The organism is Streptomyces sp. NPDC096132 (assembly GCF_044763345.1).
GTDB lineage: Bacteria > Actinomycetota > Actinomycetes > Streptomycetales > Streptomycetaceae > Streptomyces.
In genome coordinates, this window is the sequence record NZ_JBIWGA010000041.1 from 1 (window position 1) to 56,802 (window position 56,802).

General features: G+C 71.4%; 46 protein-coding genes and 1 pseudogene. 17 read left to right on the forward strand and 30 right to left on the reverse strand.

Going from position 1 to position 56,802, the window contains the following annotated elements; translation table 11 throughout:
- Positions 1–306: 306 nt before the first annotated feature.
- Complete coding sequence (locus tag ACIRF9_RS47830; protein ID WP_403836378.1) at positions 307–1,314, reverse strand: stage II sporulation protein M; 1,008 nt, start codon at positions 1,312–1,314, stop codon at positions 307–309.
- Between the two features lie 130 nt (positions 1,315–1,444).
- Here ACIRF9_RS47830 and ACIRF9_RS47835 point away from each other — a divergent pair, with 130 nt between their 5' ends.
- Complete coding sequence (locus tag ACIRF9_RS47835; protein WP_403836380.1) at positions 1,445–2,431, forward strand: RDD family protein; 987 nt, start codon at positions 1,445–1,447, stop codon at positions 2,429–2,431.
- 15 nt (positions 2,432–2,446) lie between these two features.
- Here the strand turns inward: ACIRF9_RS47835 and ACIRF9_RS47840 are convergent, their stop codons facing one another.
- The 9 genes and pseudogenes from ACIRF9_RS47840 to ACIRF9_RS47880 form a co-directional block, all read right to left on the reverse strand.
- Positions 2,447–3,061 (reverse strand): hypothetical protein, encoded by a 615-nt coding sequence (locus ACIRF9_RS47840; RefSeq protein WP_403836382.1) that lies wholly within the window; start codon positions 3,059–3,061, stop codon positions 2,447–2,449.
- A gap of 155 nt (positions 3,062–3,216) precedes the next feature.
- The gene (gene ahcY, locus ACIRF9_RS47845) at positions 3,217–4,674 is read right to left on the reverse strand and encodes an adenosylhomocysteinase (protein WP_403836384.1); all 1,458 of its coding nucleotides are present in this window, start codon (positions 4,672–4,674) and stop codon (positions 3,217–3,219) included.
- 323 nt (positions 4,675–4,997) lie between these two features.
- The gene (locus ACIRF9_RS47850; protein ID WP_403836386.1) at positions 4,998–5,981 is read right to left on the reverse strand and encodes a cation diffusion facilitator family transporter; all 984 of its coding nucleotides are present in this window, start codon (positions 5,979–5,981) and stop codon (positions 4,998–5,000) included.
- Positions 5,982–6,117: 136 nt separating this feature from the next.
- Positions 6,118–7,269, reverse strand: coding sequence for a mannose-6-phosphate isomerase, class I (manA, locus tag ACIRF9_RS47855; protein ID WP_403836388.1), 1,152 nt, complete (start codon positions 7,267–7,269; stop codon positions 6,118–6,120).
- A gap of 90 nt (positions 7,270–7,359) precedes the next feature.
- Positions 7,360–8,493, reverse strand: a complete 1,134-nt coding sequence (locus ACIRF9_RS47860) for an SIS domain-containing protein (protein WP_403836390.1) — start codon at positions 8,491–8,493, stop codon at positions 7,360–7,362.
- 282 nt (positions 8,494–8,775) lie between these two features.
- The gene (locus ACIRF9_RS47865) at positions 8,776–8,946 is read right to left on the reverse strand and encodes a Trm112 family protein (protein WP_403836456.1); all 171 of its coding nucleotides are present in this window, start codon (positions 8,944–8,946) and stop codon (positions 8,776–8,778) included.
- Between the two features lie 499 nt (positions 8,947–9,445).
- Positions 9,446–10,810 (reverse strand): phosphomannomutase/phosphoglucomutase, encoded by a 1,365-nt coding sequence (locus tag ACIRF9_RS47870; RefSeq protein WP_403836392.1) that lies wholly within the window; start codon positions 10,808–10,810, stop codon positions 9,446–9,448.
- A 132-nt stretch (positions 10,811–10,942) separates the two neighbouring features.
- A pseudogene (locus ACIRF9_RS47875) lies at positions 10,943–11,230 on the reverse strand (L-lactate permease); the annotation flags it as partial.
- A 420-nt stretch (positions 11,231–11,650) separates the two neighbouring features.
- Complete coding sequence (locus ACIRF9_RS47880; protein WP_053760356.1) at positions 11,651–12,073, reverse strand: DUF3499 domain-containing protein; 423 nt, start codon at positions 12,071–12,073, stop codon at positions 11,651–11,653.
- Between the two features lie 295 nt (positions 12,074–12,368).
- Between ACIRF9_RS47880 and ACIRF9_RS47885 the strand changes: the two genes are divergently transcribed.
- Entirely contained in the window at positions 12,369–12,818 is a 450-nt protein-coding gene (locus ACIRF9_RS47885) for a metallopeptidase family protein (protein WP_403836458.1), read from the forward strand.
- Between the two features lie 82 nt (positions 12,819–12,900).
- On the opposite strand, the gene ACIRF9_RS47890 is transcribed toward ACIRF9_RS47885, so the two are convergent.
- The 3 genes from ACIRF9_RS47890 to ACIRF9_RS47900 form a co-directional block, all read right to left on the reverse strand.
- Positions 12,901–14,400, reverse strand: a complete 1,500-nt coding sequence (locus tag ACIRF9_RS47890; protein WP_403836394.1) for a DUF5719 family protein — start codon at positions 14,398–14,400, stop codon at positions 12,901–12,903.
- The gene (locus ACIRF9_RS47895; protein WP_403836395.1) at positions 14,397–18,074 is read right to left on the reverse strand and encodes a glycosyltransferase; all 3,678 of its coding nucleotides are present in this window, start codon (positions 18,072–18,074) and stop codon (positions 14,397–14,399) included. The genes ACIRF9_RS47890 and ACIRF9_RS47895 overlap by 4 nt, the downstream gene beginning before the upstream one ends.
- Positions 18,075–18,250: 176 nt before the next feature.
- Positions 18,251–18,514 (reverse strand): WhiB family transcriptional regulator, encoded by a 264-nt coding sequence (locus ACIRF9_RS47900; RefSeq protein WP_030792866.1) that lies wholly within the window; start codon positions 18,512–18,514, stop codon positions 18,251–18,253.
- 749 nt (positions 18,515–19,263) lie between these two features.
- Here ACIRF9_RS47900 and ACIRF9_RS47905 point away from each other — a divergent pair.
- The 4 genes from ACIRF9_RS47905 to ACIRF9_RS47920 all read left to right on the forward strand — a co-directional run bounded on the left by ACIRF9_RS47905 (position 19,264) and on the right by ACIRF9_RS47920 (position 23,321).
- Entirely contained in the window at positions 19,264–19,809 is a 546-nt protein-coding gene (locus tag ACIRF9_RS47905) for a cysteine dioxygenase (protein ID WP_403836397.1), read from the forward strand.
- A gap of 121 nt (positions 19,810–19,930) precedes the next feature.
- Positions 19,931–20,890: a 2-phospho-L-lactate transferase gene (gene cofD, locus ACIRF9_RS47910; protein WP_403836399.1), complete on the forward strand. Its 960-nt coding sequence runs from the start codon at positions 19,931–19,933 to the stop codon at positions 20,888–20,890.
- Positions 20,887–22,197, forward strand: a complete 1,311-nt coding sequence (locus tag ACIRF9_RS47915) for a coenzyme F420-0:L-glutamate ligase (protein WP_403836401.1) — start codon at positions 20,887–20,889, stop codon at positions 22,195–22,197. The genes cofD and ACIRF9_RS47915 overlap by 4 nt, the downstream gene beginning before the upstream one ends.
- A gap of 83 nt (positions 22,198–22,280) precedes the next feature.
- Positions 22,281–23,321 carry a DNA-3-methyladenine glycosylase family protein gene (locus ACIRF9_RS47920; RefSeq protein WP_403836403.1) on the forward strand — a complete coding sequence of 347 codons (1,041 nt, stop codon included), beginning with the start codon at positions 22,281–22,283 and terminating at the stop codon, positions 23,319–23,321.
- A gap of 139 nt (positions 23,322–23,460) precedes the next feature.
- Here the strand turns inward: ACIRF9_RS47920 and ACIRF9_RS47925 are convergent, their stop codons facing one another.
- Positions 23,461–24,543 (reverse strand): sugar phosphate nucleotidyltransferase, encoded by a 1,083-nt coding sequence (locus ACIRF9_RS47925; protein WP_403836405.1) that lies wholly within the window; start codon positions 24,541–24,543, stop codon positions 23,461–23,463.
- Positions 24,544–24,874: 331 nt separating this feature from the next.
- The gene (locus ACIRF9_RS47930) at positions 24,875–26,752 is read right to left on the reverse strand and encodes an N-acetylmuramoyl-L-alanine amidase (protein WP_403836407.1); all 1,878 of its coding nucleotides are present in this window, start codon (positions 26,750–26,752) and stop codon (positions 24,875–24,877) included.
- Positions 26,753–26,914: 162 nt separating this feature from the next.
- On the opposite strand from ACIRF9_RS47930, the gene ACIRF9_RS47935 reads away from it, so the two are divergent.
- The 4 genes from ACIRF9_RS47935 (at position 26,915) to ACIRF9_RS47950 (ending at position 33,380) form a co-directional block, all read left to right on the forward strand.
- Positions 26,915–27,673, forward strand: a complete 759-nt coding sequence (locus ACIRF9_RS47935; protein WP_403836409.1) for a TIGR03089 family protein — start codon at positions 26,915–26,917, stop codon at positions 27,671–27,673.
- Between the two features lie 878 nt (positions 27,674–28,551).
- Positions 28,552–29,637 (forward strand): LCP family protein, encoded by a 1,086-nt coding sequence (locus tag ACIRF9_RS47940; RefSeq protein ID WP_403836411.1) that lies wholly within the window; start codon positions 28,552–28,554, stop codon positions 29,635–29,637.
- A gap of 260 nt (positions 29,638–29,897) precedes the next feature.
- Positions 29,898–31,667 carry an LCP family protein gene (locus tag ACIRF9_RS47945; RefSeq protein ID WP_403836413.1) on the forward strand — a complete coding sequence of 590 codons (1,770 nt, stop codon included), beginning with the start codon at positions 29,898–29,900 and terminating at the stop codon, positions 31,665–31,667.
- 132 nt (positions 31,668–31,799) lie between these two features.
- On the forward strand, positions 31,800–33,380 hold the full coding sequence (locus tag ACIRF9_RS47950) for an LCP family protein (RefSeq protein ID WP_403836415.1): 1,581 nt from the start codon (positions 31,800–31,802) through the stop codon (positions 33,378–33,380).
- 30 nt (positions 33,381–33,410) lie between these two features.
- Here the strand turns inward: ACIRF9_RS47950 and ACIRF9_RS47955 are convergent, their stop codons facing one another.
- Positions 33,411–34,445, reverse strand: a complete 1,035-nt coding sequence (locus tag ACIRF9_RS47955) for a glycosyltransferase family 2 protein (RefSeq protein ID WP_403836417.1) — start codon at positions 34,443–34,445, stop codon at positions 33,411–33,413.
- Positions 34,446–34,580: 135 nt separating this feature from the next.
- Here ACIRF9_RS47955 and ACIRF9_RS47960 point away from each other — a divergent pair, with 135 nt between their 5' ends.
- Together ACIRF9_RS47960 and ACIRF9_RS47965 are read left to right on the forward strand one after the other, a co-directional pair.
- Positions 34,581–36,044, forward strand: coding sequence for an LCP family protein (locus ACIRF9_RS47960; RefSeq protein ID WP_403836418.1), 1,464 nt, complete (start codon positions 34,581–34,583; stop codon positions 36,042–36,044).
- A gap of 91 nt (positions 36,045–36,135) precedes the next feature.
- Complete coding sequence (locus ACIRF9_RS47965) at positions 36,136–36,504, forward strand: four-helix bundle copper-binding protein (RefSeq protein WP_403836420.1); 369 nt, start codon at positions 36,136–36,138, stop codon at positions 36,502–36,504.
- 60 nt (positions 36,505–36,564) lie between these two features.
- Here ACIRF9_RS47965 and ACIRF9_RS47970 read toward each other — a convergent pair whose 3' ends face one another.
- Positions 36,565–37,209 (reverse strand): HAD family hydrolase, encoded by a 645-nt coding sequence (locus ACIRF9_RS47970; RefSeq protein WP_403836422.1) that lies wholly within the window; start codon positions 37,207–37,209, stop codon positions 36,565–36,567.
- Positions 37,202–38,482: an LCP family protein gene (locus ACIRF9_RS47975; protein WP_403836424.1), complete on the reverse strand. Its 1,281-nt coding sequence runs from the start codon at positions 38,480–38,482 to the stop codon at positions 37,202–37,204. The genes ACIRF9_RS47970 and ACIRF9_RS47975 overlap by 8 nt, the downstream gene beginning before the upstream one ends.
- 120 nt (positions 38,483–38,602) lie before the next feature.
- Here ACIRF9_RS47975 and ACIRF9_RS47980 point away from each other — a divergent pair, with 120 nt between their 5' ends.
- Entirely contained in the window at positions 38,603–39,160 is a 558-nt protein-coding gene (locus tag ACIRF9_RS47980) for an acyl-CoA thioesterase (RefSeq protein ID WP_403836426.1), read from the forward strand.
- A 25-nt stretch (positions 39,161–39,185) separates the two neighbouring features.
- Here ACIRF9_RS47980 and ACIRF9_RS47985 read toward each other — a convergent pair whose 3' ends face one another.
- Both ACIRF9_RS47985 and ACIRF9_RS47990 read right to left on the reverse strand, forming a co-directional pair.
- A complete protein-coding gene (locus ACIRF9_RS47985) occupies positions 39,186–39,629 on the reverse strand; it encodes an SRPBCC domain-containing protein (protein WP_403836428.1) in 444 nt (147 codons plus the stop codon).
- A 173-nt stretch (positions 39,630–39,802) separates the two neighbouring features.
- Complete coding sequence (locus tag ACIRF9_RS47990; RefSeq protein ID WP_403836430.1) at positions 39,803–40,960, reverse strand: acyl-CoA dehydrogenase; 1,158 nt, start codon at positions 40,958–40,960, stop codon at positions 39,803–39,805.
- A 201-nt stretch (positions 40,961–41,161) separates the two neighbouring features.
- Here ACIRF9_RS47990 and ACIRF9_RS47995 point away from each other — a divergent pair, with 201 nt between their 5' ends.
- Both ACIRF9_RS47995 and ACIRF9_RS48000 read left to right on the forward strand, forming a co-directional pair.
- The gene (locus tag ACIRF9_RS47995) at positions 41,162–42,505 is read left to right on the forward strand and encodes a UDP-glucose dehydrogenase family protein (RefSeq protein WP_403836432.1); all 1,344 of its coding nucleotides are present in this window, start codon (positions 41,162–41,164) and stop codon (positions 42,503–42,505) included.
- Positions 42,506–42,680: 175 nt separating this feature from the next.
- Positions 42,681–43,079, forward strand: a complete 399-nt coding sequence (locus tag ACIRF9_RS48000) for a VOC family protein (RefSeq protein WP_403836434.1) — start codon at positions 42,681–42,683, stop codon at positions 43,077–43,079.
- 44 nt (positions 43,080–43,123) lie between these two features.
- Here ACIRF9_RS48000 and ACIRF9_RS48005 read toward each other — a convergent pair whose 3' ends face one another.
- The 4 genes from ACIRF9_RS48005 to ACIRF9_RS48020 all read right to left on the reverse strand — a co-directional run bounded on the left by ACIRF9_RS48005 (position 43,124) and on the right by ACIRF9_RS48020 (position 47,290).
- Positions 43,124–44,245: a dipeptidase gene (locus ACIRF9_RS48005; RefSeq protein WP_403836436.1), complete on the reverse strand. Its 1,122-nt coding sequence runs from the start codon at positions 44,243–44,245 to the stop codon at positions 43,124–43,126.
- A gap of 167 nt (positions 44,246–44,412) precedes the next feature.
- Positions 44,413–45,600: a dipeptidase gene (locus ACIRF9_RS48010; RefSeq protein WP_403836438.1), complete on the reverse strand. Its 1,188-nt coding sequence runs from the start codon at positions 45,598–45,600 to the stop codon at positions 44,413–44,415.
- Positions 45,597–46,118, reverse strand: coding sequence for a 5-(carboxyamino)imidazole ribonucleotide mutase (gene purE / locus ACIRF9_RS48015; RefSeq protein WP_403836440.1), 522 nt, complete (start codon positions 46,116–46,118; stop codon positions 45,597–45,599). The genes ACIRF9_RS48010 and purE overlap by 4 nt, the downstream gene beginning before the upstream one ends.
- Complete coding sequence (locus tag ACIRF9_RS48020) at positions 46,115–47,290, reverse strand: 5-(carboxyamino)imidazole ribonucleotide synthase (RefSeq protein ID WP_403836442.1); 1,176 nt, start codon at positions 47,288–47,290, stop codon at positions 46,115–46,117. The genes purE and ACIRF9_RS48020 overlap by 4 nt, the downstream gene beginning before the upstream one ends.
- Positions 47,291–47,511: 221 nt before the next feature.
- Between ACIRF9_RS48020 and ACIRF9_RS48025 the strand changes: the two genes are divergently transcribed.
- Entirely contained in the window at positions 47,512–48,042 is a 531-nt protein-coding gene (locus tag ACIRF9_RS48025; protein WP_403836444.1) for a GtrA family protein, read from the forward strand.
- Positions 48,043–48,296: 254 nt separating this feature from the next.
- Here the strand turns inward: ACIRF9_RS48025 and ACIRF9_RS48030 are convergent, their stop codons facing one another.
- Positions 48,297–49,571 (reverse strand): ATP-binding protein, encoded by a 1,275-nt coding sequence (locus ACIRF9_RS48030; protein ID WP_403836446.1) that lies wholly within the window; start codon positions 49,569–49,571, stop codon positions 48,297–48,299.
- Between the two features lie 53 nt (positions 49,572–49,624).
- A complete protein-coding gene (locus tag ACIRF9_RS48035) occupies positions 49,625–50,302 on the reverse strand; it encodes a response regulator transcription factor (protein ID WP_067251025.1) in 678 nt (225 codons plus the stop codon).
- Positions 50,303–50,835: 533 nt separating this feature from the next.
- On the opposite strand from ACIRF9_RS48035, the gene ACIRF9_RS48040 reads away from it, so the two are divergent.
- Positions 50,836–52,332, forward strand: a complete 1,497-nt coding sequence (locus tag ACIRF9_RS48040) for an oligopeptide:H+ symporter (protein WP_403836448.1) — start codon at positions 50,836–50,838, stop codon at positions 52,330–52,332.
- A 124-nt stretch (positions 52,333–52,456) separates the two neighbouring features.
- Here the strand turns inward: ACIRF9_RS48040 and ACIRF9_RS48045 are convergent, their stop codons facing one another.
- From ACIRF9_RS48045 to ACIRF9_RS48060, 4 genes are all read right to left on the reverse strand, one after another.
- Positions 52,457–53,707, reverse strand: a complete 1,251-nt coding sequence (locus ACIRF9_RS48045) for a hypothetical protein (RefSeq protein ID WP_403836460.1) — start codon at positions 53,705–53,707, stop codon at positions 52,457–52,459.
- 64 nt (positions 53,708–53,771) lie between these two features.
- Positions 53,772–54,836: a hypothetical protein gene (locus ACIRF9_RS48050; protein ID WP_403836450.1), complete on the reverse strand. Its 1,065-nt coding sequence runs from the start codon at positions 54,834–54,836 to the stop codon at positions 53,772–53,774.
- A complete protein-coding gene (locus ACIRF9_RS48055) occupies positions 54,833–55,657 on the reverse strand; it encodes a hypothetical protein (RefSeq protein ID WP_403836452.1) in 825 nt (274 codons plus the stop codon). Before ACIRF9_RS48055 ends, ACIRF9_RS48050 begins: the two co-directional genes overlap by 4 nt.
- Before the next feature lie 69 nt (positions 55,658–55,726).
- Positions 55,727–56,404, reverse strand: coding sequence for an LPXTG cell wall anchor domain-containing protein (locus ACIRF9_RS48060; protein ID WP_403836454.1), 678 nt, complete (start codon positions 56,402–56,404; stop codon positions 55,727–55,729).
- Positions 56,405–56,802 lie beyond the last annotated feature (398 nt).

Consider the following 56,802-nt stretch of genomic DNA (forward strand, 5'->3'; position numbering starts at 1 on the left):
AGATCTTTTCTCGATCCGATTTCCTCGGTGCTTTCCAGGTTCCCGCTTTTGTTTCGCGGTTTCCTTTCCGGCGGTTCCGACTTTATCAGAAGTTCCGGGCCGGTCTGACCGGCGGTCGTTTTCCGATTCATCGGGAGGGGGCTTCTGCGGAATCTGAGTTCCGAGTTGCCGATAGATTCTCACTGCTGCCGACCGGATCACATCCAGTTCCAGGCAACTGTTCGAATCTACCTCCCCACGTGCTCCGTGTCAACGGCTCTTGCGGGGCGAAGAGGACACTAGCAGCTCAGCAGAGCCGTTCGCACATCAGGCGGCCGTCGGCACGCTGGCGCTGCGCTCGTTTGCCTCAACGTCGCCGGTGTCTCCGGCGCGGGCTGCCTTGCCGCCGAGTACATAGACGTAGACGAGGAAGGCCAGTTCGGCGGCGACACCGATGGTGATGCGGGCCCAGGTGGGTAGGCCCGAAGGGGTGACGAAGCCTTCGATGGCGCCCGAGACGAAGAGGATCAGGGCGAGGCCGATGGCCATGGCGATCGCGGCTCTGCCTTCTTCGGCGAGGGCGGTGCGCCGGGTGCGTGGGCCGGGGTCGATGACGGTCCAGCCGAGGCGGAGTCCGGTGCCGGCGGCGACGAAGACGGCGGTCAGTTCGAGCAGGCCGTGCGGGAGGACCAGGCCGAGGAAGGTGTCGAGGCGGCCGGCCGAGGACATGAGGCCGGCGCCGATGCCGAGGTTGAGCATGTTCTGGAAGAGGATCCAGAGCACCGGGAGGCCGAGGAAGACTCCCAGGACCAGGCACATCGCGGCGGCCTGGGCGTTGTTCGTCCACACCTGTGCGGCGAACGAGGCGGCCGGGTGGCTGGAGTAGTAGGTCTCGTACCGGCCGCCGGGGCGGGTGAGATCGCGCAGTTCGTCGGGGGCCGCCAGGGAGGCCTGTACCTCCGGGTGGGTTCCGATCCACCAGCCCAGGACGGTGGCGACGGCCGTGGAGAGGAGTGCGGTGGGAATCCACCAGTGGCGCGAGCGGTAGACCGCGGCGGGGAACCCCTCGGTGAGGAAGCGGATGACGTCTCGCCAAGAGGCGCGGCGGGTTCCGGTGACGGCATTACGCGCGCGTGCGACGAGTTGGGTGAGTCGGCCGGTGAGTTGGGGGTCGGGGGCGCTGGACTGGATGAGGGAGAGGTGGGTGGCGGTGCGCTGGTAGAGAGTGACGAGTTCGTCGGCCTCGGCGCCGGTGAGGCTGCGACGGCGGCGCAGGAGGGCGTCCAGTCGGTCCCATTCGGCTCGGTGGGCGGAGACGAAGACGTCGAGGTCCATCGGTGTGCCTGCTCCTCGGCTGTTCGTCGGCTGCCGGTGGTGGGTGTCAGCTTTTCGTACTGCGGCGCGATGTGCCCTCAGCTTGGCAGACTGGCTGTTCCAGGGGCAGGTCGGGGAAGGGGCGGCGGGCGTGAGTGAGCTGGTGACGGGTGAGGCGGTGGCGTTGGAGCTGCAGCCCGCCAGGCTGCCCAGCCGGGCGCTGGCCGTGTTGCTGGACCTGGTTCTGGTCCTGGTCGCCTATGTGGTGGTGAGTGTGGTGCTGCTGCTGGCGACGGCTTCCTTGGACGAGGCTGCTCAGATGGCGGTCTCGATCGCCACGTTCCTTTTGGTTCTGGTGGGTGGGCCGATCGCTGTGGAGGCGCTCAGTCACGGGCGGTCGCTGGGGAAGATGGCGTGCGGGTTGCGGGTGGTGCGGGACGACGGGGGGCCGATCCGGTTCCGGCATGCGCTGGTGCGGGGTGCGCTCGGGGTGGTGGAGATTCTGCTGACGTTCGGGGTGGTGGCTTGTATCGCGTCGCTCGTGTCGGCGCGGGGGCGTCGGCTCGGTGATGTCTTCGCCGGGACCCTGGTCGTGCGGGAGCGGGTGCCGGTGGCGCGGGGTGGTTTCCTGCCGCCTCCTCCGCCGTGGCTGGCGGGGCGGTTCCAAGAGCTTGATCTTTCGGCGGTGCCGGACGGGCTGTGGTTGGCGATCCGTCAGTACCTGGGGCGGATGAACCAGCTGGATCCTCAGGTGGGCTGGGCGATGGCGGGGCGGCTGGCGGGTGAGCTCGCCCAGCGAACGGGTGTTCCGGTGCCGCCGGGCGTGCCGCCGGCCGTGTATCTGGCGGCGGTGGTGCAGGAGCGGCAGGTCCGTGAGGCTCGGCGGACCTTCGGGCTTGGGTCGGGCGCTCCGGTTGCTGGTGGGATGGCGGTCGGTGCGGCGGGTGCGTTCGCCCCGCCGTCGCCGTACGGGACGCCGCCGCCTCCCGCGATCTCAACGCCGTACGAGCCGTCTGCGCCATACGGTCCCGCGGCTGCCGGCAGCCCCTCGGCCGGGGATGAGCCGTCCGTGGCTGGGGAGGGTGCGGATGGGGCTCGGGGTGAGGGTCGGAGGACGGGGTTCGTGCCGCCTGCGTAGGGCTGTCCGGGGCGTTCAGGTGAACGTCGACGGGGGTGATTCGAGGTCTTCGAGTTCGATGCCGGGGGCTGCGAGGACCACGTCGCCGGCGATGTGTACGGCGTGCTGTTCGCCGGTGTCCAGGGCTGTGACCTGGTATTCGTCCACGGTCAGGGGGGCGTTGTCAGTGGCGTGTGTTTCTCTGTTCACCAGGGCCCAGGACTGGTCGACGGTGCGCGGGGCGAGGACCGGGTCGGTGAAGGCGACGAGGCGTACGCGGGTGGCCGCGGAGGAGGGGGTGAGGCGTAGGAGGCGGGTGGTGGCGATGAGGAACGCGGGGGATGTGCCGGTGAAGGCGTGGGCGGGGACATTGCCTTCGGTGGCGTGGGTGCCGGTGGGGTCGGTGCGGACCCAGGTGACGCCGTCCAGGGCTGCGCCGCGGACCTGCCAGCCGCCGGCGTGGAGTTCGAGGCGGATGGGGCGGCCGAGGTCGTCGAGGGTGAGGTCGACGGAACCGGTGTGATCGCCGGTGGGGGTGGTCAGCTGGGAGACGTAGCGCCAGCCGGAGGGGCCGGGGGCGCAGTGGAAGTGCTCGTGTGCGAGGGGGGTGTGATCGTGCGGATCGTGGAGCGAATAGCGGCCGCGGGGCATGGGGGTCCTGGGGTCTGACGGGCTGGTCGGGGCGCCGCGGCGGTCCGGCCGAGGGGCCGAAGGGGCAGGCCCCCGACACGGGGGTGCGGGGGCCTGTCTCTGAGGTACTGCTGGACTGCTGCTTGCTGCTGCGGGCTCGGGAGCGCGCGGGCGGCTCAGTAGCGGTAGTGGTCCGGCTTGTACGGGCCCTCGACCTCGACGCCGATGTAGGAGGCCTGCTCCGGGCGGAGCGTCGTCAGCTTGACGCCGAGTGAGTCGAGGTGGAGGCGGGCGACCTTCTCGTCCAGGTGCTTGGGCAGCGTGTAGACGCCGATCGGGTACTCGGACTGCTTGGTGAACAGCTCGATCTGGGCCAGGGTCTGGTCCGCGAAGGAGTTGGACATCACGAAGGACGGGTGGCCGGTGGCGTTGCCCAGGTTCAGCAGGCGGCCCTCGGAGAGGACGATGAGCACCTTGCCGTCGGGGAAGGTCCAGGTGTGGACCTGCGGCTTGACCTCGTCCTTGACGATGCCGGGGATCTTGGTGAGGCCGGCCATGTCGATCTCGTTGTCGAAGTGGCCGATGTTGCCGACGATGGCCTGGTGCTTCATCTTGGCCATGTCCGAGGCCATGATGATGTCCTTGTTGCCGGTCGTGGTGATGAAGATGTCGGCCTTGTCGATGACCTCGTCGAGGGTCGTGACCTGGTAGCCGTCCATCGCGGCCTGGAGGGCGCAGATGGGGTCGATCTCGGTGACGATGACGCGGGCGCCCTGGCCGCGCAGGGACTCGGCGCAGCCCTTGCCGACGTCGCCGTAGCCGCAGACGACGGCGGTCTTGCCGCCGATGAGGACGTCGGTGGCGCGGTTGATGCCGTCGATGAGGGAGTGGCGGCAGCCGTACTTGTTGTCGAACTTCGACTTGGTGACGGCGTCGTTGACGTTGATCGCCGGGAAGAGGAGGACGCCGTCGCGCTGCATCTCGTACAGGCGGTGGACGCCGGTGGTGGTCTCCTCGGTGACGCCGCGGATCTCCGAGGCGAGCTGGGTCCACTTCTGGGAGCCCTCGGTGATGGTGCGGTTGAGGAGTTCGAGGATGACGCGGTGTTCCTCGTTCTCCGCGGTGTCGACGGAGGGGACCTTGCCGTCCTTCTCGTACTCGACGCCCTTGTGGACGAGGAGGGTGGCGTCACCGCCGTCGTCGAGGATCATGTTGGGGCCGCCGGTGGGGCTGTCCGGCCAGGTGAGGGCCTGCTCGGTGCACCACCAGTACTCCTCCAGGGTTTCGCCCTTCCAGGCGAAGACCGGGACGCCCTGGGGGTTGTCCACGGTGCCGTTCGGGCCGACGGCGATGGCGGCGGCCGCGTGGTCCTGGGTGGAGAAGATGTTGCAGGAGGCCCAGCGGACCTGGGCGCCGAGGGCGACCAGGGTCTCGATGAGGACGGCGGTCTGCACGGTCATGTGCAGGGAGCCGGTGACGCGGGCGCCGGCGAGGGGCTGGGCCTCGGCATACTCCTTGCGGATGGACATGAGGCCGGGCATCTCGTGCTCGGCGAGGGTGATCTCCTTGCGGCCGAAGGCGGCCAGGGAGAGGTCGGCGACCTTGAAGTCCTGTCGGTTGTCGACAGTCGTCATGGTGAGCTGCTCCTCGGGGTTGGGGCGAGGTCTGGGTACGGCTGGTCTGCGCGGCGGCGGACACAGGGGTGCCCGTAGGGGACACAGGCATGCCCGCGTGTGCGCAGCGCAGTCCGTCGGAGGCCCTCTCTCCCTCGGTCGGTCCGTGTGCGGACCGCCCGACCGCCATCAGCAGCGACGTCTGGCTCCGTTCCAAGCTACACCGGAGGCGGCGGGCGGCCCCAGTCCGCCTGCGAACAGATCACGCCGAACACGGACCGTGAGGGGGAACGCGGAAGGGCCCGCCGGTGGTGCGGCGGGCCCTGTCGGTGGAGCGGGAGGGGTCAGTGGTCGGCGGCCGGGGACTGGGCCGGGCCGCCGGGGCTGGCCTCGGGGTCTGGGCCCTTGGCGGCCTCGGCCTCGCTGTAGATGTCGGGCTCGAGGTAGATGACGCGGGCGATGGGGACGGCCTGGCGGATGCGGGCCTCGGCGGCGTCGATGGCGGTGGCGACCTCGGCGGCGGTGTTGTCGTGCCGGACGGCGATCTTGGCGGCGACGAGGAGTTCCTCGGGGCCGAGGTGGAGGGTGCGCATGTGGATGATGCCGGTGACGGTGTCGCCGTCGACGATCGCGGCCTCGATTTTTTGGACCTCTTCGAGGCCGGCGGCCTCGCCGAGGAGGAGGGACTTGGTCTCGGCGGCGAGGACGAGGGCGATGAGGACGAGGAGGATGCCGATGCAGACGGTGCCGATGCCGTCCCAGACGCCGTCGCCGGTGAGGAGGGCGAGGCCGACGCCGCCGAGGGCGAGGATCAGGCCGATGAGGGCGCCGAAGTCCTCCAGGAGGACGACGGGGAGTTCGGGTGCCTTGGCGCGGCGGACGAACTGCGACCAGGAGAGGGAGCCGCGCAGTTCGTTGGACTCCTTGATGGCGGTGCGGAAGGAGAAGGACTCGGCGATGATCGCGAAGACGAGGACGCCGACCGGCCAGTACCAGTGTTCGATCTCGTGGGGGTGCTTGATCTTCTCGTAGCCCTCGTAGATGGCGAACATGCCGCCGACGGAGAAGAGGACGATGGAGACGAGGAAGGCGTAGATGTAGCGCTCGCGGCCGTAGCCGAAGGGGTGCTGGGGGGTGGCTTCGCGCTGGGCCTTCTTGCCGCCGACGAGCAGGAGTGCCTGGTTGCCCGAGTCGGCGAGGGAGTGCACACCTTCGGCGAGCATCGATGAGGAGCCGCTGAACGCGAACGCCACGAATTTCGATGCCGCGATCGCGAGGTTGGCGCCGAGTGCCGCCACGATCGCCTTGGTGCCGCCTGACGCGCTCATGTGTTCGGGTTGTCCCTTCGCCCTCGTACGTCCTTCGTACGTCCGGTTCGCCGTCCGGGCCTTTGCCCGTCCTTTGCCGGTGGGTCATTCTTGCAGCCCGGTCCGGCGGTGGGGCGTCAGGCGTCCACAAGCGCGGTCAGACAATCACAGTGGCGCGGAAGACCGTGCCCGTCCCGGAGAGTTCGGCCTTGTCGCCGACCGGGACGAAGACCGACTGGCCGGGTGCCAGTTCGTGTTCTCCGGCGCGTACCGTCCCCGCCGTGCAGAGCAGGATCTGTGGGGTGTCGCGCGTGAGGTCGTGGACGGTGCCGGCCTCCGGGAGGACGTACCGGGACAGGCGGAACTCGTCGATGGGGGTCTCGTAGACCTCTTCGCCGTCGGGGGACGCCTCCGGGCGCAGGATGCCGGGGTCGCCGGGTTCGAATCGGACGATGCGCAGGAGCTCGGGGACGTCGACGTGCTTGGGGGTGAGGCCGCAGCGCAGGACGTTGTCGGAGTTGGCCATGATCTCGACGCCGAGGCCGCTGAGGTAGGCGTGCGGGATGCCGGCGCCGAGGAAGAGGGCCTCGCCGGGCTGGAGCCGGACGTGGTTGAGCAGCATGGCGGCGATGACGCCGGGGTCGCCGGGGTAGTGGTGGGCGATGCCGGCGTAGGGGGCGTAGTCGCCGCCGAGGCGGTCGCAGGCGGTTGCGGCGGCCGTGACCGTGTGGGCCATGTCCTCGGGGTCGGCGGTGAGGACCGCAGTGAGGACCTCGCGCAGGGCCGCTTCCACGGGGTGGGCGTGCAGGAGGTCGACGTACGGCTTGAGGGAGTCGACGCCGAGGCCGTCGAGGAGGGCGGCGGCCTGGAGCGGGTGCCGGAAGCCGCACAGGCCGTCGAACTCGGTGAGGGCGCAGATCAGTTCGGGCTTGTGGTTGGCGTCCTTGTAGTTGCGGTGCGGGGCGTCCACGGGGATGCCGCGGCGTTCCTCGTCCTCGTAGCCCTCCTTGGCCTGGGCGAGGTCGGGGTGGACCTGGAGGGAGAGGGGGGCGCCGGCGGCGAGGATCTTGAGGAGGAAGGGGAGGCGGGGGCCGAACTTGGTGACGGCGCGTTCGCCCAGTTCGCGCTGCGGATCGGCGTCGATCACCTCGACGAGCGTGCCGCGCTCGGTGCGCGAGGGTGCGCCCGGGTGGGCGCCCATCCACATCTCCGCCTGGGGTTCACCGGTCGGCTCGGTGCCGAGCAGGTGCGGGATCGCGGTGGGGGAACCCCACGCGTAGGGGCGGATGGTGTTGTCGAGGCGGTCCATCGGGTTCTGTGCCTGCCTGTCTGTCTGTCGTCCGGGGTGCGTCGTCGCCGGTGCGTCGTGTGGGTGGTCGCGTGGGTGTAGGTCCCCAGATCAGGCCTGTGAGGCGAGCGCCAGGTAAACGGCGGCGAAATCCGTGGTGGCGATCAGTTCGGCGAGGGTGACGAGTTCGTCGCCGTCGTCCGGTTCGAGTTCGCTGATCGGTGTGTCGTGGCTGAGGGCCAGGTCGCGGGCGGCCGGGGCGGCGGTGAGGCCGCCGATCGGGCGGTCGCGCAGGAGCACCACGCGCGCGTGGAGGGCGGGGGCTTCCTCGACGCGGTCGCGGAAGAAGTCGTCAGGGTCGGCGCTGGCGGCGAGGGGGCCGGCGAGGAGGGCGCTGTGTTCGGCGAGGGCCTCGGGGAGTTCGGCGACGAGGGCGGGGCGGCCGGCGAGTTCGGCGAGGGCGGCGGCGAAGCGGCGGCCCGCGGGCCCGGCGGAGGTGCCCTCGGTCCAGATCACCGGGAGTGCGTCGGCGAGTTCGGCGGCCAGGGTCTTCGCCGGGTTGCTGTAGGTGGCGATGGCGGGGCCGCAGCGTTCGGCGACTTGGTCGAGGCGGTCGGCGACCTTTTCGAGCGCGTCGGCCGGGGCGGAGAGGAGGCCGATGCGGTCGAGGAGGGCGAGGAGGGGGGTGAACAGGGCCCACAGGACGCCGGGGGCGGAGGCGGCGACGGGCGGCTGCTCGTCCTGTTCGTACGGGGCGGTCGCCAGCGGTACGAAGAGGCCGTGGGTGGCACCGGCGGCCTCCGTGAGGGGCGTCCGGGCGGGGGCTACGGCGACGACGGTGCAGCCTCGGCGGTAGGCCTGCTCGGCGAGGAGGGAGAGGCCGGGTTCGGTGCCGTCGGGTGTGGCGATGAGGAGCAGGTCCACGGAGCCGGCCCAGCCGGGGAGTTCCCAGCGGAGGGCGCCTGCGGCCGGGGCGACGCCGGTGGGGGCGAGGCGGATGACCGGGCAGGCGGCGCCGGCGAGGGTGCCCAGGAGGTCGGCGACGCAGGTGGCGGCGGCGCCGGGGCCCGCGATGAGGATGGCGCGGGGGCGGCCGTCGGGTTTGAGGCCGTTCACTCCGGCTTCGGCGGCGTGGCGGGCGGCGGTGCGGACGCGGGCGCCGGCTTCGGCCGCGCCGCGCAGGAGGGCTCGGCGGTCGGCCTCGGCGAGGGCCTCCGGCGTGTCGAGCAGTGAGTCGTCGAGCATGGCGGGGGTCTCCGATCGCCGGGGGGTCGTCGGGGTTGTGGTGCGCCGGGGGGACGGGGGGTGGGGGGTGGGGGGCTCGGGAGCTCGCGGCGCTGTGTGGGTGCCTGAGGTGGGGGGCCTGCCTTGCGGCTGGATTCCGGCTGTTTTCGCTGCCGGTTCCCGATGTCCCGGGCCTGATGCGGCTGGGGGCTTCCCGTCCTGCCGCTCCCCTTTCTCCCTTCCCTCCCTCGGGCTGCGGTGCGAAGGCACCTGGGTGGGGATGGGGCGGGCGCGCGGGTGCGGTTACGCGGGGCGGCGGGCCTCGTCGACGAGGAGGACGGGGATGCCGTCGCGGATGGGGTACGCCAGACCGCAGTCCTGGCCCGTGCAGATCAGCTCGGATTCCTGCTCCTTGAGGGGGGCGTGGCAGGCCGGGCAGGCGAGGATCTCCAGGAGGCCGGCTTCGAGCGGCATGGGGTGTCCCTTCGGGTCGTCGATGTGGGGGCGTGGGCTGGGGCGTGGGGGTGGGTGGATCTGCCTGGTCAGCGTACCGCTGGTGGGGGTGGGGTGGTGGTTGGTGTGGTGAGCGTGGTGGGAGTCGCCCCCGCCGCCCTTACCCGTTCCCATCCCCAGGGGCATCGCCCCTTCGACCCCACCAGGGGCTCCGCCGCTGGACCCCGGGGCGTCGGCGCCTGAGCCCGCGGTCCGCGAACTCCGCACCCCGAGTCCGTGCACCCCGAGTCCGCGCACCGCGAGCCCCGCACTCCGAGCCCCGTACCCCGCACTCCGAGCCCCGTACCCCGCACTCCGAGCCCCGAGCCCCGAGCCCCGAGCCCCGAGCCCCGAGCCCCGAGCCCCGAGCCCCGAGCCCCGAGCCCCGAGCCCCGAGCCCCGAGCCCCGAGAGAGTCCACGCCCGCGGGCTCCCGTAAGGGAAGTGCGCTTGCCGACGCCCCGTAAGGCGCCTGGTTCAGCTCAGGCTCGGATGATGGAGAGGGCCTCGTCTCTGATCTTGGTCATGGTGGGTTCGTCTCGGGCTTCGGCGTTGAGACGGAGGAGGGGTTCGGTGTTGGAGGGGCGGACGTTGAACCACCAGTCGGGGGCGGAGACGGTGAGGCCGTCGAGTACGTCGAGGGTGATGTCGGGGCGGTGGGCGTAGGCCGCCTTGATCGCGGCGATGCGGTCCGCCTGGTCGGCGACCGTGGAGTTGATCTCGCCTGAGCCGGTGTAGCGGTCGTACGCGGAGACCAGGGAGGAGAGGGGGGTCTCCTGGCCGCCCAGGGTGGCCAGGACGTGGAGGGCGGCCAGCATGCCGGTGTCCGCGTTCCAGAAGTCCTTGAAGTAGTAGTGGGCGGAGTGTTCGCCGCCGAAGATCGCGCCGGAGCGGGCCATCTCCGCCTTGATGAAGGAGTGGCCGACGCGGGTGCGGACGGGCGTGCCGCCGTTCTCCTTGACGACCTCGGGCACGGTCCGGGACGTGATCAGGTTGTGGATGATCGTGCCCTCGCCGCCGTGCCGGGCCAGTTCGCGGGCGGCGACCAGGGCCGTGATCGCGGACGGGGAGACCGGGTCGCCCTGTTCGTCGACCACGAAGCAGCGGTCGGCGTCGCCGTCGAAGGCGAGGCCGAGGTCGGCGGACTCCTCGCGGACGCGCTTCTGCAGGTCCACGATGTTCGCCGGGTCGAGGGGGTTGGCCTCGTGGTTGGGGAAGGTGCCGTCCAGTTCGAAGTACATCGGGACGACGGTCAGGGGCAGGCCGTCGAACACCGTGGGGACGGTGTGGCCGCCCATGCCGTTTCCCGCGTCGACCACGACCTTCAGGGGGCGGATGGAGGTCAGGTCGACGAGTGAGCGCAGGTGTGCCGCGTAGTCCGTCAACGTGTCGGTGCGGGTGATCGTTCCCGGGGAGGGAGCAGGCTCGGGGGCGCCTGTTTCCGTCCAGCGCTCCACCAGGGCGCGGATCTCCGCCAGGCCCGTGTCCTGGCCGACCGGGGCGGCGCCGGCGCGGCACAGCTTGATGCCGTTGTACTGGGCCGGGTTGTGCGAGGCGGTGAACATCGCGCCGGGCAGGTCGAGGGCGCCCGAAGCGTAGTAGAGCTGGTCCGTGGAGCACAGGCCGATCTCGGTGACGTGTACGCCGAGTGCCGCCGCCCCTCGCGCGAAGGCGCCGCTGAGGCCGGGTGAGGAGGGGCGCATGTCGTGGCCGACGACGATCGCCTCGGCGCCGGTCACCTGGGCGAAGGCCGCTCCGAACAGTTCGGCGAGGGACTCGTCCCACTGATCCGGGACCACCCCGCGTACGTCGTACGCCTTCACGATCTGCGACAGATCAGCAGCCACGGGCAAACCTTCCTGCAAAGTCCTGGTCAGTCGCCACAAACTACCCGGAACGGTTCACCCCCTGCTGTGAGTCCGGCCAGTGGACCCGCAGAAGTAACCTTGCGCGCTAATGACGGACACGCGGGCGTCGGGTCACGGCAGCATCCAGGACAGCACCGGTGAACTCCGGCCCACCACGATCAGGCACATCACCAGCAGCAGGCCCACGCTCCACGGCAGCACCTTGCGCAGCAGGTGGCCCTCCCGGTCGGCGAGGCCGACGGCGGCGCAGGCGATGGTGAGGTTCTGTGGCGAGATCATCTTGGCGAGGACGCCGCCCGAGCTGTTGGCGGCGGCGAGCAGTTCGGGGGACAGGCCCGATTCGCGGGCCGCGGTGACCTGGAGGGCGCCGAAGAGGGCGTTGGCCGAGGTGTCGGGGTCGACGACGTTCAGGAACGGCCAGTCGTACGTCCGGGTCGCCCGGGCCAGCCAGGACGGTCATCCGGTACACCCACAGGACGTTGATGACGATCCACAGGATGGGGAAGAGACCGAAGGCGGCGCCCTGGGCGGCACTGGAGAGCGCCTGGCCCGTCGGCATGCCGGGTAGGCGAGGCAGGCGACGCGAACGGCCGTCAGAAGGCCTGTGAGGCCCGCCAGATGGGCTTTGAGGCGGACGACGCCGAGCAGGACGAGGACGGTCCCGAGTCGGCGACGGGTGTCAGTTCCTGCACGTACACGGGCGCCCGCGGGTTTCCGTCATACAGAAAGCGGTTTCTCGCGTCTCGGCCGCACTGCATGGTCGTGTCCGTGACAACGGCGCGTCAACGGGTGTGCGGTGAGCCGGGGAAGGTACGGGACTCAGTTGTCCGGAGAGCGCAGCACCCGCAGGTGGCCACGGCGGGCGACCTCCATCGGGTCCGCCGCGCGTCCGCCGCCGCCGGCCTGTGCCGCGCGTTCCTGCGGGCGGGCCGCCTCGCGGACGGCGTTGGCAAGCGCTTCCAGATCGTCGCCGCTGGGGCGCGCCGGAGCCGAACCGTCGAGGAGCCGGACGACCTCCCAGCCGCGCGGGGCGGTGAGGCGCTCGGAGTGCTCGGCGCACAGGTCGTAGCAGTGGGGTTCGGCGTAGGTGGCGAGCGGGCCGAGGACCGCGGTCGAGTCGGCGTAGACGTACGTCAGCGTCGCGACGGCGGGTCGGCCGCAGGCGGTTCGCGAACAGCGACGTACAGGGCTCACGACGTTGGACGGTACCGCACTCTTGAGCGGGCCGCGACGACTCTCCACCAGGTCACTCCACCGTGTCGTGTTGTGAAACGCCCCTCGGGCCTCTCCAGTCATACCCCGCTGACCTGCACGAACACCAGTCATTAGCGGCAAGAAGACGAAGCCTCGCGGTCATCGGTCGGTACAAACAGGATCAATTGTCATGAGTTCACCGGTCTCGGAGAGATACGGAATCGAGCCCAACCTTGGCTGGAATGGTCATCCTGCGACATGGGGTGCGGGGCGGACCGGCGGCGGCCGGGATGCCGCGTGGGGCCGGGCGGCCGGTCGCGGCGGGGTCTACGCTGCACAAGTGATGGACAACCCCGTACCGCCCCGTGCCGCAGGCCCCGGGCCCCGCCGCCGCGACCGCCACGGCCGGGGCATGCGGGGACCGATCGCACCCCCTCAGGTGCCGTTGGCCGCGAGCCGCGCCGAGGCGTTCGCCGATCTGGTGCAGGACTCGGTGGAGCGGCTGGAGCGGCGCTGGCCGCAGCTGGCCGACATCGACTTCATGGTCCTCGAGGTGCCGCGCCCGGCCGCGGCCGGTGAGCCGTGGAACGACGAGGCGGTGCCGCTCGGCGGCACGGTTCCCGCGCGCGAGGGACGACGGGCGCGGGTGGTCGTCTACCGGCGGCCGGTCGAGATCCGCACCAAGGGGCGCGACGAACGGGCCGCGCTGGTGCACGAGGTCGTCGTGGAACAGGTCGCGGAGCTGCTGGGGCTGACCCCGGAGACGGTGGATCCGCGCTACGGCGAGGACTGACCACCGTCTCCCTCCCCCTCCCGGGGGACCTCCCGGGGACCTCCCGGGGGGACCTCCCAGGGGACCTAGGGATCCTGTCGGGTTACTTCTGAAGGACCGACACGTCCTCGTCCGCCTCCGGGACCTCGACCGTGCCCCGGTCGTCCGGCAGGGTCTGGACGGTGAAGCCCGGGACGCCCTCCTTGGTCGCCGTCAGGGTGCGGGCGGCGTAGACCGGGGTGTCCGTGAGGGGTTCCACCGTCAGGGCGAACGTGCCCTTCAGGCCTTCCGGAACGGGGAGTTCGACGTTCTGGGTCGTACCGGACTTGATCGTGTACGTCTTGGAAGCGGCCGTTCCGCCCCCACTGCCCGCGGACGCGGTGACCTTCACCTTGGCGGTGCCCTTGGGTGCGGTCAGGGAGAGGGTGGACCCCTTGGCGGTGTTGTCGGCGGCGGACGCGCGCGTGCCGACCGGTGCGGACGCGGGGATGAACGCCGACTCCTGGTCGGCGCCCTTGCCGCGCAGGACCCGTACGGCCGCGACGACCGGCACCGACTGGTCCGTCGGCGTCAGGACCAGCGAGCCCGCCTCGCCGCGTGTGACGTCGCCCAGGTCGAGGGCGGTCGTCATGCCGCCCTTGACGTGCAGCGTCTCGTGTCCGGCCGGGGTGATCAGGCCGGTCGGGGAGGCGAGTTGGACCTTCAGGTCGGCGTCGGCGTCGCCCGGCGCGTAGGCGATCAGGCGGACGGCCGTGGCGTCCTTGGGGATGCCGGGGACGACCAGGCTGGGCGCCGGGTCGGTGGAGGCGGCCAGCCAGTCGCCGCCGAGCTTGTCGTCCAGGGCCTGCACCGAGGCGCCGACGCGGCCGCTGCGGATGTTGACGTGGACGGTGACGTCGTCCTGCTTCTCGGCGGTCAGCGTGTTCAGCAGGATCGGCTCGCTGGAATGCGGCGGGACCGTGATGCCCTCCCCCACCGTGGTCTGCAGGGCGCCGTCCTTGCCGTAGAGCTCGATGTCGGCGACGGCGGCGGAGTCGTCCGGGTTGGTGAGGTGGACGTAGTCGGTGCGGTCGGCGGCCGTGCTGACGCCCGGGAACCAGAACTCCGTGTCGGCGGCGGTGCAGGTGACGCCCTGCAGGCCGCGGCCGCTGCCGGCGGCGACCTGGGTGGTCTCCTGGATCGTCCAGCCGGGCGCGAACTTCCCCTCGGCCGTGCCCATGAGCGCGGGCGACTCGCCGCCCGAGGTGTCCCCGACGGCGGGGGTGCCGGGCGTCTTGGGGGTCACGACCGGCTTCTCGGTCTTCTTCTTGTCCTTGGCGCTCCCACCGTCGTCCGCCGCGTCCTCGGTGGCGGCGACGAGTTCGGCCGTGCCGTCGCTGCCCGTGCCCTTGGTGACGGGCGTGAAGGACGTGTACGACGTCTCGGCGATGTCGGAGGTGCTGGGCGGCGGGCAGAGCAGGCTCGTGCGCTCCACGGGCAGGACGGCGGCCGCCTTGGCCGTGTCGTCCGGGCCGGAGGCCGCGGGCTCGTTGAGCGTGGCGAACCCGGTGACGGCGGCGAGCGCGGCCGTGCCGGCGATCAGGGACAGGGTGGTGCGGTTCACTGCTGGCTCCCGTCGGGACGCTCGCTGCCGGTGCCGTGGGGGTGCTGCTGCGCCGGGTCGTAGGCGGGGTCGTAGCCCTGGTTGCCGTAGCCCTGGTCATAGCCGTACGTCTGCTCGTACGGCGCCTGCCCGCCCTGGCCGTCGTAGGCGTAGGGGTCGTACTGGCCGGCCTGGTAGGGGTCGTAGGACTGCTGGTCGTAGGTGCCCGCCGGGTACTGCTGGGCGCCCTGGTACTGATCGGTCTGGTAGCCGCCGTACTCGGCGCCCGCGTAGCTCGGCTGGTCCCAGTCGCCGTAGGACTGCTGCTGCGGAACCGCGACCGGGGGCTCCTCCGCAGGCTCCTCCTGTGCGGGAGGAGCGGGGAAGTCGTCGTCCTGGGGAGCGGATTCCTCGGCCTCCTCCGCCTGGGCGCGCAGGCGGCGGGCGCGGCGGCCCTCGCCGTCGATGGCCTGGGCGGGGATCGGCTGTTCCTCGGGGAGGTCGTCGTCGACGTCGCGGCGGCGGCCGGGCAGGGCGAGGACGACGAGGACGAGGGCGAGGAAGCCCTGCGTCCACAACCAGCCGGTGTGGGTGAAGGGGTCGTCGTAAGTGAGGTCCAGCTTCCCGCCGGAGGCGGGGAGTTCGAAGCCCTGGGCCCAGCCGTCGACCGTGGTGCCGGTGAGCGGCTTGCCGTCCAGGGTGGCGGTCCAGCCGTCGGCAGCGGCGTCGGCCAGGCGCAGGACGCGGCCGTCGGAGCCGGCCGGGATCGTCGCGTGGACGTCGACCGGGCCCGCGGCGACCGGGGTGGCCGTGCCCTTGCCGGATTCGGTGACGATCGCCGCGCGGGAGACCTCCTGGTTCACCCGCCACAGGGCGCTGCCGTTCTGCTGGCTGAGCCGCTTCAGGCCGGGGGTGGCGTCCAGGACGCGGGTGACCTCGCGGGGCGCGCCCTTGTGGACGAGGACGTATCCCACGGCGAACTTGCCGAGCTGGTCGGCCTGGTCGGCGCCGGAGCCGGCGACGAGGTTGGCGACGACCTTGTCGAGCTGCTCGTTCTCGCCGTCGGCCGCGGCGAGTTCGGCGTCGCCGAGGCGGGCGCCGGAGCCGCGGACCAGCATGTAGCCGACATGGGCGGCGGAGTCGCTGTCGAGGACGAGGGTGCGGGCCTGGTCGCGGTTGCCCGCCTCCTCGGCGACGAACGCGGGCACCTGGACGGGGTCGCGGCGCTCCAGGGGACCGTCGGCGCCGCCGATCATCCAGCCGGCGGCGAGCAGCAACGGGCCGGCGGCGGAGGCGAAGGCGATGAGGGCGGCGACCGGCTGGCGCCAGCCGAAGCTCTGTTCGGCCACGCGCGTGCGTGCGCCGTCGGCGCCCATGACGGCGGCGGCCAGGAGCGCGAGGCCGTAGACGAGGGTGGCGGGTCCGGCCCAGGTGGAGCTGTTGGACAGGACCGCGAAGACGAGGGCCACCAGGGCGACCGCCCAGGCCGTCCAGATGCCGAACTGGCGCTCGCCGCGCAGCAGGGCGGCGAGCGCGGCCAGGACGACGCCGATGAGCATCAGCCCGTCGACCGTGCCGGGTCCGCCGGGGCTGGCGGCGAGCAGGTCGAGTGCGGAGGCGGTGGACGGGCCGTAGTCCAGTCCGGCCTGGGTGAAGAAGCCGAACGGGAGCAGCGACAGCGACCAGGGCGCGAGGATCAGCAGGGGTGTGCCGAGCTGGGCCAGGAAGCGCAGGCCGTAGGCGGTGATGTCGGTGCGGCGCACGGCCAGGACGGCGATGCCGAGGACGAGGGCGAGGGGCCACACGATCGGTGTGAACGCGGTGGTGATCGTCAGCAGCAGTGCGTACGCCCAGGTGGCCCGCCAGCTGCCGCGGGCGCCCGAGGTGTTCGTCAGGCCGCTCGCGGCGGCTGCCGCGCGTGCGACGAGCGGCAGCAGGACGGCCAGGACGGCGGTGCCGACGCGGCCGCCGGCGAGGGCGCCGGTGGCGGCGGGCAGGAAGGCGTAGACGACGGCGGCCCACGCGCGCAGGAGGCGGGACTCGACAAGGGGCCGGGAGGCGAAGTAGGCGGTGAAGCCGGCCAGCGGCACCGAGCAGACGAGCAGCACGGTGAGGGCGAGGCCGGTCGAGCCGAACAGCAGCGTGGCGAAGGTCGCGATGATCGCTAGGTAGGGCGGGGCGGACGGGGTGCCGCCCGCGCCGACCGGGTGCCAGGCGTCGATGTAGCGCGACCACAGCTCGGAGGCGTCGGCGGGGGCGGGCAGCAGGGCGCCGCCCGCGAGCGCGCCGCCGCCGAGGAGGTTGCGGCAGGCCACGAGGGAGACGAGCAGCAGGACGACGAAGAGCACCGGGCCGGGCTTGCGGGCGATGCGCTTGAGGCGGGCGAACTGCTCGATCTCCAGGAAGTCGGCGTCGTCGCCGCCGGGCCCTGACTCCAGGCCGCCGCCGTGGCGTCCGGCGCCGCCGGCGGTCTCGGTGTCGGAGGCGCCGAAGAGGTTGCCGGCGACCTGTTCGACGGTGGCCCGGACGGTCGCGCCGGGCGGCGGGAACAGGGGCCGCAGCTCGCCCTTGTCGATCTGCGGTGTGCCGCGCCTGCGCCGCCCGGCGATGATCCGCTCGGGGCGCAGCAGGGTGCCCAGCAGGCCGCGGATCTCGTCGACGGCCTGGCCGGGGACCTTGCCGACGAGGTAGGCGACCGTGCGCAGCAGGGTGCCGAGGACCAGGCGCAGCAGGATCCAGGGCAGCAGGGCCGTACGGCTGTTGACGAGGAGGGTGTAGACGGCGCCGGCCTTGTCGACCTTGTGCGGGGAGGCCGTGGTGCGGCCCGCGCAGTCGACGGCGCGGCGCTCGCGGGAGGCGGCCTCGGCGTGCCGTACGACGGCCTCGGGGGCGATGAGGACGCGGTGGCCGGCGGCGGTGGCGCGCCAGCACAGGTCGACGTCGTCGCGCATCAGGGGCAGCCGGCGGTCGAAGCCGCCGAGTTCCTCGAAGACGTCGCGGCGGACGAGCATGCCGGCGGTGGACACGGACAGCACGGGCCGGACGTGGTCGTGCTGGCCCTGGTCCTGCTCGCGGCGGTCCAGGCCGGTCCAGCGGCGGCCGGAGGCGGCGATGGTGACGCCGACCTCGAGGAGCTGGCGGCGGTCGTACCAGCCGCGCAGCTTGGGGCCGACGACGGCCACGTCGTCGCGGCCCAGTTCGAGCTCGTTGTCCACGACGCGCAGCAGTTCGGCCAGGGCGTCGGGTTCGGGGGCGCAGTCGTCGTGCAGCAGCCACAGCCACTGGACGGGCTCTCCGTGCGGGAGCTCCGGCATGTCGTAGGTGTCGTCGCGCCACGTGCGCGTGACGGGGTCCCAGCCGCTGGGCCGCTTCAGGTAGGGCAGTTCCTCGGGGGTGAGGACCGGGGCGGTGCGGTTGGCCTCCTCGACGGCCTGGCCGAAACCGGTGCGCCGGGCGAGGTGCAGCACACGGTCGTCGCCGAGGGCGCCGGTGACCAGCTGCGCGGAGTCGTCCGAGCTGCCGGTGTCGGCGGCCATGACGAACTGGACGGGGCGCTCCTGGCCGAGCAGCCCGGCGAGCGCGTCGGGCAGCCAGCGGGCACCGTCGTGGGAGACGAGGACCGCGGTCACCACGTGACGCGGGAACTCAGGTGTGGCAGCGTCGTGTTGGGCTGCCGTGTGGCTGTGCACGGACATCGAGGTACGGGCCCCGGTTCGATGGACTGTGGTGGACGCCTGCGCCGCGCGGGGGCGGCGGGGTGTCTCTGACGAGCGCCCACACTATCGGCTGGGCACGACGACGGCCCGCCGCCTGTGGACAACCCACCTGCGACGGGCCGTTCAAGCCTCGTCCGCCCGCTCGGGCCGATGTCTCAGACCGCCGCCTTCTTCAGCCTGCGGCGCTCCCGCTCGGACAGGCCGCCCCAGATGCCGAAGCGCTCGTCGTTGGCGAGGGCGTACTCGAGGCACTCGGAGCGGACCTCGCAGGCGAGACAGACCTTCTTGGCCTCGCGGGTCGAGCCGCCCTTCTCGGGGAAGAAGGACTCGGGATCGGTCTGGGCGCACAGTGCGCGCTCCTGCCAGCCGAGTTCCTCGCCCGCGTCGTCGACCAGCAGTTGCTGCACCAGCTCGGTCATGTGCGCCCCTCGCTCTGTCTTTCGCGTCCCCGTGTACATGGCCGTTTACCGATGTCGGCGACATGGCCCATTACCGATGTCGGCTGAACGACACGAGTGAAATTACAAGTGTGCTGCTCCGGGCGAGTCAAGCCGAGATCTGCTATTGGGCCCCTTATTCACTCTGCGGAACCAAGGCCGTGCAGTAAGTGTTCAAATCGCCATAAACCTTGACAAGCAGATGAGGCGCTGGGGGCTCCGGGCCCCGCACAGCGCTTGTACGGAGAAGGACGCCCAAAAGTTCGATCCCGTTGCGACACGCGCGCGGAAGCGAACCTGATCACATACGGATCACGGACTCACAACGGCTCACGCGCCCGGCTTGTGCGCCATGTGTCCCCGTAGTCGCGTGCACAAACCTTTCACCTCACAGATGCACCGGATGAGGTGAACGGCGTCCCACATAGCGGGCGCCGAGTTGACACTGGCAGGTGTGAACCGATGTCCTAGTGGGCATGCTCGCGAACTTGGCACTCACCTCGACCCGCTCGGCCGGGTCCCACGGTGCTGCCCGCGCTCGCTGTAGCTGTTGTTGCTGTTCCAGCTGTTGAGCCCAACGCGCTCCGGCTGCCCCTCCTGAGTCCACCGCGACTCGGCTGTTGTTTCCCTCCGGCCCGTACCAGGGCGCTCCTGTTCCACCCGTGATCCGGGCGGACGGTCCGCGACACCCAGCCACCCCCCACTCTTCTGCCGAGGAACCACCCCACTCCATGAACAGCGACAGCGACCTCCAGATCGCCGGCGACATCCTCGAAGTCCCGCATCTGCTCCAGGCCCCGCGGGAGCACCCGGCCACCGTGGCCGAGTTCGTCGGCCTGGCCCGCGCGATCGCCGCCGACCGCGCCCAGTGGGAGCACCTGGTCCGGTACGACGCGACGACCCGCTGGTACCACCGGCTGCGCACCGGCCCGGGCTACGAGGGGTGGCTGCTGTCCTGGGTGCCCGGGCAGGGCAGCGGGCTGCACGACCACGGCGGCTCCTCCGGTGTGCTGACCGTCCTGGACGGCGAGCTGACCGAGCGCACGGAGCGGGGCAAGCGGGTGCTGGGGGCCGGCGGGCAGCGGGTGTTCGCGCCGGGGTACGTGCACGAGGTGGTCAACGACGCGCTGGAGCCGGCGGTGAGCCTGCACGTCTACTTCCCCGGCCTCACGGAGATGCCGATGCTCCCCCAGTCTCGGCTTCGCTCGACCGGGGGGACCCCCATCGCCTGCGCGGCACGCGAGACGTACGACGCGGTGGACGCCGTCACCGCGTAGGGCTCGGAGAAGCCGCCGTGTGCGGGGGTGTGGCTCGTACGGGTGGTCGGGTTGTCCACAGGTGGGCGGTTGTCCACAGGTGGGCGGCGGGTTGTCGTCGCAGCCTGCGAGACTGACTCCCATGCGCATTGTGGTTCTGGCAGGCGGCATCGGCGGTGCCCGGTTCCTGCGCGGTCTGAAGCGGGCCGTGCCGGACGCGGACATCACGGTCATCGGCAACACCGGCGACGACATCCATCTCTTCGGACTCAAGGTCTGCCCGGACCTCGACACCGTGATGTACACGCTCGGCGGCGGCATCAACGAGGAGCAGGGCTGGGGCCGGGCCGACGAGACCTTCCATCTGAAGGAGGAGCTCGCGGCGTACGGCGTCGGGCCCGAGTGGTTCGGGCTGGGCGACCGGGACTTCGCCACGCACATCGTGCGGACGCAGATGATCGGCGCCGGGTATCCGCTGAGCGCGGTGACCGAGGCGCTGTGCGACCGGTGGAAGCCGGGGGTGCGGCTGATCCCGATGACGGACGACCGGGTCGAGACGCATGTGGCCGTCGAGATCGAGGGCGAGCGCAAGGCCGTGCACTTCCAGGAGTACTGGGTGCGGCTGCGGGCCTCGGTGCCGGCGGAGGCGGTCGTGCCGGTCGGAGCCGAGCAGGCGAAGCCGGCGCCGGGAGTGCTCGAGGCGATCGCGGCGGCGGACGTCGTGCTGTTCCCGCCGTCGAACCCGGTGGTCTCCGTCGGCACGATCCTCGCCGTGCCCGGCATCCGTGAGGCGATCGCGGAGGCGGGGGTGCCGGTGGTGGGCCTGTCCCCCATCGTCGGGGACGCGCCCGTGCGGGGCATGGCCGACAAGGTGCTCGCGGCGGTCGGCGTGGAGTCGACGGCCGCGGCGGTCGCCGAGCACTACGGCTCGGGGCTGCTCGACGGCTGGCTCGTGGACACCGTGGACGCGGGCTCGGTGGAGCGGATCGAGGCGGCCGGTATCCGCTGCCGGGCCGTGCCGTTGATGATGAGCGATCTCGACGCGACCGCGCGGATGGCCCGGGAGGCGCTGAGGCTGGCGGAGGAGGTGCGGACGGCATGAGCGGGTCGGCCGAGAGGGGCTACCGGGTCTGGGCCGTGGCCGGGCTGCCCGAGGTGCAGGCCGGGGACGACCTCGCCAAGCTGATCGCCGCCGCCGAGCCCGGCCTCGTCGACGGGGACGTGCTGCTGGTGACGTCGAAGATCGTGTCCAAGGCGGAGGGGCGCCTCGTACGGGCGGACGACCGGGAGGCCGCGATCGACGCCGAGACCGTACGGGTCGTGGCGCGGCGCGGGGCGCTGCGGATCGTCGAGAACCGGCAGGGGCTGATCATGGCCGCGGCGGGCGTCGACGCCTCCAACACCCCCGCCGGGACGGTGCTGTTGCTGCCGGAGGACCCCGACGCGTCCGCGCGGGCGATCCGGGACGGGCTGCGGGACGCGCTCGGGGTCGACGTCGGCGTGGTCGTCACCGACACCTTCGGGCGGCCCTGGCGTGCGGGGCTCACCGACGTGGCGATCGGCGCCGCCGGGGTGCGGGTGCTGGACGATCTGCGCGGGGGTACGGACGCGCACGGCAATCCGCTGAGCGCGACGGTCGTCGCGACGGCGGACGAGCTGGCGGCGGCCGGGGACCTGGTGAAGGGCAAGGCGGCCGGGCTGCCCGTGGCCGTGGTCCGGGGGCTGGCGCATGTCGTGGCGGACGGCGCCGGGGAAGGCGCTTCGGCTCTGGTGCGCGGGGCGCGGGACGACATGTTCCGGCTCGGGACGTCGGAGGCGGTGCGGCTGGCGGTGACGCAGCGGCGGACCGTGCGGTCCTTCACCGACGAGCCGGTGGATCCCGGGGCGGTACGGCGGGCGGTCGCCGCGGCGGTCACCGCGCCGGCGCCGCACCACACGACTCCATGGCGGTTCGTGCTGCTGGAGTCGGAGGAGTCACGGGTCCGGCTGCTGGACGCGATGCGGGACGCGTGGATCGCGGATCTGCGGCGGGACGGGAAGTCCGAGGAGTCGATCGCCAAGCGGGTGCGGCGGGGTGACGTGCTGCGTCATGCGCCGTATCTGGTGGTTCCGTGCCTGGTGATGGACGGGTCGCACACCTACGGGGACGCGCGGCGGGACGGGGCCGAGCGGGAGATGTTCGTCGTCGCGGCCGGGGCCGGGGTGCAGAACTTCCTGGTGGCGCTGGCCGGGGAGCGGCTGGGGTCGGCGTGGGTGTCGTCGACGATGTTCTGCCGGGATGTGGTGCGCGAGGTACTGGGGCTGCCCGAGGACTGGGATCCGATGGGGGCGGTGGCCGTCGGGCATGCGGCGGAGGAGCCTCGGGTCCGGGCGGAGCGGGAAGTGGAGGGGTTCATCGAGGTGCGATGAGCGGGGCCGCGACTTCTGTGCCTGTTTCCGCGGGGCCCCTCGTACGCTCGTAGGGTCCCTCTCGATTCCCTAGGACCTCAGCTGTGTCAGGACGATTCGCTCCTCGGCCCACGCGTACGACGGTGCGCGGGGGGCATGTCGGTGTGCCCGGTGGGGTGCCTCGGCCCGCTCATGCTCCCGCGTCCGCTTCTGCTTCCGCGGCTGTGCGGATGCTGGTGCGGGAGTGGGTGCCGGAGGGGGTGCTCGATCTGGGGCTGGTGCTGGGCCCGTTGCGGCGGGGCCCCGGGGATCCCACGTTCCGGGCGATGCCCGACGGGTCGGTGTGGCGGGCCAGTCTGACGCCCGCCGGTCCGGGGACACTGCGGGTTTCGGTGGTGCCCGGTGGGGGTGCCGTGCGCGGGGAGGCGTGGGGGCCGGGGGCGGAGTGGCTGCTGGAGCGGTTGCCCGATCTGCTCGGGGCGGCCGATGAGCCGGAGGCGTTCGTGCCCCGGCACCGGGTGGTGGCGATGGCCCGGCACCGACGGCCGGGGCTGCGGTTGACGCGGACGGGGCTGGTGCTGGAGTCGTTGATTCCGTCGATCCTGGAGCAGAAGGTCACGACCGATGAGGCGTATCGGGCGTGGCGGTTGCTGGTGCGGAAGTTCGGGGAGCCGGCGCCCGGGCCCGCGGCGGGTGGGCGGCTGTGGGTGATGCCGGCCGCGCGGACCTGGGCGTTGATTCCGTCGTGGGAGTGGCATCGGGCAGGGGTCGACAACAAGCGGGCGTCGACGATTCTGCGGGCCGTTCGGGTGGCACGGCGGATGGAGCAAGCGGTGGGGATGTCCCCGGAGGACGCGCAGGCTCGGTTGGAGGTCGTGCCGGGGATCGGGCCGTGGACGTCGGCGGAGACCGTGCAGCGCAGTCATGGGGCGGCGGATGCGGTGACGGTGGGGGATCTTCATCTGCCGGGGATCGTGGGGTGGGCGCTGGCGGGGGACCGGGACGCGGATGACGCGGCGATGCTGGAGTTGCTGGCGCCCTATGCGGGGCAGCGGCATCGGGCCGCTCGGTTGATCCTGCTCAGTGGGCGGGTGCCGGAGCGGAGGGCTCCGCGGATGCGGCGGGGGGACATCGGGGCGTTGTGAGGGGCCGAGAGGGAAGGCCGGGGAGCCGGCGGCGGGCACTGCCGGGGGGACGGAAACGAAACGCCGGCTGAGAGGTGTTGGCTCAGCCGGCGTCGCGCTGGTTGTGTCGGGGGTCAGTGGTCCGAGGTGCTGTCGGGTGTCACTGGTCCGAGGAGAAGCGGACCGCGCCGGCCGGGATACGGGCGTCGCACCAGACCCTCGCGCCCTCGCGGAGTTCGTTGTCGGGGCCGACGACGGCGCCGTCGCCGATGACCGTGCCGGTGAGGACGGAGCGTTCGCCGACACGGGCGCGGGTGCCGATGAGGGAGTCGGTGATGACGGCGCCCGGTTCGATGACGGCGCCGGGGAGGATCGTGGAGCCGAAGACCCTCGCGCCCTCCGCCACGAACGCGCCCTCGCCGACCACGGTGCCGCCCGTGAGCTTGGCGTCCGGCGCGACCCTCGCCGTCGGGAGGATCAGACGGTCGCCGCAGCGGCCGGGGACCGCGGGCGACGGGGCCCGGCCCAGGACGAGGTCCGCCGAACCCCGGACGAAGGCCGCGGGGGTGCCGAGGTCGAGCCAGTAGGTGGAGTCGACCATGCCCTGCAGATGGGCTCCGGCGGAGAGGAGGTCGGGGAACGTCTCGCGTTCCACCGAGACCGGGCGGCCCAGCGGGATCGCGTCGATGACCGAGCGGCGGAAGACGTACGCGCCGGCGTTGATCTGGTCGGTGACGATCTCCTCGGGGGTCTGCGGCTTCTCGAGGAACGCCAGGACCTTGCCCGTCTCGTCCGTGGGGACCAGGCCGTAGGCCCGAGGGTCCGTCACCTTCGTGAGGTGCAAGGACACATCCGCCGAGGTCGCCTCGTGCGTGGCCACCAGTCGTCTGATGTCCAGTCCGGTGAGGATGTCGCCGTTGAAGACCAGGACCGGGTCGTCGGGGGCCGAGTGCAGGCGGGACGCCACGTTGCGGATGGCGCCGCCCGTGCCGAGGGGTTCCTCCTCCGTCACGTACTCGATGTGGAGGCCCAGGGACGAACCGTCGCCGAAGTACGGTTCGAAGACCTCCGCCAGATAGCTCGTCGCGAGGACGATATGGTCCACGCCCGCCGCCTTCGCCCGCGCCAGTTGGTGCGTGAGGAACGGCACCCCCGCCGCCCTGACCATGGGCTTGGGCGTGTGCACCGTGAGCGGGCGCAGCCGGGTGCCCTTGCCGCCGACCAGGAGGATCGCTTCAGTCACCTTCGTCTCTGCTTCCTGCCGGGACCGGCCGAACTGTCATTCGACCGGCCAGTGTATGCAGACCGTTGTGTGGCGCTTTCCAGGCCGTGCGGTGTTCCGTCCCAGTCCCAAGGAGACTGTCCCCCCGACGGCTGATGAATTGTGCCCCCACCTGGATGTGTTCTCCGGCCGTTCGGGTGCGCCCGGTCCCGCGAGGACCGGTGCGCCCGGTCCCGCGAGGACCGGTGCGCCCGGTCCTGCGAAGACTGGTGCGGCCGGTTCGGCGAGGACCGGCGCGGTCCGTCCGGGGGGCCTCCCCTGGCCCCCCGGAGTTGCCGAGCCGCGGCCCGCCTCAGCGTCCTTGGTAGGACGCGGCGGTCGAGCGGGCCGTGCCGAGCTTGCCGTACAGCTGCTTGCCCGGGCATTCCGTGGCGAACCCGTCCCGATGTCCGGAGATCACATTCAGTCGTACGTTCTTTCCCTTTGCGTAGAGATTGCCACCTCCGGACTTCAGGTATGTCTTTCCTTTCGGATTCGCCCCGAAGAGACCGAGTTTCCATGCCGTCAGACTCGCGATGGCCTTGACGGTGGCCGAGTTCGGCTTGGCGGAGGTGAACGTGCCGAGGACGGCGATCCCCGTGCTGTTGGTGTTGAAACCGAGGGTGTGAGCGCCCATGACCGCCTTCGCCACACCACCGGCACGGCCCTCGTAGATGGTTCCGCACTTGTCGATGAGGAAGTTGTAGCCGATGTCCCGCCAGCCCATGCTCTTGACGTGGTAGCGGTAGATACTGCGGATGACGGACGGGGCCTGGGAGCACGTGTAGTTGTTGCCCGTGGCCGTGTGGTGCACGAAGGCCGCCTTGACCGTCGTCGTGTAGCGGAAGCCCGCCTCCCGCATGCTCTCGTCCGCGCCCCAGCCGCGGCGCGTGACGATGCTTGGGCGCGGGCCGATGTACGGCTTGGTGGCGGGCTGCGCCGCGGGCCTGGCGGCGGGCTGCGCCGCGGGCCTGGCAGCGGGCTTGGTGGCGGGCTGCGCCGCGGGCCTGGCGACGGGCTTCGTCGCGGGCCTGGCAGCGGGCTTGGTGGCGGGCTGCGCCGCGGGCTTGGTGGCGGGCTTCGTCGCGGGCTTGGTGGCGGGCTGCGCCGCGGGCTTCGTCGCGGGCTTGGCGACGGGCTTGGCGACGGGCTTCGTCGCGGGCCTGGCGACGGGCTTCGTCGCGGGCTTGGCGACGGGCTTGGCGACGGGCTTCGTCGCGGGCCTGGCAGCGGGCTTCGTCGCGGGCTTGGCGACGGGCTTCGTCGCGGGCTTGGCCGCCTGGTTCGGCTTCTGCTTTGTCGTCGTGTGCGGCGTTTGCTTCGGCGTCTTCTTCGAGGGCTTCGAGCCCTTCGCCTTATTCGTCGGATCGTCGTCGCGCAGGGAGCGGAGTTCCCGCTCCGTCTGGTCGCGGTTCAGGGCGGGGATCTCCGCCGCGCCGAGGGGGGCGAGGTCCGCGTTCGCGGCGGAGGCGGCCAGCGCCTCGCGCGTGGCAGGGGTCGCGGGCCCGGCGGCCGGCAGGGCTCGGCTGCGCGGCGGTCCCACCGGGACGTGCACGGGGGCGGGGGAGCCGGGGTCGACAAGTTCCAGGCGCAGGCCGGCGGGGAGCGGGGCGGGCACGGAGAGGGTACGGACGCCATGGCCCGCCTCCCCCGTACGGCCGCGGGTGTCGGGGTGGACGCGGACCTCGACGCCGTCGGAGTCGCCGACCCACAGGGGGGCGGTGGCGCCGCGGACATGGCCCGAGGTGCGTTCGGCGGTGCCGGGGTCGGCACCGTGGTCGGCGTTGTGGGTCTCCACGTCCTGCCAGCCGGACCAGGAGTTGCCGCCGGCCGGACGGGTGCGGACCTGGACGCGGCCGTGCAGTTCGGCGTCCGGGTCGTCCCAGACGACGCCCAGGAGGGAGAAGCGGTGCACGTCCCTGCGGGGCAGGCCCCGGTCGACGTTGCCGAGGGCGCGGTCGCGGGTGAGGGGGGTGAGGGGCAGCGACTGGGTGCTGCCGGGGAGGGAAGTGGCTCTGGTGTCGGCGGTGTCGGCGGTTTCGGCGGTTTCGGCGGTTTCGGCGATGGGTGCGGTGCCGGCCTCCGCGGTCGGCGCCGGTCGCACTGCCGCCGCCGTGGCGGGCGACGTCAGTGGCAGGGCGAGGGCGGCCGCGCAGGTGACACCGATCGAAGTAGCAAGCAATCCACGCATGCGAACGATCGTGGACATAGCCATACATATCTGTCCATTGGGGACTTGACGGGTCGTCGGGAGGGTTCCGCCGAACCGGTGGCTCCGTGGCCGTCCGGCGTTCGGCCGAACCGGTGGCCCGGTGGTGGGTGCGGCGGCGGGGCGGCGCGTACGCTTGCGCGGGTGAACGCCACCGATCGCACCCCTGCCGACCTGCTGCGTTCCGCGCTTGCCGCGGATCCCGCGCGCCCTCTGGTGACCTTCTACGACGACGCCACGGGCGAGCGGGTCGAATTGTCCGTGGCCACCTTCGCCAACTGGGTGGCCAAGACGTCGAACCTGCTCCAGGACGGGATGTCCGCCGAGCCCGGGGACCGGGTCGCGCTGCTGTTGCCCGCGCACTGGCAGACGGCGGTGTGGCTGGTGGCGTGTGCGTCGGTGGGGGTGGTCGCGGACGTGGACGGGGATCCGGCTCGGGCGGACTTCGTGGTGGCGGGGCCGGGGCGGTTCGAGGAGGGGCTCGCGTGTGGTGGGGAGCGGTATGCCCTGTCGCTCGCCCCGCTCGGGCGGCGGTTCGTGCCGGGGCCTCCTGAGGGGTATGCCGATTATGCGGTGGAGGTGCCGACGTACGGTGATCGGTTCGTGCCGTATGTGCCGGTCGATCCTGAGGCGGCTGGGCTCGTCGTGGCCGGGGCGGAGTTCACGGGGGCGGAGATCGTGGAGCGGGCTCGGGGCGAGGCGGCGGGGTGGGGGTTGACGGGGCCTGGGTCTCGGCTGCTGTCGGGGCTGCCGTTCGACACCTGGGACGGGTTGAGTGCGGGGCTGTACGCGGCGCTGGCGAGTGGGGGGTCTGTGGTGTTGTGTCGGAATCTGGAGCGGGTGGGTGAGGAGACGGTGGCCAAGCGGATCGAGAGTGAGCGGGTCACGGCGACGGCCAGGTAGCCCACGTTCTCTCGCCCCCGCCGCCCTTACCCTTCCCATCCCCAGGGGCTCCGCCCCTTCGACCCCGGCGGGGCTTCGCCCCTGCACCCCCTGGGGGCTGCGCCCCCAGACCCCCGCTGTCGGCCCTGAACGGGCCTCGTCCTCAAACGCCGGACGGGCTGGATATACCCGGCCGGGCTGACAGGTGAAGCCCCCTACGGGTGGGTGGGGGTTCCGGACGGCACAAGCCCCGCCCGCGGACACCGGGCGGGGCTGAAATACACCCCGGGCCGCACTCACAGGCGACGGCCCCTACGGGTGGATGAGGGTTCGGAACGGCATAAGCCCCGCCCGCGGACGCCGGACGGGCCCCGGCCGACACTCACAGGCGAAGCCCCCTACAGGTGGGTGGGGGTTCCGGACGGCACGAGCCCCGCCCGCAGACACCGGGCGGGGCTGAAATACACCCCGGCCCGCACTCACTTGGTTCACCCGATTGGGGTAGTTCCGGCCGCAGCCGAGCCTGGGGCGCGGCATCGTCGTAGGGACGGCACCGGCACGCTCGCAGGAGCGGGACGGACATGCCCGTAGAGGCGGCACGAACGCGCCCGCAAGGGCGGCACCAGCACACCCGTGGAGGCGGAGCGAGCACGACCGCAGAAGCGAACGAACACGACCACCAAGGCGGAGCGAGCACGACCGCCCAAGCCAACGAACACGACCACCAAGGCGGAGCGAGCACGACCGCCCAAGCCAACGAACACGACCGCAGGGCCGCAGAGGCGGTGTCGATCGGCCGGACGTGGGAGGGGTGGTGAGCAGACGTGAAGGGCATACGTGGGGCCTCGGCCGGGGGGTGGGGGGTGGGGAGGCGGGTCGGGTGCGGGGTGGGGGCGCTTGTGCTGTTGCTGGGGGGCAGCGGGGTGGTCGGGTGGGTGCTCTACGCGAAGCTCGACGGGAACATCACGCCCGACGAGGCGGCCGCGGCGGAGCTCGCGCGGTATGCGAAGGAGCGGCCGACCTCGCTGGTGAAGGACGCGCAGAACGTGCTGCTGATCGGGTCGGACTCGCGGGCGGGGGACGACAACGGGCAGTACGGGACGGACTCGGGCACCGAGCGGTCGGACACCACGATCCTGCTGCATCTGTCCAAGGGGCGGCACAGCGCGACCGCCGTGTCCGTGCCGCGCGATCTGATGGTGGACGTGCCGGCCTGCCGGCGGCGGGACGGGACGCGCGGGGAGGCCATGTTCGCGATGTTCAACTACGCCTTCGAGACGGGCGGGTCGGCCTGCACCATCCGGACGGTGGAGAAGCTGACCGGGGTGCGGATCGACCATCACGTCGTCGTCGACTTCAGCGGGTTCAAGGACCTGGTCGACTCCGTGGACGGGGTGGAGGTCTGCCTGAGCGAGCCGATCGAGGACAAGGACGCGCGGCTGCGGCTGCCCGCGGGAAGGGTGACGCTCGACGGCGAGCAGGCGCTCGGGTACGTGCGGGCCCGCAAGTCCCTCGGGAACGGCAGCGACACCGACCGGATGGAACGGCAGCAGCGGTTCCTCGCGGCGCTCGTCAACAAGGTGCGGAGCAATGACGTCCTGCTGAATCCGGTGAAGCTGTATCCGGTGCTGGACGCGGCCACGTCCTCTCTCACCACCGACCCGGATCTGGCGAGCCTGCGCGGACTCTACGAACTCGTGCGCGGTCTGCGCGACATTCCCACCGAACAGGTGCAATTCCTGACCGTTCCGCGGGAGTCGTACGTCTACAACACCAATCGCGACCAACTCATGGAGCCCGAGGCGGAGAAACTCTTCGAACAACTGCGCACCGATGGTCCGGTCGTCGTTTCTCACGAACTTCCCATGAAATCGGGCTCTTCGGAGTCGGGCGAACACGGACCGTACGGGGTTCGGGCCCCCTCCCCCACGCCACCGGCCCCGACGTTCCGCGGAAACACCGCCGCCGAGGACGGCTGCGGGTAAAGCGCTTGCCAAGTCGAGGTCTCGTAACGAACTCCAGTCCAAAGAAATGGGGCGGATTGCCCGGTTGTAGGGACGTGGAATTTGTCACGGCCGTCGCTCCACGTTGAACTGGGCGGATAGTGTGAGCGATCCGGTGCACCCACCGCGAGGTCCGTGCTGGGGTCGTGCACTGAGTGACCGAGTGAGACTGAGTGACCGAGACGACCCGAGCGCCTTAGGGGGAAAGGCGCCGCGTGGCCCCGACGGAGGATTCGGAAACCGTGGACGCGCAAGGCCGTGGGCGGGCGGACAACATCGATCCCGCAGACCAGTGGGTGCTCAATCCGAACACCGGCGAATACGAACTGCGACTGACTCCTTCCGCACCGCAGTCGGCGGTCCCCGGACCCCGTAGAGCCGCGTCCCGCGCGGCGACGGCGGCCGGTGCCCCGGGAGCGGCGCGCGGGCGTACGCCGGCACCGGACCGGGAGTCGCCGGCGGAGGCGCCGGACCGGGTGCCGGGGCCGCGCCGTCGGCGGGGCGTGCCGGAGGAGCCGCCGCCGAGCAGGCGCGGACGCCGGCCGGTGAAGAAGAAGTCGAAGGCGAAGAAGATCCTGCTGTGGACGGGCGGGACGATGGCCTTCGTGCTCGTCGGCACGGCCGCTGCCGCCTACCTCTATCTCGAGCACCTCAACGACAACATCACCGCCGTCTCCGACGACGGCGCGAGTACCGGTGGCTTCCAGAAGGACAAGGCGATCAACATCCTGTTGATCGGCACCGACAAACGCACCGGCTCCGGCAACAAGGGCTACGGCGACGCCAACAGCGTCGGCCACGCGGACACCACGATCCTGCTGCACGTCTCCAAGGACCGTACGAACGCGACCGCGCTGAGCATCCCGCGCGACCTGATCGTGGACGTCCCGGACTGTCCGACCACCCAGGAGGACGGCACCACGAAGGTCATCAAGGGCACCGAGAACGTCCGCTTCAACACCAGCCTCGGCCAGGAGGAGCGCACACCGAGCTGCACCGTGCGCACGGTCACCGAGCTGACCGGGATCCAGGCGGACAACTTCATGGTCGCCGACTTCAACGCGGTCAAGACGCTGACCTCGGCCGTCGGCGGTGTCGAGGTGTGTCTGGCGAAGGACATCGACGACCCGGACTCGCATCTGAAGCTGTCCAAGGGCACGCACACCATCGAGGGCGAGCAGGCGCTGGCGTTCCTGCGCACGCGGCACTCGGTGGGCTTCGGCGGCGACCTGAGCCGGATTCAGCTGCAGCAGCAGTTCCTCAGCTCGCTGATGCGCAAGCTGAAGTCGAACGACACGCTCACCAGCCCCACCAAGATGATCAAACTGGCGGAGGCGGGCACCAAGGCGCTGACCGTCGACGCCAAGCTGGACAGCATCGGCAAGCTCAAGGACCTGGGCCTGGAGCTGGGCAAGCTCAACGTCAAGAACCTGACCTTCACCACCGTGCCGGTGCTCGACAACCCGGCGGAGAAGGTCAAGGCGACGGTCGTGCTGAACGACAGCACCGCGCCCACCGTCTTCCAGATGATCAAGGACGATGTCTCCTTCACCGAGGTGAAGCAGAAGGCCAAGGAGTCCAAGAGCGCGGCCGCCGCCGAGGCCGCCGCCCGGCTCAAGGGCACCAAGTCCGCCGCGTCCGAGGTCCGGGTGCGGGTCATGAACGGCGGAGCCCCGGCCGGCAGCGCACAGGAGACTCTTAACTGGCTGCAGAATGATGAGGGCGTGACGAAGTCCGAGAACGCGGGCAACGCGCCGAAGGAACTGAGCAAGACGACACTCGAGTACGACCCCGACCAGGCGGACCAGGCACGCAGGCTCGCCGACATCATGGGGCTGCCCGGAACAGCGCTGAAGCCGGGTGAGAGCGTCGAGAACGCCCAGGGTCTGCCGACGATGACGCTGACGCTGGGCAAGGACTTCAAGGGCGCGGGCGTCTCACTCACGGCAGCGACGACGGTGCCGGACTCGGTGCAGAAGTCCACGGCGGACAAGGTCGAGTGCGCCAAGTAGGTAACCCTACGGGCCCGTCGTGCGTCTGACTTGACGCGGGACGGGCCCGTGTCAGGCGCACGTCCGGGAGGGGCAGGGGAATTGGCGACGACAAGCGGGATGCGGGGTGGGGTGCCTCCGGTCGAGGACACGATGTCCCTGACGCCGGTGGACAAGAACGCATCCGACGACGACGGAGGCCGAAGAGGCGGCCGCAACGCGGATCGCAAACGGCGCAGGCGGCGTGTGCTGCGCTGGTCCGCGACGGTGCTGGCGCTGGTCATACTCGGCGGCGCGGGTGCCGGATACCTCTACTACGAGCACCTCAACAGCAACATCAAGAGCGACGACCTCAACCTGGGCGACGCCAAGGACCGCGCGGCCAAGACCGAGGCGAACTCGGCGGGGCAGACCGCGCTGAACATCCTGCTGATCGGCTCGGACGCGCGCGACAGTGCGGAGAACCAGAAGCTGGGCGGCGCCAAGGACACCTACGGCGGCACTCCGCTCGCGGACGTCCAGATGCTGCTGCACGTGTCGGCGGACCGCAAGAACATGTCGGTGGTGAGCATGCCGCGCGACACGCTCGTCGACATGCCCAAGTGCACGGACCCGGACACGAAGAAGGTGTACCCGGCGAGCACCCGGACGATGACCAACGAGTCGCTGGGCCGCGGCGGCCCGGGCTGCACGGTGGCCACCTGGGAGAAGCTCACCGACATCCACATCGATCACTTCATGATGATCGACTTCTCGGGTGTGGTGTCGATGGCGGACGCGATCGGCGGCGTCCCCGTGTGCGTGGACGCCAACGTCTACTCGCACACCAGCAGCGGCAAGGGCTCCGGTCTGAAGCTGGAGGAGGGCACCCACTCCATCAAGGGCAAGCAGGCCCTGCAGTGGCTGCGCACGCGCTACGGCTTCGAGGACGACACCGACCTCGCCCGCGCCAAGGCCCAGCACATGTACATGAACTCGATGGTCCGTGAGCTGCGCGCCAACGCCAAGCTGACCAACCCCAACAAGCTGCGCAAGCTCGCCGAGGCGGCGACGAAGGCGATCACCGTCGACGACGGCCTGGACACCATCACCAAGATGTACGACCTGGCCACCGAGCTGCAGAAGGTGCCCACCGAGCGCATCACGATGACGACGATGCCGAACGCGTACGACACCGTCCAGACCGGGCGGGTGGTGCCCACCGAGGACGCCACGAAGCTGTTCCGGCTGGTGCGCGAGGACATAGCGCTCGACGGCAAGGACGAGAAGAAGGCCACCGCCAGCCCCTCGCCGACGGTCACGGACACGGCCGCCGCGGACGAGGAGATCGCGGTGCAGGTGCACAACAGCACCCGTACGGGCGTCTACGCCCCGGTCTCCGGGCGGGCGGCCGCGGTCACCCAGCTGCTGCAGGACAAGGGCTTCACCGAGGCCGTCGCGGACACCTCCGCGGCCACCTCCGAGGAGACCACGGTGATCCGCTACCCGAGCGCCGACCTGCAGGCCGACGCGCAGCGGGTCGCGAAGGCCCTCGGTATCCCGACGAGCCAGGTGAAGAAGTCCACCGACGTGTCCGGGATCACGCTGTACGTGGGCGGGGACTGGCGGTCCGGCACCAAGTACGAGGCGCCGGAGAAGGACGAGGACGACAACACGACGCCCAAGTCGGCGCAGGCGATGAACGGCGCCGACGACTCCCAGTGCATGCACGTGGACCCGAACTACACCTGGTAGTCCGGGTCCGGGAGAACCGTCCGGCGGTGCTCAGCTCGACGAGCTGCTGAGAACCGCCGGGCGGCGGGACGCGATGACCTTCTTCGCCAGCGACTTCGGGCTGGTGAGGAAGCCGAACCCCCACGACATGTGCATGGTGGCGAGGGCGACGGGTATCTGCAGCCGCGCCTTCAGCGGCAGCCCCTTGCCGGCCGGCACCGACCCGGCGACGATCGCCGCGAGGTAGCCGCCGGGGATCACGAACCCGAGCGGGGTGACGGCCGCGCCGACGACCAGGCCGGCTGCTATCGCGCAGACCGCGGTGGGCGGGGCGAGGTAGCGCAGGTTGATGGAGCCCTCGTGGTAGCGGGCGACGACGTGCCGCCAACGGCCGTAGTCCTTGTACTGCTTGGCGAGCGCCTTCACGCTCGGCCGCGGCCGGTAGGACACCCTCAGCTCCGGCGAGAACCAGATCAGCCCGCCGGCCTCACGGATGCGGAAGTTCAGCTCCCAGTCCTGGGCGCGGATGAACTCCTCGTTGTAGCCGCCCTGCTGCTCCAGTGCCTCGCGCCGGAAGACACCGAGGTAGACCGTCTCGGCCGGCGCGGCCTGTCCGCCCGTGTGGAAGGCGGCGTTGCCGACGCCGATCTTCGAGGTCATGGCGGCGGCGACCGCGTGCTCCCAGTCGTTCTCGCCCTCGGCGTGCATGATGCCGCCGACGTTCTGCGCGCCGGTCTCCTGAAGGAGCCGTACGGCGGTGGCGATGTAGTTCGGGGAGAGCATGCCGTGCCCGTCGACGCGGACGACGATCGGATGGCGGGAGGCCTTGATCGCGGCGTTGAGGGCGGCGGGCGTGCGGCCGGTCGGATTGGGGACCGTGTGGACGCGCGGGTCGTCGCGTACGAGCTCGGCGGCGATCTCGTCCGTGCGGTCCGTGGACGGACCGAGGGCGATCACGACCTCCATCTCGCCGGCGTACTCCTGCGCGAGGATCGCTTGGACGGCTCCGCGCAGATGCCGCTCCTCGTTGAGGACGGGCATGATGACGGACACGGCGGGGAGCTGCACGTCGGGCTTGGCGTTCATAGGACGCTCACGTTACCGCGAACGGGGGACACCGGTGCGCGCCGCGGGGTGCGCTGCACCGGGCGACAGATCGTACGGGCCTACGGTACTCACGGCTTCCCCCCGCCCCTCGGCCGTCGCCCGGAGGTGTCCCGTATGCCCATCGCACCGCCCCGGACCCGGCGCCGCCCGCCGCGCCTCCCGGTACGCCCCGTTCGCAGGAGACGTCCCCGCTGGGCCATGCGGGCGGCGACCACGCTCTCGGTCGTCGTGCTGGCCTCCGCCGGGATCGGGCACACCGTGGTCACCAGCCTCGACGCGGACATCGTCCGCGTGGACCCCTTCAAGGACATGAAGAACCGGCCGCGGGCCGGTCACGGCATGAACGTCCTGCTGGTCGGCACGGACGGCCGGGACCGGGTCACCGAGGCGGAGCGCCGCCGGTTCCGGCTGGGCGGGGCGCCCTGCCACTGCACCGACACGATCATGATCGTGCACATCTCGGAGGACCGGGAGCGGGCCAGTGTGGTCAGTCTGCCGCGCGACTCGTACGCCGAGACGCCCCCGCACACCGACCAGGTCAGCGGCAGGAAGCACCGCGGCCACCCCATCAAGCTCAACGCCGCGTACGCGGAGGGCGGCCCGCAGCTCACCGTGCGCACGGTCGAGGACATGACCCGGGTGAAGATCGACCACTATCTGGAGGTCGACTTCACCAGCTTCATGAAGACCGTCGACGTGCTGGGCGGGGTGAAGATCTGCACCGCGCGGCCCCTGAGGGACACGTACACGGGTCTGGACCTGCCAGCGGGCGAGCACACCCTGCGGGGCGGCGCGGCGCTGCAGTACGTCCGCTCCCGGCACGCGGACGCCTCCTCCGACCTGGGCCGGATGAAGCGTCAGCAGCGCTTCCTGGCCTCGTTGGTGGACCGGGCGACCTCCTCCGGGATCCTGTTGAACCCGCTGAAGTTCCGGGACGTGACGCGGGCGGTGCTCGGTTCGGTCCGGGCGGACCGCGGCTTCGGCACGGACGAACTCCTCGATCTGGGCCGGGCGATGCGCACCTTCTCCCCCGCCTCCTCCGAGTTCACGACGGTGCCGATCGGCCGGCTGGGTCTCGCGGTCCCGGGCATCGGCTCGACCCTCAAGTGGGACCCGGTGAAGGCCGAGCGCGTCTTCCGGTCCCTGCGCGAGGACAAGCCGCTGGCGACGGCCTCGCCGCGGCCGAAGCCCAGTCCCCGCGAGGAGGTCCTGCCGGTGGAGGTGCCGCCGCAGCAGATCCGGGTCCAGGTCGAGAACGGCACGACGACCAGGGGCCTGGGCAGGCGCGTGGACGACGCCCTGGCCGCGACGGGCTTCCGTACCACCCACCGCCCGGCCGACTCCCCCAGCCGGTCCGTCCGGCGCACGGTCGTCGTCCACGACCCCCGCTGGGACCGCTCGGCCAGGTCGCTGGCCGCCGCCCTCCCGGGCAGCGAACTCCGCCCCGCCCCGGGCCTCGGCCCGACCCTGAAGGTCGTCGCGGGCACGGACTTCCGCGAGGTACGGAAGGTCAGGGGGCAGGAACCGGTGGCGCCGGAGGCGGAAGTGGTGCGAGGGAACGAGGTGGGGTGCGCCTAGGGACGTACTCCGATGGCGGACGGCGTCCGGGGGGCGTAGGACGGTAGTGCACGGGGCCTGCCCCGGGCCCCTCATCCCCCCAGGAGGAGCCATGACCATGAACCAGTCCGGAGCCATGACGGCCATGAGCAAGGAGATGCAGGACTGCGTCCAGGCCTGCATGAACTGCCACAGCGTGTGCGAGGAGACCATGAGCTCCTGCATGCAGATGGGCGGCCAGGCCCAGATGCAGATCATGCGCGCGCTGATGGACTGCTCCGAGATGACCCGCATGTGCGCCGACATGATGATGCGGCGCTCGCCCATGTCGGCCGAGATGTGCGCGATGTGCGCCAGGGCCTGCGACATGTGCGCGGAGGCGTGTATGTCCATGCCGGACGACGCGCAGATGATGCGCTGCGCGGAGGCGTGTCGCCGCTGTGCCGAGATGTGCCGCGCGATGGCGGGCGCCCGGATGTGATCCGCGCCTGAACACAGGTCGAGGGGCACCCGCCCGGGTGCCCCTCGACGTGACGCGTCCTCAGGCGAACAGCGGCTCCAGCTCCCGCTCCAGATCGGCCGGTTCGCGGTAGTGGAGGGCCCGCATGCCGAGCGCGGCGGCCGCCTCCACGTTCTCCGGGCTGTCGTCCACGAACAGACACCGCTCGGGCCGTACGCCCGCCCGGGCCGCGCCGAGTTCCAGGATGCGCGGGTCGGGCTTGGCGAGGCCGACCCGGGCGCTGCTGACGACGTCGTCGGCGAGGTCGGTGAGGCCCATCGCGGCCAGGTCGGCCTCCAGGCCCGTCGTCGCGTTGCTGACCAGGACCAGCGGCACCCGGGTGCGGGCCCGGCGCAGCAGCGCGACCACCTCGTCGTCGGCGTGGAAGGGCGACTCCAGCAGCGCGGTGCCGAGCGACCAGGCGGTCTCCTCGTCCTCCACCAGACCGGCGAGGCCCTGGGCGATGGCGGCCACCCACTCCTGCTCGGTGATCTGCCCGAGCAGCAGCGGCCCGTCGACCTCGGGGGAGAACGCCACCTTCTTGGTGGTGCCCTCCGCCAGCCCGGCGGCGCGTTCCAGCGCCTGAAGATGGGTGGAGTCGAAGTGGCGTACCACGTTGTCGATGTCGCACAGCACGGCGTCGAAGGGACGGCCGGACGCCGGTCTGTCCCCACCCTGGTCAGTCACTGCTCACCGTGACCTTCTCGTCGTTGTTCAGTTCGTTCACCAGCTGCTTCACCTTGGTCTTGTCCCAGACCAGGTTGCCGCCGGAGGAGCCGGAGATCGGCATGTTCATCGAGACGCCGTCGCCGCCGTTGACGCCCTTCATGGCGAAGAACATCGAGCCCAGGTCGTACAGGCCCATGTCCTTGTCGACGATGAGGGAGTCCAGGCCCGCGCCCATCACCGGGTAGAACTTGAAGGGGTTGAGGACCGTCGACGGGGTCGCCACCTGGTGGGCGAGGGCCGCGAGGAACTTCTGCTGGTTCTTGGTGCGCTGGAGGTCGGACGCGGCGAACGCGTGCCGGGTGCGGACGAAGGCGAGCGCCTCCTCGCCGTTCAGCGTCTGCTTGCCCGCCTTGAAGTCGGCGCCCGAGTACTTGTCCTTGAACGCCTTGTCGATGGTGATCTCGACACCGCCGACCGCGTCCACGATGTTGGCGAACCCGGCGAAGCCGATCTCGACGTAGTGGTCGATGTGCAGCCCGGTGTTGTACTCGATCGTGCGGACGAGGAGTTCGGGGCCGTCCTCCGCGTAGGCCGCGTTCAGCTTCACGTGCCGGCCGGTGCCCTTGTACGTCTTGCCGGACTCGGAGCCCACGTACGTCGGGATCTCCACGTCCGAGTCGCGCGGCAGCGAGATCAGCGTGTCGCCGTTGGACCCGACGTGCAGGATCATCATCGAGTCGGTGCGCTTGCCCTCGGCGGAGCCGGTGTGCAGCTCCTTCTTCTCCTCCGAGGACAGGCCCTCACGGCTGTCGGAGCCGACGATCAGGTAGTTGGTGCCCTCGCCGGCCTCGGGCCGGTCGATGACCTTCGACAGGTCGACCTCGCGGCGCAGCTTGGAGTCGGCCCAGAAGTAGGTGGCGACCGACGTGACGACCATCACCGTCACGAGGGTGATCGCGGTCCACTTGATCCGGCGGCGCCAGTTCGGCGCGGGGCGGGCGGCCTGCCCGTACGCGCCGCCCGGTTCCCCCGGGCCGCCGGGCGAGCCGTACACCTGACCCGTGCTGTAGCCGCTGTCGTAGCCGGTCTGCTGGGCGTTGGTGTAGTCACCGTGTCCCTGGCCGCCCGCGTACGACGGCTGCTGCGGGACGCCGGGACTGTGCGGCGGGGCGGCCGGGCCCCGGCGGACCTGGCGCATGACGCGCGCACTCTCCGGCTGGGCGCTGGCGCTGCCGCCGCCGTAGCGGTTGCCGCGGTCGTTGTCGGACCATCCCTCGGGCCAATCGTTCATGCGGAACAGTGTGCCGGGCAGGGCTGTGTCCCTTACAAGGGGCGTCGGAAAATCAGAGCGCCGCTGTTGCCAAGCTGACACAAAATCCCGGGTTGTCCCCCTCGGCATAAGGTGGAGGTCATGACAGACCAGGTCACCGCAGTGGACTCGGACCTCCCGGACATCCCGGGCAAGCCCACGTCCGCGTCCCGCACCACCCTCAGCCACATCATGACCCACAACGACACCAACCTCCTGGGGACGGTGCACGGCGGTGTGATCATGAAGCTCGTCGACGACGCGGCGGGCGCCGTGGCCGGCCGGCACTCCGGCGGGCCCGCCGTCACCGCGTCCATGGACGAGATGGCGTTCCTGGAGCCGGTCCGCGTCGGCGACCTCGTCCATGTCAAGGCCCAGGTCAACTGGACCGGCCGGACCTCGATGGAGGTCGGCGTCCGAGTCCTGGCCGAGCGCTGGAACGAGTCCACGCCACCCACCCAGGTCGGCTCGGCCTATCTGGTCTTCGCCGCCGTGGACGCCGACGGCAAGCCCCGCGCGGTGCCCCCGGTCCTCCCGGAGACGGAACGCGACCGGCGCCGCCACCAGGAGGCCCAGATCCGCCGCACCCACCGGCTGGCACGCCGCCGGGCGATCCGGGAGCTGCGGGAGCGGCGGATCGCGGAGGGTTACGAGGACTGACCGCCGGGCCGGCCACGAGCGCTGTCTACGGGATCAGCTTCCCGAGCTTGTCGAGACCCTGGGTCCAGCCCTCGTCGTGCAGCGCGCGCCGCCGTTCGGTCGCGAAGCCCGTCTGGACACAGAGCAGCTCGGTCGAGGTACCGCCCAGGTCACGCAGCGACAGCGTCACCACGGTTTCCCGGTCCTCGGGGTCGGGTTCCTCCCACCGGAAGGTGAAGGACAGGCGCTCCGGAGCGACGACCTCGAGGAACTCCCCCACCAGGTGGAACAGCTCTCCTTCGGGGGGTTGCATGGCGATCCGGTAGCCGCCTCCCGGCCGGAGGTCGCTCTCCACGGCGGGGATGGTGAACCCGTCGGGGCCCCACCACCGGGCGAGTTCCCGCGGGTCGGTCAGGGCTCGGAACACGGTCGGCCGCGGCGCGGACAGGACCCGCCGCATCCGCAGCTCCAGCCCGTCGTCCTGCGTCATCACGCACCTCCTCGGCCGAAGGCGTCGGGGTGGACCACTCCCCCATCCTAGTGCGGCCGACGGCCGCGATCTCGCTGGTCAGGTGGTACGGACGGCTTCCGGGGAGGGGGCGCGGAAGACGTGGAGCGGCCCCCGGCGGGATGCCGGGGGCCGCTCCGTGGGCTCGAGGGTGCTTACGGCAGGTTGCGCGCCATGACGATGCGCTGGACCTGGTTGGTGCCCTCGTAGATCTGGGTGATCTTGGCGTCGCGCATCATGCGCTCGACCGGGTAGTCACGGGTGTAGCCGTAGCCGCCGAGGAGCTGGACGGCGTCCGTGGTGACCTCCATGGCCACGTCGGAGGCGAAGCACTTGGCGGCGGCGCCCTGGAAGGTGAGGTCCTTGTCGCCGCGCTCCGAGGCGGCCGCCGCCTGGTAGGTCAGGGCACGGGCGGCCGCGATCTTCATGGCCATGTCGGCGAGCATGAACTGGATGCCCTGGAAGTCGGCGATCGCCTTGCCGAACTGCTTGCGCTCCTGGACGTAGCCCTTGGCGTAGTCGAGGGCGCCCTGGGCGACACCGAGGGCCTGGGCGGCGATGGTGATGCGGGTGTGGTCGAGGGTCTTCATCGCCGTGGCGAAGCCGGTGCCCTCCTCGCCGATCATGCGGTCCGCCGGGATGCGGACGTTGTCGAAGTAGACCTCACGGGTCGGGGAGCCCTTGATGCCCAGCTTCTTCTCCGGGGCGCCGAAGGAGACACCCGGGTCCGACTTCTCGACGACGAAGGCGGAGATGCCCTTGGAGCGCTTGCTGGGGTCGGTGACGGCCATCACCGTGTAGTACTCGGAGACACCCGCGTTGGTGATCCAGCGCTTCACGCCGTTGAGGATCCAGTGGTCGCCGTCGCGGACCGCCTTGGTCTTCATGCCGGCCGCGTCGGAGCCCGCGTCCGGCTCGGAGAGGCAGTACGAGAACATCGCGTCGCCCTTGGCCAGCGGCGTCAGGTACTTCTTCTTCAGGTCCTCGGAGCCGGAGAGGATCACCGGGAGCGAGCCCAGCTTGTTCACCGCGGGGATCAGCGAGGAGGACACGCAGGCGCGGGCCACCTCCTCGATCACGATCACCGTGGCGAGGGCGTCCGCGCCGGCGCCGCCGTACGACTCGGGTACGTGCACCGCGTGCAGATCGCTCGCGACCAGCGCGTCCAGCGCCTCCTGCGGGAACCGGGCCTCCTCGTCCACCGCTGCGGCGTACGGCGCGATCTTCGCCTCGGCCAGTGCGCGGATGGCGTCTCGGAGCATGTCGTGCTCCTCCGACGGGCGGTACAGGTCGAAGTCAGCCGATCCGGCCAAGGTTGCTCACGCTCCAAAGACGCTAGCGATTACCGACGCTAATTACCGTTAAGTAACTCAAATTTTAGAGCGCCGACCGCGCGTCTGACACGTGAGCTGGACAACAAGGGGAAGCCTTGAGGGAAAGCGCCCGGCGAGGGGCTCCGACACGCCCCGGATATGCTCGGGCGCGCACCCTCGGCTTATCTTCCTGGAGCATCCATGAGCCTCAAGATCACCGTGATCGGCACCGGCTATCTCGGGGCCACGCATGCCGCGGCCATGGCCGAGCTCGGTTTCGAGGTGCTCGCCCTGGACGTCGTCAAGGAGAAGATCGAGAAACTGGAGCGCGGCGAGACCCCGATGTACGAGCCGGGTCTCGAGGAGCTGCTGCGGCGGCACGTCGCCGGGATCGAGGGCTCCACCGGGCGGCTGCGCTTCACCCTGGACTGGGCCGAGGTGGGTGCCTTCGGCGATGTGCACTTCGTGTGCGTGAACACCCCGCAGAAGCACGGCGAGTACGCCTGCGACATGTCGTACGTCGAGTCGGCGATCGCCTCCCTCGCGCCGCATCTGACCCGCCCGGCCCTGGTCGTCGGCAAGTCGACCGTGCCCGTGGGCTCCGCCGAGCGCCTCGCCCGGACGATCGCCGAGCTGGCGCCCGCCGGTGCGGACGCCGAGCTGGCCTGGAACCCGGAGTTCCTGCGCGAGGGCTTCGCCGTCGACGACACCCTGCACCCCGACCGGATCGTCGTGGGCGTGCGCAGCGAGCGTGCCGAGAAGCTGCTGCGGAAGGTGTACGCCACTCCGGTCGAGGAGGGGTCGCCGTTCATCGTCACCGACTTCCCGACCGCCGAGCTGGTGAAGACCTCCGCGAACTCCTTCCTCGCCACGAAGATCTCCTTCATCAACGCGATGGCGGAGGTGTGCGAGGCCGCCGGCGGTGACGTCGCCATGCTGGCCGAGGCCATCGGCCACGACGACCGCATCGGCAAGAAGTTCCTGCGGGCCGGGATCGGCTTCGGGGGCGGCTGCCTGCCCAAGGACATCCGTGCCTTCATGGCCCGCGCCGGTGAGCTCGGTGCCGACCAGGCGCTGACCTTCCTGCGGGAGATCGACTCCATCAACATGCGCCAGCGCGGCCAGATGGTGGAGCTGGCGCGGGAGGCCCTCGGCGGCGGTCCGTTCCTGGGCCGGCGGGTGGCCGTGCTCGGCGCCACCTTCAAGCCCGACTCGGACGACGTACGGGACTCGCCCGCGCTCAACGTCGCCGGGCAGATCCACCTCCAGGGCGCCCAGGTGACCGTCTACGACCCCAAGGGCATGGAGAACGCCCGCCGGGTCTTCCCGACGCTCGGGTACGCTCCCTCGGCCCTGGAGGCCGTGCGGGGCGCCGACGTCGTACTCCACCTGACGGAGTGGCGGGAGTTCCGGGAGCTGGACCCGGCCGCGCTCGGGGAGGTCGCGGCGGACCGGCTGATCCTCGACGGGCGCAACGCGCTCGATGCGGCGCTGTGGCGCAAGGCGGGCTGGACGTACCGGGCGATGGGGCGGCCGACGGCCTGAGGGCAGGGTGACGCCGGTTCGGCCGAGGCTCAGTCGGCCGAACCGGCGTCTGCGTGCATTCTGCCGTAAGCGCGTGCTGTCTGCCGTGTGAACTTCCTGTGCGTCTTGAGTCTTCCTGTGGGTTACCGGGGACGGCCGGGTTACCGGGGACGGCCGGGCGGGCACCCGTGCCCGTATGGCATCCGTGGTGCGTTTCCGTTCCGTCGTGCTCGACTGTCCCGACCCGCGTGCGCTCGCCGAGTTCTACGCGGCGGTCCTGGGCGGGACCCCCTGGGCCGAGGAGGGCGAGGAGGACTGGTACGTCCTCCAGGTCCCCGGCGGTCCCCGGCTCGCCTTCCAGCAGGTCGAGGGGTACACCCCGCCCGAGTGGCCGCGCGCCGACCGCAACCCGCAGCAGTTCCACCTCGACTTCGACGCCGGCTCCAGCTGGGCGGAGGTCGACGCGGCCCATGACAGGGTGCTGGCGCTGGGGGCGCGGCCGCTGGACCTGGAGGACCGGGAGAAGAAGGACTTCCAGGTGTACGCCGATCCGGCGGGGCATCCGTTCTGCCTGTGCCGGATCGAGCAGCCGTAGCCTTCCTGCCGGAACGACGGATCGAGCAGCCGCAGGCCGGTGGCTCACGCGTCGAGGTCGGTGATCCTCGCCGTCGACGCTTCCCTGCGCTCCTGTGCCGCCCGGGCCACGAAGTCGGCCGTGCGCAGGACGCGCTGGACGTTTCCCCAGGTCAGCAGGGCCAGGTCGGTTTCCGTCCAGCCTCGGCGGAGCAGTTCCGCGACGAGGTGCGGGTAGGCGGAGGCGTCGGCGAGGCCCTGGGGGTGGGCGGCGCCGGAGTCGAACGTGCCCGACAGGCCGACGCAGTCGGGGCCCGCGACGGCGCGGACGTGGTCGAGGTGGTCGGCGACGTCCCGCAGGGCGGGGCCGGTCTGCTCGGCGGTCAGCGGCACCATGCACACGCCCTTGGCCGCGCCCAGCTCGGTGAGCAGCCGGTCGGGGAGGTTGTCGGGGTGCGGGCTGAGGGCGCGGGCGGCGGAACGGGTGCACAGCACCGGGGTCCGGGAGAGCGCGAGGGCGCGGCCGATGGTGGCGTCCGAGGCGCCGGAGAGGTCGGCGAGCACGCCGAGCCGGTTCATCTCCCGTACGACCTCCTCGCCGAACCGGGTCAGCCCGGCCTCGCTCGCCCAGGAGGTGCCGGCGAGGGTGAGGACGCGCAGGCCGAGGGAGTGCAGGACGCGCAGGACGGCGAGGGAGTCGTCGAGGGCGGCGGCGGTGGCCGGGCCGAGGACGACGGCGACCCGGCCGCAGTTGCGGGCGTCGAGGACCTGCCCGGCGGTACGGGCGAGCGACATCCCCTCCGGGTGCGCGGCGATCACCGTGCGGGCGAGATCGAGCTCCTCCAGGGTGGCGCCCACCGCGCGACCGGCGGCGAGGCCGTCGGGCAGGTGCAGCGAGCAGAACAGCGCGCCGACGTGCCCGCGCCGCAGCCGGGGCACATCGGTGTCGACGGCGCTCTCGCCGAGCTGGAGGTCGTACCAGGGCAGCTGCCGCAGCGCCCGCGGCAGACCGCTGTAGCCGTCGGCGACGGGGTGCCCGGCGAGCAGGACGTGCGCCCGCTCCAGCGCGTCGGCCCCGGGATCGGGCTCCGGGTGCGGACCGGGGTCGGGGACGTACGGCCCGGCGAGGGGAACCGGCAGCTCGCAGACCTCGGGCGGGTCGTGCAGTTCGTCCTGGAGGTCGGCCATGACGGTCTCCGTACGTCGATCATCGGCAGCGATCAGCAGTACGGCCACCGTCGCACGGGGGCGAAGAGGCTTCCTGGTGGACGGGGCGTTCGGGGGTACGACGGTCGAATCCACGCACGAGGGCGGGGCGCCGGCCGCGCCGGCCGCCCCGCCCTCGGGGAGCACGCTCAGCCGTCGAGCGACTCGATCGTCGCGTGGGACGGCGCCCGCGTCGTCCGCAGGCCTCGGGCGACGTCCTCCGCCGCGCCCAGCACGCGCACCGCGTTCTGCCAGGTCAGCTTGGCGAGGTCGGCCGTGGACCAGCCGCGGTCGAGGAGTTCCGCGATCAGGTTGGGGTAGCCGGAGACGTCGTTCAGGCCGTCGGGGGTGAAGGCCGTGCCGTCGTAGTCGCCGCCGATGCCCAGATGGTCGATGCCCGCCACCTCGCGCATGTGGTCGAGGTGGTCGGCGACGGTCGCGACCGTGGCGACCGGGCGGGGGTTGGCCTCCTCGAAGGCGCGGTGCACCTTCATCGCCTCGGGGGTGGTGTCCAGGTCGAAGTAGCCGTGGGCGCGCAGGTTCGCACCCGCCGCCGCCGTCCACTCGACGGCGGCCTGGAGGACGAACTTCGGGACGAACGTCACCATCGCGACACCGCCGTTGCCGGGCAGGCGTTCGAGGACGTCGTCCGGGATGTTGCGGGGGTGGTCGCAGACCGCGCGGGCGGAGGAGTGCGAGAAGATCACCGGCGCGGAGGTGGCGTCCAGGGCGTCGCGCATCGTCGTCGCGGCGACGTGCGAGAGGTCGACGAGCATGCCCAGGCGGTTCATCTCGCGCACGACCTCGCGGCCGAACGCGGTGAGTCCGCCCGCCTTCGGCTCGTCGGTCGCGGAGTCCGCCCAGTCCACGTTGTCGTTGTGGGTGAGGGTCAGATAGCGGACCCCGAGCGCGTACAGGCCGCGCAGGGTGCCCAGCGAGTTGGCGATGGAGTGACCGCCCTCGGCGCCCATCAGGGAGGCGATACGGCCCTCCGCCTTCGCCGCCTCCATGTCCGCGGCGGTCAGCGCGGTCCTGAGGTGGGCCGGGTGGCGGTCGACGAGCCGGCGGACGCAGTCGATCTGCTCCAGCGTCGCCGGCACCGGGTCGGGCCGGTCCGCGCGGACGTACACCGACCAGAACTGCGCGCCGACCCCGCCCTCGCGCAGCCGCGGGAGGTCGGTGTGCAGATGGGCGGCCTGGGAGGTGGCGATGTCGCGGGCGTCGAGGTCGTAGCGGACCTGTTCGCGCAGCGCCCAGGGCAGGTCGTTGTGACCGTCGACGACCGGGAACTCGGCGAGGAGTTCCCGGGCTGCCTCCAGAGAGCTCAAGGCCGTCACTTCCCGAAGCCGAAGCCGTTGGAGCCCTCGACCTTGGCGCGCAGCCGCTTGCCCTTCTCGGTGGCCTGGTCGTTCAGCTCCTGCTGGAACTCGCGCATCCGGGCGAGGAGGTCCTCGTCGTGGGCGGCGAGCATCCGGACGGCGAGCAGACCGGCGTTGCGGGCGCCGGCGACGGAGACCGTGGCGACGGGGACCCCGGCCGGCATCTGCACGATGGACATGAGGCTGTCCATGCCGTCGAGGTACTTCAGCGGGACGGGCACGCCGATGACCGGCAGCGGGGTGACGGAGGCGAGCATGCCGGGGAGGTGGGCGGCGCCGCCGGCGCCCGCGATGATCACCTTCAGCCCGCGCCCGTCCGCCTGCTCGCCGTACGCGATCATCTCGCGGGGCATGCGGTGTGCGGAGACGACGTCGACCTCGTAGTCGATCTCGAACTCGTCGAGGGCCTGGGCGGCGGCCTCCATGACGGGCCAGTCGCTGTCGGATCCCATGACGATGCCTACGACAGGGCTCATTCGGTGATCGTGCCTCTCAGGTAGCCGGCTGCGTGACGGGCGCGCTCCAGCACGTCGTCGAGGTCGTCGCCGTAGGTGTTGACGTGGCCGACCTTGCGGCCGGGCTTCACGTCCTTGCCGTACATGTGGATCTTCAGCTGGGGGTCGCGGGCCATGCAGTGCAGATAGGCCGAGTACATGTCGGGGAAGTCGCCGCCGAGGACGTTGACCATGACCGTCCAGGGCGCGCGCGGGCGCGGGTCGCCGAGGGGGAGGTCGAGGACGGCGCGGACGTGGTTGGCGAACTGGGAGGTGATCGCGCCGTCCTGGGTCCAGTGGCCCGAGTTGTGCGGGCGCATGGCCAGTTCGTTGACGAGGATGCGGCCGTCGCGGGTCTGGAACAGCTCGACCGCGAGGTGGCCGACGACGTCCAGTTCCTTGGCGATCGTCAGGGCCAGCTTCTCCGCCTGGAGGGCGAGGGCCGGATCCAGGTCGGGGGCCGGAGCGATCACCGTGTCGCACACGCCGCCCACCTGCTGCGACTCGACGACCGGGTAGGCGACCGCCTGGCCGTGCGGGGAGCGGACGACGTTGGCGGCGAGTTCGCGGACGTAGTCGACCTTCTCCTCGGCGAGGACGGGGACGCCGGCCCGGAAGGGGTCGGCGGCCTCCTCGGCCGAGTCCACGACCCAGACACCCTTGCCGTCGTAGCCGCCGCGCACGGTCTTGAGGACGACGGGGAAGCCTCCCCCACTCTCGGCTCCGCTCGAGCGGGAGGTGCCCCCACCCTCCTCCGCGAAAGCCACCACGTCCCGCGGGTCGGCCACGATGCGGTGCCTCGGGCACGGCACGCCGATCGCGTCGAGCTTCGCGCGCATCACGCCCTTGTCCTGGGCGTGCACCAGCGCGTCCGGGCCGGGCCGGACGGGGATGCCGTCCGCCTCCAGGGCCCTGAGGTGCTCGGTGGGTACGTGTTCGTGATCGAAGGTGATCACATCGCACCCGCGCGCGAAGTCACGCAGCGTGTCGAGATCGCGATAGTCGCCGATGACGACATCGCTCACGACCTGCGCCGCGGAGTCCTGGGGGGTGTCACTGAGGAGCTTGAACCTGATGCCGAGCGGGATGCCTGCCTCGTGTGTCATACGAGCGAGCTGGCCTCCGCCGACCATGCCGACTACCGGGAACGTCACGCCCCCAGGGTATCGGCCGGGCCGGCGCGGCCGGATCCCGCGCCCGCCGGGGAGGGGGCCTGCGGTTCTTACCAGGCTTTTGAACGGCTCATACCAGCCGTTTGCCGCGTTCTTCCCGACCCGTTCCCGACCCGTGAGGCGCAGCACAGGAAACCGACAAGAGTGGTGGTTAGCATGGCTGGGTTGACGAAACCGAGACCCGGACGGGGGCCTGTACGACCATGGCACATGGTTCCTCGGGGCATGGACGGCTGCGGCGCGTAGGCCGTGAGCTGGTCAAATTCGGGGCTGTGGGCGGTGCGGGACTGCTGGTCAACCTCGGCGTGTTCAACCTCGTGCGCCATGTCACCGACCTCCAGGTGGTGCGCGCGAGTGTCATCGCCACGGTCGTCTCGATCGTCTTCAACTACATCGGGTTCCGGTACTTCACCTACCGTGATCGCGACAAGAGCGGGCGCACCAAGGAACTGACCCTGTTCCTGCTGTTCAGCGCGGTCGGACTGGTGATCGAGAACGGCTTGCTGTTCGCGGCCACGTACGGCTTCGGCTGGGACAGCCCGCTGCAGAGCAACGTCTTCAAGTTCCTCGGCATCGGCGTCGCCACCCTGTTCCGGTTCTGGTCGTACCGGACGTGGGTGTTCCGCGCCCTGCCCGCGAAAGAGGCCGTCGCCAGCGCAGAGTCCTTCCTGACGGAGGACTCCCTGATCGGCGAACAGGCCCGCAAGCCGAAGCCCCGCCAGCGAGTGGGCTGAGCCCGTGGCCCCGCCCCGGTGCCGCGCTGGGGGCTGCGCCCGCGCTGGGGGCTGCGCCCGCGCTGGGGGCTGCGCCCGCGCTGGGGGCTGCGCCCGCGCTGGGGGCTGCGCCCCCAGACCCCCGCTTCGGCCCTGAACGGGCCTCGTCCTCAATCTCCCCCAGAGGGGGCACCCCCGGACGGGCTGGAATGCGCGTACCGGCGCCGGGAAGTGAACCAACCTCTGCCATGGAGGCCCCGGCCCGCGAGGCCCTCCTACCTCACCATCGGTTCCTCGTCCTGCGCCGTCCGCTTCTGGGGGGCCGTGCGGGAGAGGAACAGGCCGAAGACCGGGGGCTGGGCCTGGAGCATCTCGAGGCGACCGCCGTCGGCCTCGGCGAGGTCGCGGGCGACCGCCAGGCCGATGCCCGTGGAGTTGCGGCCGCTGATCGTGCGCTCGAAGATACGGGCGCCCAGGTCGGCGGGGACGCCGGGTCCCTCGTCGGTGACCTCGATGACCGCCTGGTTGCCGGTGACACGGGTGCGCAGGGCGACCGTGCCGCCGCCGTGCATGAGGGAGTTCTCGATCAGGGCGGCGAGGACCTGGGCGACCGCGCCCGGGGTGCCCACGGCCCGCAGATGCCGCTTGCCGGAGCTGACGATGGCGCGGCCCGCGCTGCGGTAGGCGGGGCGCCACTCGGCCAGCTGCTGCTGGATGACCTCGTCCAGCTCGAAGGAGACGGCGGAGCCGGTGCGCGGGTCGCGGGCGTTGGTCAGCAGGCGTTCCACCACGTCCGTCAGGCGTTCCACCTGCGTCAGCGCGATCGTCGCCTCGTCCTTCACCGTGTCCGGATCGTCGGTGAGGGTGATCTCCTCCAGGCGCATCGAGAGGGCCGTGAGGGGCGTGCGCAGCTGGTGGGAGGCGTCCGCGGCCAGGCGGCGCTCCGCCGTCAGCATGCGGGCGATGCGTTCCGCCGAGGAGTCCAGGACGTCGGCGACCCGGTCCAGCTCGGGGACTCCGTAGCGCTTGTGGCGCGGGCGGGGGTCGCCCGAGCCGAGGCGTTCTGCGGTCTCCGCCAGGTCGGTGAGAGGGGAGGCCAGCTTGTTCGCCTGGCGGATGGCGAGCAGGACCGCCGCGACCACCGCCAGCAGCGCCACCAGGCCGATGATCAGCAGGGTGCGGCCGACCTCGCGGGTGATCGTGGAGCGGGGCTCCTCGACCCGGACGGTCTCGCCGCCCTCCCCCCGCTCCTCGGCGTGGATGACCTCACCGGAGGGCTTGCTGCCCACCTCGATGGGCGCCCGGCCGGGGATGCTGATCACGGCGTAACGGTCCTGCGTGACCTGGTCGCGCAGGATCTCCGAGGTGACGTCCTCGGAGCTGAGCAGCCGGCTGTCCACGATCCCCACCAGCCGCACCGCCTCGGAGTCCACCCTCTCCTGGGCGCTGTTGCTGATGGTGCGGCTCTCGACGATGACGAGCGACACGCCGAAGACGGCGATGACGACGAGCACGACGGCGAGGGTGGACTGGATCAGTCGGCGGCGCATGTCCTCATATCCAACGGGACCGTGAGCTGTTCATCCAACGGGACCGTGGGTTCTCAGCTCTTCTCGAACCGGAACCCGACACCCCGCACCGTGGCGATGTACCGGGGATTCGCCGCGTCGTCGCCCAGCTTCTTCCGCAGCCAGGAGATGTGCATGTCGAGCGTCTTGGTGGACGACCACCACGTGGTGTCCCAGACCTCGCGCATCAGCTGGTCACGGGTGACGACCCGCCCCGCGTCCCGGACGAGGACCCGCAGCAGGTCGAACTCCTTCGCCGTCAGCTGCAGCTCCTCGTCGCCCATCCAGGCACGGTGCGACTCGACGTCGATCCGCACCCCGTGGGTGGCGGGCGGCTGCGCGGGCTCCGCGGCGCCGCGCCGCAGCAGGGCCCGTACCCGGGCGAGGAGTTCGGCGAGGCGGAAGGGCTTGGTGACGTAGTCGTCGGCGCCCGCGTCGAGACCGACGACGGTGTCCACCTCGTCGGCGCGCGCGGTCAGGATCAGGATGGGCACGGCATGGCCCTCGGAGCGCAGCCGGCGCGCCACCTCCAGACCGTCCATGCCGGGCAGCCCGAGGTCCAGCACGACCAGGTCGACGCCACCCTGCATCCCGGCGTCGAGCGCGGTCGGTCCGTCCTCACGCACCTCGACCTCGTACCCTTCCCGGCGCAGTGCGCGGGCCAGCGGCTCCGAGATGGACGCGTCGTCCTCGGCGAGCAGTACACGGGTCATGAGCTGATGGTAGTCCGCAGGGGGCACGGCCCGAAGTGTGATCGGCGCCGCTGTTTCTTACCCAGGGACATGCCGGACAAGCGGGGCGCCACGCCGACGGCAATCTTGGTACGGACCTATGGTCGAAAGATGGCAGGATGGGGCGGACCTTCGAAACCCTCCCGCGGCTCCTTGATCACCTGTGATCCCTGTCTCAAACCCTTCCATATCCGGCACTCTCCTGACGTATGGTGAAACAACGCCTGTAGCACCGCGGCGACCTTTGGCGCACTTGACGCCGAAGGTCTCTTTTGTGTGCGGGCCGGTGCGGGACGCGTCCCCCGCCGGCCTTGAAAGGAATGACCTCTGGCCGGGCCCCTGCTCGCGCAACGCGCGTAGAGGCGTGGATCCCGGTGGTCGCCGTCCACCGCTCCGCGATCCGGGGCGGACTCCCCGAGGGCGTGGGGCGGACGGACCGACCCGCCGGTGCCGGCCGCCCCCCACCGGGCGCGCATCCGCTCAAGCAAGCGCGTCCCGAGCAGCAAGGAACGACCATGGCGTCCAGCCTGACGAAGGACTCGGTCCGTCCGGGCACCCCCGGCTCCGGGAAAACCTTCTTCGGCCACCCCCGCGGACTGGCCACTCTCTTCATGACCGAGATGTGGGAGCGCTTCTCCTACTACGGCATGAAGGCCCTGCTCCCGCTGTACCTGGTGGCACCGGGCGGCCTGCACCTGAGCGCGGCCACCGCGACCGCGATCTACTCGGTGTACCTGTCCCTCGTGTACCTGCTCGCCCTTCCCGGCGGCTGGTTCGCGGACCGTGTCCTCGGCCCCCGCAAGACCGTCGCCGTCGCCGGCGCGATCATCATGCTCGGCCACCTCACCCTGGCGCTGCCCAGCGCCGGCACCTTCTACGCGGGCCTCGGCCTCGTCGCGGTCGGTTCCGGCCTGCTGAAGGCCAACATCTCCACGATGGTCGGCCACCTCTACGAGGGCCCGGACGACCCGCGCCGTGACGGTGGCTTCACCGTCTTCTACATCGGCATCAACCTCGGCGCCTTCGCCGCCCCGCTGGTCATCGGCACCATCGGGGAGAACGTCAACTGGCACCTGGGCTTCGCCCTCGCCGCCCTCGGCATGGCGCTGGGTCTCGCCCAGTTCCTGCTCGGCAGCCGTCACCTGAGCTCCCGCTCGGACGTCGTGCCCACCCCGATGACCCCCGCCGAGAAGACCGCCACCCTGCAGAAGGCGGGCGTGTGGGCCGCCATCGCCGTCGTCTTCTACGCGATCGTCGGCTTCACCGGCCACTACACCCTGAACTGGCTGCTGGTCCCGATCACCATCGCCGGTCTCCTCATCCCGGTCCTGGTCATCTCCCGCATCAAGCGCGACAAGGACCTGAACCGCGCCGAGCAGTCGAAGATGTCCGCGTACATCTGGTTCTTCGTCGCCGCGGCCGTGTTCTGGATGATCTACGACCAGGGCGGCTCGACCGTCTCCCTGTTCGCCGACTCCTCCGCCGACAACACGATCTTCGGCTGGGAGTTCCCGGTCTCCTGGTACCAGTCGGTCAACCCGGTCATGATCATGGCTCTGGCGCCGGTCTTCGCCTGGGCCTGGCTGGCACTGGCCCGGCGCGGCAAGGAGCCGAGCACCGCGGTGAAGTTCGCGATGGGCCTGTTCATGATCGGCGCGTCCTTCTTCCTGTTCCTCGCCCCGCTGGCGATCGCCGACGGCGGTCACAAGGCGGCCGCGATGTGGCTGGTCGGGATCTACTTCGTCCAGACGATCGGTGAGCTGACGCTGTCGCCGGTGGGTCTGTCCGTGACCACGAAGATGGCGCCCGCGAAGTACGCCTCGCAGATGATGGGTGTCTGGTTCCTGGCGGTCACCGCCGGTGACGCGACCACCGGTCTGCTGTCCATCGCCGGTGTCGACCTGAACAAGACGGGCATCGTGGCCTTCCAGGCGGTGCTCGCCGTGATCGCCGGCGCGGCGGTGTGGATGTACCGCAAGCGGGTCAGGGAACTCATGGGAGACGTTCACTGACGTCGGTCCGCAGCCGACGGAGGCCGCCGCACCCCGTGTGGGTGCGGCGGCCTCCGTGCGTGCGGCGGCCTCCATGCGTGCGGCGGCCTCCATGCGTGCGGCGGCCTCCGTGCGTGCGGTCGGTCTAGCTCGTCCTGCGTCGCGGCATGAACGTGAACACCGCCGCTCCCAGCAGGACGGCCGTGCCCGCGATCAGGCCCAGCGCCTTCAGGGAGGCGTGGTCGCCGGAGCCCGTCTCCGCGAGGCCGCCGCTGGTCGTCGTACTGCTGCTCGACGACGAGTCGCCGCCCGACGCTCCGCTCGCCTGCTCCTCGGTGTTCAGGGTCAGGGAGACGGCCGTGCTGTCCGGGGTGCAGGTGGTGGTCGTGCCCATGGCCTCGATCACGAGGACGCCCGGGGAGAGCGTGGACTCGCCGGTCGCGCCGGGCTTGTAGGTGCCCTTGAGGTCCGGGATCTCGATCGGGCTGTTCTGGGGGATCGCCTCGGCGTTCAGCGGCCCCTCCACCTTCACCGTGCCCTCGTCCGCGCCACCCAGCACGACCTGCATGGTCGGCTTCACCTTGCCGGCCGGGATGTCGATCGGGCTGTCCATCACCGACTTCTTGAACTGCACGGTGAGGTCGTAGCTCCCGCCGTCCTTCTTGGCGTTGATCTGGATCGGCGAGGTCGCCTTCTTCTCCCCGAGGGGTGACTGGCAGGTGTAGGGGATGTCCACGACCTTGCCGGTGAAGTCGGTCTGGCCGTCGTCGCCGGTCTCGCTCGCGGACGCGCTGGGGGTCGTGGAGGTGCTGGCGGACGCGCTCGCGGACGGCGACTGGCTCTGGCTGGCGCTGGCGCTGCCCGACGGGTCCGGCGAGGCGCTCGAACTCCCCTCCCCCGCCGTCACCGTGATCGTCGCCGCCGGCTGGACGCTCTCCGAGGGCGTGCAGGTGGTGTTCGTGCCCAGCGCGTTGACGACGTACGCGTCCGGGGTCAGCGTCACCTGACCCGCCGCCGTCAGCGTCAGCGTGCCCTTCATGTCGGACAGCACCATGTCGCCGCCCTTGGGGATCGCCGGGTTCTCGCGCGGGCCCACCATGTCGACGGACGCGGTCTGCGCGCCGGCCGCCTTGAGGGTGCCGGACGGCTGGACCGAGTCGGCGGGCAGGTCGATGATGTCGGGATTCTTCGACGCGGCCTGGGTGAACTTCCAGACGATGTCGACGGTGTCGCCGACCTTCGCCGTGGCCGGAGCGGTGATGTCGACCTTGGTGGTGCCGTCGATCTCGGGCAGGCCCACGCCCGAGGGCGGCACACAGTGGGTGGCGTAGGACACCTCGGCGGCCTGGGCCTGCCCCGCCGTCACGCCGAGCAGCGCGGCGGCCCCGGCGAACAGGACGGCGGCGCCCGCCGCTGCCGCTCTCTTCCGCCCGGCCCCTCGCGGGGGTGGTACGGCTCTCTCACTCACTTGGATCCCTTCCTGCCGGGAGTCGTGGACTCGTCGGGTGCTCGTCGTGCGGTGCGGAGAGCCGGCCCGCCGCGGCCGGACCGGTGTCCGGGGTGAACCACGGCAGGGTCGTGGAGGTGGTGGGTGGTTCCTGGCGTGTTCGTGGTTCCTGGCGTGTTCGTGGTCCCTGGCGTGTTCGTGGCCGGACCCGGTCCACCACCGCCATCCCGATCCGGAACACCGCCGTCGGCACCACCAGGCAGAGCAGGATCCAGAACAGGGTCACGCCCCAGGGGCGACCCACACCCCACGGCTGCTCCGCGAGGACCTTGCCGCCGTACTTCAGGGAGACGGTGTAGTCACCGTGGGCTCCGGCGGAGAGCTCGACGGGCAGCTTCACGCGCGCCTTCTTGCCGGGCGCGATCGTGCCGCGCCACTGCCGCTCGTCCCACTGCGGGGAGAACACCCCGTGCGCGGCGCCCACCTGGAACACCGGGTCCTTCACGGTCGTGGTGCCGAGGTTGCCGACGGTGAAGACGAGCGTGCGGGTGGGCGGCGCCCCGAACCAGGTGAGCAGCCCGCCGGAGCCCTCCAGCCGGGTGTCGGTGAGGACGGCGAGCCGTCCCTCCGCGTCCGATGCGGGGGGCAGTGGCTCCACGGCGTGCCCGGCCACCTGGAACGCCGCGTCGGCCTGGGCCTTCGCGCCGGTCGCGGTGGCCACGTGCACCACGCACGGGCACGGCACCGGCGGCTCGGCCACCGGGAGGCGGCGGCTGAAGCGTCCGTCGGCGTCGGTGGTGACGGCACGGCCGTCGGCGTTGGCGCAGGAGTTGGTGCCGCCGATCACCCCGCGCGCCGGGGTCGCCCGACCGCAGACCAGCAGCATCAGCAGGGTGCGCGAGCGCCAGCCGCTGCCGCTGACGGTGATCGAATCGCCGGTCCCCGCCTGGGACGTGGAGAGGGTGACGGCCGGTTTCCCGGCCGCCGTCGCCGTACCCGTCAGCGGGAACAGAAGGAGAAGAGAGAGGAGAAGGGGAAGGAGAAGGACCAACCCCGTGATCCGCGGCCTGCCGTTCACGTACCCGCTCCCCTCGAATCGGCCTCGCGCCCACGCCGTCGTACGACCGCCACGGCCCCCGCCGCGACCGACAGCACGCCCCCGCCCGCGACCGCCGCGCCCCACGGCACGAACCGGGCCGACGTGCGGCCCGTGGCCCGCGCGGCGCCGGGCGCGGTGACCGTCAGGCGTACGGTCACGGCGTCCAGGGCCGGGCGGTCGGGCCACGGTTCGTCGAGCCTCAGCCTGCGGCCCGGCGGCAGCCGGACGGGCAGGGTGCGCGGCGCGCGGTCCAGTACGGTGCCGAGGACGCCGTCCGCGCGTACCGCGAGCCGGGGGACGAGATCGGTCGTACCCCGGTTGACCAGCTCGTACGTGATCCGGTCGCCGCGCACGGCCACGTGCTCGACGGTCAGCGCGGCCAGCTTCGGGCCGCCGACCCGCACCAGCAGCCGGACGGTGATCTGCCGGCCGCCGCCCGTCGACTCCCGTACGACGATCGCGCCGGAGCGTTCGCCGGGGGCCGCGTCCGCCGGGACCGTCACCGTGAAGGGCACCTCGGCGCGGGTGCGGGCGGGCACCCGGACGGCGGTCTCGGCGAAGGCGACCGGGAGACCTCCGAGGCCGGTGCCGCGTAGGCGAACGGTGAGCGGCCGGGTGCCACGGTTGGTCACGGCGACCGTGTCCTGGAGCACCGCGCCGGGCGCGCCCTCCGCGTAGAAGGACGGCCGCCCGCCACCCGAGGGCGCGGCCGACCAGCCGCCGGCCGGGGCGGCGGCCACGAGCAGGGGCAGCGTCAGGGCGAGGGGCAGGTGCAGCAGCAGGGCCCGGGCGTACGGCATCGGCGGCTCCAGTGGCTCTTGTTGCCGGTCTCTCGCGATGGCGGGTGGCTGAGGTGGGGGGTGGGGGCGTCAGCCGGGCTGGTTCCGCCGGGTCAGCCACAGGACGCCCGCTGCGCCCGCGAGCAGGACGGTGCCGCCGAGGGTGCCGAGGGCGATGGCCGAGTCCTCGGGACCGGTCTGCGGGAGTTCGCCGCCGCTGTCACCACTGCTCCCGCCGCTTGCGCCGCTTCCGCCGCTCGACGCGGTGACGTCGAGGGTGAGGGAGGGGCCGGGGTTGTTGGTGGGCGTGCAGGTGGTGGTCGTACCGAGCGCCTTGATGGTGAGGATGGCGGCCGTGAAGGTGACCTTGCCGGACTCCTTCGGGGTGTACGTGCCGCTCAGGTCGTTGATCTTGATGGGGGTGTTCTCGGGGATCGCGGCCTGGTTGGCGGGGCCGGTGACGGTCAGGGTGCCGCTGTCGGCGCCGCCCAGCTTGATGGTGGCGCTCGGTTTCATCGAGCCCGCGCCGAGTTCCACGGGGCTGGAGGAGACGCCTTTCTGCCAGGACATGGTGATCTTGTAGCCGCTGCCGCTCTTGACACCCTTGATGTCGATCGGCGAGACGGCGCTCTTGTCGCCGATGGGCGTCTTGCAGGAGTAGTTGACGTCGACGACCTCGGCCATGGCCGCGGGGGCGGCCATCCAGACCGCCGACCCGGCCAGGGCCGCGGCCGTCGCGAGCGCGGCGGTTCGCTTCCGGTTCGACACGGTCCCCTCATTCCTGACAGTTCCTGCCGTTTCCCCATCACAACCTGACGAGGCATCAGATCGAGCCGTCAAGGTACGCCCGGGGGGATGAGGAGGGAAGAGAAGAGCAGCGCCGGAGTTGTGACGATCCGACGGGTGGGTTCAGGGGGTTTTGAGGATGCGAGGGGTTGGGGGGCGTGGGGAGGGCTGGCGGTGCGGGGGGCGTCCGGGGGGTGGGCCACCTGGGGTGCGGTGACCGCCTGGGGCGCAGTGGGAAGGCGAGGGCCGCCCGGGGCACGGGGGTCGGGGGCGTCCCGGGGGGGGGCGGGGGGTCCCAGGGTGCAGTGAGCGCGAGGGCCGACCGGGGCATGGGGTCGGGGGCGCCCCGGGGGGGGCGGGGGGTCCCAGGGTGCAGTGAG

Bases quoted from the DNA above. Each gene is read 5' to 3' on its own strand.
- ACIRF9_RS47830 (WP_403836378.1), bottom strand. From the start codon at position 1,314: ATGGACCTCGACGTCTTCGTCTCCGCCCACCGAGCCGAATGGGACCGA.
- ACIRF9_RS47840 (WP_403836382.1), bottom strand. From the start codon at position 3,061: ATGCCCCGCGGCCGCTATTCGCTCCACGATCCGCACGATCACACCCCC.
- ahcY (WP_403836384.1), bottom strand. From the start codon at position 4,674: ATGACGACTGTCGACAACCGACAGGACTTCAAGGTCGCCGACCTCTCC.
- ACIRF9_RS47850 (WP_403836386.1), bottom strand. From the start codon at position 5,981: ATGAGCGCGTCAGGCGGCACCAAGGCGATCGTGGCGGCACTCGGCGCC.
- manA (WP_403836388.1), bottom strand. From the start codon at position 7,269: ATGGACCGCCTCGACAACACCATCCGCCCCTACGCGTGGGGTTCCCCC.
- ACIRF9_RS47860 (WP_403836390.1), bottom strand. From the start codon at position 8,493: ATGCTCGACGACTCACTGCTCGACACGCCGGAGGCCCTCGCCGAGGCC.
- ACIRF9_RS47865 (WP_403836456.1), bottom strand. From the start codon at position 8,946: ATGCCGCTCGAAGCCGGCCTCCTGGAGATCCTCGCCTGCCCGGCCTGC.
- ACIRF9_RS47885 (WP_403836458.1), top strand. From the start codon at position 12,369: ATGGACAACCCCGTACCGCCCCGTGCCGCAGGCCCCGGGCCCCGCCGC.
- ACIRF9_RS47895 (WP_403836395.1), bottom strand. From the start codon at position 18,074: ATGTCCGTGCACAGCCACACGGCAGCCCAACACGACGCTGCCACACCT.
- ACIRF9_RS47900 (WP_030792866.1), bottom strand. From the start codon at position 18,514: ATGACCGAGCTGGTGCAGCAACTGCTGGTCGACGACGCGGGCGAGGAA.
- ACIRF9_RS47905 (WP_403836397.1), top strand. From the start codon at position 19,264: ATGAACAGCGACAGCGACCTCCAGATCGCCGGCGACATCCTCGAAGTC.
- cofD (WP_403836399.1), top strand. From the start codon at position 19,931: ATGCGCATTGTGGTTCTGGCAGGCGGCATCGGCGGTGCCCGGTTCCTG.
- ACIRF9_RS47915 (WP_403836401.1), top strand. From the start codon at position 20,887: ATGAGCGGGTCGGCCGAGAGGGGCTACCGGGTCTGGGCCGTGGCCGGG.
- ACIRF9_RS47930 (WP_403836407.1), bottom strand. From the start codon at position 26,752: ATGCGTGGATTGCTTGCTACTTCGATCGGTGTCACCTGCGCGGCCGCC.
- ACIRF9_RS47950 (WP_403836415.1), top strand. From the start codon at position 31,800: ATGTCCCTGACGCCGGTGGACAAGAACGCATCCGACGACGACGGAGGC.
- ACIRF9_RS47955 (WP_403836417.1), bottom strand. From the start codon at position 34,445: ATGAACGCCAAGCCCGACGTGCAGCTCCCCGCCGTGTCCGTCATCATG.
- ACIRF9_RS47960 (WP_403836418.1), top strand. From the start codon at position 34,581: ATGCCCATCGCACCGCCCCGGACCCGGCGCCGCCCGCCGCGCCTCCCG.
- ACIRF9_RS47965 (WP_403836420.1), top strand. From the start codon at position 36,136: ATGACCATGAACCAGTCCGGAGCCATGACGGCCATGAGCAAGGAGATG.
- ACIRF9_RS47975 (WP_403836424.1), bottom strand. From the start codon at position 38,482: ATGAACGATTGGCCCGAGGGATGGTCCGACAACGACCGCGGCAACCGC.
- ACIRF9_RS47980 (WP_403836426.1), top strand. From the start codon at position 38,603: ATGACAGACCAGGTCACCGCAGTGGACTCGGACCTCCCGGACATCCCG.
- ACIRF9_RS47985 (WP_403836428.1), bottom strand. From the start codon at position 39,629: ATGACGCAGGACGACGGGCTGGAGCTGCGGATGCGGCGGGTCCTGTCC.
- ACIRF9_RS47995 (WP_403836432.1), top strand. From the start codon at position 41,162: ATGAGCCTCAAGATCACCGTGATCGGCACCGGCTATCTCGGGGCCACG.
- ACIRF9_RS48000 (WP_403836434.1), top strand. From the start codon at position 42,681: ATGGCATCCGTGGTGCGTTTCCGTTCCGTCGTGCTCGACTGTCCCGAC.
- ACIRF9_RS48005 (WP_403836436.1), bottom strand. From the start codon at position 44,245: ATGGCCGACCTCCAGGACGAACTGCACGACCCGCCCGAGGTCTGCGAG.
- purE (WP_403836440.1), bottom strand. From the start codon at position 46,118: ATGAGCCCTGTCGTAGGCATCGTCATGGGATCCGACAGCGACTGGCCC.
- ACIRF9_RS48025 (WP_403836444.1), top strand. From the start codon at position 47,512: ATGGCACATGGTTCCTCGGGGCATGGACGGCTGCGGCGCGTAGGCCGT.
- ACIRF9_RS48030 (WP_403836446.1), bottom strand. From the start codon at position 49,571: ATGCGCCGCCGACTGATCCAGTCCACCCTCGCCGTCGTGCTCGTCGTC.
- ACIRF9_RS48035 (WP_067251025.1), bottom strand. From the start codon at position 50,302: ATGACCCGTGTACTGCTCGCCGAGGACGACGCGTCCATCTCGGAGCCG.
- ACIRF9_RS48040 (WP_403836448.1), top strand. From the start codon at position 50,836: ATGGCGTCCAGCCTGACGAAGGACTCGGTCCGTCCGGGCACCCCCGGC.
- ACIRF9_RS48055 (WP_403836452.1), bottom strand. From the start codon at position 55,657: ATGCCGTACGCCCGGGCCCTGCTGCTGCACCTGCCCCTCGCCCTGACG.